Genomic DNA, 48,389 nt, shown 5'->3' on the forward strand with positions numbered 1-48,389 from the left:
TAAACACTCTCCTTTGGGGGGCCTGCTTTTTTTTTTAAAACCCCCCCCCCCCCCCCCCGGGGGGGGGGGCCCCCCCCCCGGCGGGGGGGGGGGGGGGGGGGGGGCCCCCCCCCCCCCCCCCCGGCCCCTCGAACTTCGACTACCCCCAGGCCAGGGCGGTCAGCTCCGGGTCCTCCAGCGCGGTGCCGACGTCGCGCAGCACCTTGGAGCCCAGTTCACCGTCGACCAGACGGTGGTCGAAGGAGAGCGACAGGGTCGTCACCTTCCGGATCCTCAGCTCGCCCTTGTGGACCCACGGCATGTCGCGGATCTGCCCGAACGCGAGGATGGCGGCCTCACCCGGGTTGATGATCGGCGTACCGGCGTCCACACCGAACACGCCGACGTTGGTGATGGTGATGGTCCCGCCGGACATGTCGGCCGGGGTGGTCTTCCCCGAACGCGCCGTCTCGGTGAGCGCCTTCAGGGACGCCGCCAGCTCCGGGAGGGTCTGGGAGTCGGCGTCCTTGATGTTGGGCACCACCAGACCGCGCTCGGTGGCGGCCGCGATCCCCAGGTTCACGTAGTCCTTGACCACGATCTCCTGGGCCTCCTCGTCCCACGAGGAGTTGACCTCCGGGTGGCGGCGCACCGCCATGAGCAGGGCCTTGGCCACCAGCAGGAGCGGCGACACCCGGACGTCGGCGAAGTCGCGGCGCTCGCGCAGCCGGGACACCGCCTTCATCGTCCTCGTGACGTCCACCTGGAGGAACTCGGTGACGTGCGGCGCCGTGAACGCGCTGTTCACCATGGCGGCGGCGGTGTGCTTGCGCACGCCCTTGATCGGGACGCGCCGCTCACGCGCGGTGCGGTCCGTCGCGGGCGCGGCCTCCGTGACCGTCTCGGCGGCCACCGAAGCGGGCGCGGAGCCGCCCCCGACGGCCGCGTGGACGTCCTCACGGGTCACGATCCCGCCCTTGCCGCTGGGCGCGACCGTGCTGAGGTCCACCCCGAGGTCCTTGGCCAGCTTGCGGACCGGGGGCTTGGCCAGCGGCCGCCCCGGCGCGGGCACGGCCTCGACCGCGGGTGCGGCCTCGGCGGGCCTGGGCACGGGCGGGGACACCGGGCCGGACGGGCTCGGGCGGCGGCGGGCGCGACGCTGGGTGGCGGCGGCCTTCTCCCCGTAGCCCACGAGGGGCTTCTCCCGGGCCTCCTCGGCCTCCCCGGCCTTCTCGGGCCGGGCCGCCCCGGACGTGTCCGGGGCGGCGGCACCGGAACCGCCGGTGCCGTCGTCCACGGTGATGATCACCGAGCCGACCTCCACCGTCTCGCCCTCGGCGGCCAGCAGCTCCCGGACCGTCCCGGAGAACGGGCAGGGAAGCTCCACGACGGCCTTGGCGGTCTCGATCTCACAGATCATCTGACCGTCGGCCACGGTGTCGCCCGGCTTGACGTACCAGGTGAGGAGCTCGGCCTCGACCAGGCCCTCACCGACGTCGGGCAGTGTGAACGCGTGCACGCCGTCGACCGCGGGCGTGCTCTTCTGAATCGCCATGTCTTGCGGTATCCCCGATCTAGTACGCGAACGCCCGGTCAACGCCGTCCAGGACCCGGTCCAGGTCCGGCAGGTAGTGCTCCTCCAGCCTGGACTGCGGGTACGGGGTGTCGAACGCGGCCACGCGGATGACCGGCGACTCCAGGTGGTAGAAGCACTCCTCCGTGACCCGGGCGGCGATCTCCGCGCCGGGGCCGCCGGTGAGGGTCGCCTCGTGCGCCACGACCAGGCGCCCCGTGCGCTTCACCGACGCGGTGATGGTCGGGTAGTCGACCGGCGACAGCGAGCGCACGTCGATGACCTCGATCGAGTGGTCGGTGTCGGCCTCGGCGGCCTGGAGGGCGGTCTTGACCATCGGCCCGTAGGCCAGCAGCGTGCAGTCGGTGCCGGGACGCGCGACGCGCGCCGACCCCAGCGGGGTGACCTCGTGGATGGAGGCCTCCGTGTCGACCTCGGTCTTCTCGTAGTAGCGCCGCTTGGGCTCCAGGAAGATGACCGGGTCGTCGGAGCGGATGGCCTGCTGGATCATCCAGTAGGCGTCCTCCGGGTTGGCGACGGTGACCACGCGCAGCCCCGCGGTGTGCTGGAAGTAGGCCTCGGGGGACTCGCTGTGGTGCTCCACCGCGCCGATGCCGCCACCGTACGGGATGCGCATGACGACGGGCATGGCGAGCTTGCCCGCCGAGCGGCGGCGCATCTTGGCGAGCTGGGTGAAGGTCTGGTTCGCGGCGGGGAAGAAGAAGCCGTCGAACTGGATCTCCACGACGGGGCGGTAGCCGCGCATGGCCATACCGATGGCGGTACCGACGATGCCGGACTCGGCCAACGGGGTGTCGATGACCCGGTCGGCGCCGAAGTCCTTGTACAGGCCGTCGGTGACCCGGAAGACGCCGCCGAGCCTGCCGACGTCCTCGCCCATCATCAGGACCTTGGGGTCGTGCTCCATGGCGGCGCGCAGGCCGGCGTTGATGGCCTTGCCGATAGTGAGGTTGGTTCCCATGGCCTAGCGGCCCCCTTCCGCGCCCGCACCCTCGAAGGAGGACAGGTAGTCGGCGAACTCGGCCCGCTGCTGGTCGATGTGGACGTTGGGTTCGGCGTAGACCTCGTGGAAGATGTCCAGCGGCTCGGGGTCGGGCATGGAGCGGCACTGGGTCCGCACCGTCTCACCGACCCTGTCGGACTCCTCGTCCACGGCGGTGAAGAAGGCCTCGTCCGCGAGGCCGTTGGCCTCCAGGTAGCGGCGCACGCGCAGGATCGGGTCCTTGGCCTTCCACTCGTCGAGCTCGGCCTTGTCCCGGTAGCGGGTGGGGTCGTCGTTGGTGGTGTGGGCGCCCATCCGGTAGGTGAACGCCTCGACCAGCGTGGGGCCGTTGCCGGTCCGCGCGTTGTCCAGGGCGGCGCGGGTGACCGCGAGGCAGGCGAGGACGTCGTTGCCGTCCACACGGACGCCCGGGAAGCCGAAACCGGCCGCGCGCCGGTAGATCGGCACGCGGGACTGGCGCTCCAACGGCTCGGAGATGGCCCACTGGTTGTTCTGGCAGAAGAAGACCACGGGGGCGTTGTTCACCGAGGCGAAGTTGAACGCCTCGTTGGTGTCGCCCTGGCTCGTGGCCCCGTCGCCGAAGTAGGAGATGACGGCGGTGCCGTCCTCACCGACCGCGCCGTCGCGCTGGACGCCCATGGCGTAGCCGGTGGCGTGCAGCGCCTGGCTGCCGATGACGATCGTGTACAGGTGGAAGCCGTGCTCGTGCGGGTCCCAGCCACCGTTGCTCGCGCCGCGGAACATGCTGAGCAGTTCCTTGGGCTGGATACCGCGGCACCAGGCGACGCCGTGCTCGCGGTAGGAGGGAAAGGCCATGTCACGGTCGCGCAGTGCGCGCCCGGAGCCGATCTGCGCGGCTTCCTGACCCAGGAGCGAGACCCACAGGCCCAGTTCGCCCTGGCGCTGGAGGGTGATCGCCTCGCTGTCGACCCGGCGCACCAGCACCAGGTCCCGGTAGAGCGCGCGGATCTCCTCCGCGCTGATGTCCAGGGGGTAGTCGGGGTGCTCGGTCAGCTCCCCTTCCGGTGTCAGGAGCTGAATGAGCTCCGGTTCCTCGTGCGCGGCGATGTGCGACACGTCGCTCCTCGGGTTCTCGGGGCCGACTTCGCGTGGGTGAACGCTGATCGGCCGGATCACGGTCCGTCCACCCGGGGTGTTGGGTGGGTGCGGACAGCCCTCCCCATATCGTGACAGAACTCACTATGGAGAGCGCAAGCCCCCAGCGACACCTTTTCCCCTGTCCGACCCATGATCCCGAACCCTGGCGACAGCGCAACTACCAGGGCTTCCTAGCTTTTACAAGGTCTTCCAACTACTTTGTGGCAACGTGTCCGCGCCCCTACGGACGCCGCTGGTCCGAGGGGCCGTGGCACCGCCGCACGGGATGACAGCTGTCATACGACCGGCCGTGTGATTCGCAGCGAAAACGCGTGATTCCGGAGACTGCCGTGTGCGGGGCGGCCGGGCCTAGGTTCGAACCATGCACCCCGAAGACGACCACACACCGGCGCACCCCGCTCCGGCACCCGCCCCCGCCGCACCCCAGGGGCCCGGCGCACCCCACGGCGTGCCGCCGGGCCCGGCTCCACGACGGCGACGCGGCCCCCGTCCGGTTCCCCCGGGACGGGAGTACCACCGGGTCCTGACCACGGAGAAGCGCCAGGTCTGGCGCGGGATCGCCGCGCTCGCGCTCCTCATGGGCGGGATGGTGGTCCTCAGCTTCGGGTTCGCGATCCTCGGCATGCTCATCGACCTGATCCTCGGCCGGGACAGCCTGCTGACCGGCGGCGACGAGTACACGCCGGTGCTCCACGCCGCGACCCTGCTCGGCCTCGCCCTGCTCCTCCCGTGGAGCATGCTGATCCAGCGGTGGCTGTACGGCGTGCGCGGCGCCTCACTGCACTCCGTGCTGTCGGCCTTCCGCATGGAGGTCTTCGGACGGGCGCTCCTGGTGATCCTGCCGCTCTGGACGGTCTACATGGCCGTCCTCACCGTGATGGGACCGGCCGCCCCCGAGGCGGACTACCCGTTCCGGGACCTCGTCGCGCTCTTCGCCCTCACGCTCCTGCTGGCGCCGATCCAGTCGGCCGGTGAGGAGTACGGGTTCCGTGGCCTGGCCTTCCGGGTGGCCGCGAGCTGGGGCCGGGGGCCGCGCACGGCGCTGGCGCTGGGCGTCGTGGTGTCGAGCCTGCTGTTCATGACGGCGCACCTCGCGCTCGACCCCTGGCTCAACCTGTACTACTTCACGATGGGCGTGGCCCTGAGCCTCGTCACGTGGCGCACGGGGGGTCTGGAGATCGCGGTGGTCATCCACGCGGTGAACAACACGATCGCCTTCCTGCTGTCGACCGTCCTGCGCAGCGACTTCGCCGAGGGGTTCGACCGCTCCTCGGGAGCCGGGTCGGCGGTGATGCTGGTGCCGTGCGTGCTGCTGGTGGCGATCACGGCCGTGGTCTGGTTCCGCACCCGGCGGACGGGGCCGGAGCTGACCCCGGAGGAGCGGGCACCTCACCCCTCGGACGCGGGCGGACCGGCTCCGGGAACGTCGGGAACGGCGGGGGTTCCGGAATCGGGGCGGGCGACGGAGAAAGGTCCCTGGGGCCCCTGAACCGTCCGCTGGCCCGAACACGGAGAATGCACCGGTGCCGACCCCGGGTCGCTGCCGGTGCGTTTTCCGTCAGGGGTCCGGTGGGTGGCCGAAGGCGGACGGTCCCACCCGTTTCCGCGCTTCGCCCAGGTCTGTTCCGTATTCACCGGGAGCACTTCTCGGCGCGTGCTCGAACGCCGTTACCGGGTGTGCCCCACGGCCCCGGCGGCGCAGGCCTCCGGACCTTTTCGGGCCCCGGTTTCCGGCCACGGGCGCGGCCGGAGGCGGACGGTCACTCGGACGCGGTCCGCGCTTCCTGGGCGGGGACCCGCATTCCGCGCTCGCGCCCGTAGTCGGCGAGCATCTCGCGGAGCTGGCGCCGGGCCCGGTGCAGGCGGGACATCACCGTGCCCAGGGGCGTGCCCATGCGCGCGGCGACCTCCTTGTAGGCGTACCCCTCGATGTCCACGAGGTAGATGACCTCCTGGAACTCCTCGGGAAGGCGGGCCAGGGCCTGCTTGATGTCGGAGTCGGGCAGGTGGTCCAGGACCTCGGTCTCGGCCGAGCGCATCCCCGACGAGGTGTGCGTCTCGGCAGCGGCCAGTTGCCAGTCCTTGATCTCGTCAGTGGTCTCCTGGCGCGGTTCCCGCTGCTTCTTGCGATAGCTGTTGATAAAGGTGTTGGTCAGGATCCGGTAAAGCCAGGCCCGCAGGTTGGTTCCGGCACGGAACTGGTGGAAATTCGCGAAGGCCTTGGCGAACGTCTCCTGGACCAGGTCCTCGGCGTCGGCCGGATTGCGCGTCATGCGCAGGGCCGTCGGGTACAGCTGGTCGGCGAACGGTGTCACCGCGGTGGCGAAGTCCAGTGTCTGCGCCTCGTCACGGGCCCCACCGGTCGTGGAGATCTGATCCTTTTCGAGAGTCGTCAAGATTCCCCCTCGGGACGACCGAATGATCACTTCCACCCTGTAAGACGCCGCCACACGCTCCCAATGATGACAGCAATTGTGGTGATACGGGTCACGAACGAGTCGAATCCGTCACCTGTCCCGGCAAGGACCCGGCAAAGGTCCGTGTGGCCCCTGGCCAGGACGCGTGCGCGTCCCCGGGTGTCATACGCTGGCGTCGCCCGCCAGGCGCGTCCGGACGAGGCGCCCTACAGAACGGCGGACCAGTGGCATACCCATTTTTCCTGTGGAGGACCTGTGGCCCGCGTCGTGGTTGACGTCATGCTCAAGCCCGAGATCCTGGACCCGCAGGGCCAGGCCATCGCCGGCGCCTGCCCCCGCCTCGGTTTCGAGGGGATCGAACAGGTCCGCCAGGGCAAGCGCTTCGAGGTCGAGGTCGAGGGCGAGGTGGACGAGGCGAAGCTCGCCGACGTGCGCCGTCTGGCCGAGACCCTGCTCGCCAACACCGTGATCGAGGACTTCGAGGTCCGCCCCGCCTGATCCCGGTTCCCAGGGGCACCGGGGGCCACGGGTTGGGAGCGGCGCACGGCTGGGAAACGGTCGTCGCCAACCGCGTCCCCAGGTCCCCCGAGTGTCGGAAGTGTCCCGGATGTTCAGCCGCGTCCCTTCGAGGGCGCGGCTGTTCGTTTTACCCGCGGCGGCCTCGGGAAGGGTTCCTACCGTGCCGAGCTGGTAACCGACACGGAGCACGAGAGGTACACGGATGGACACCGTTTTCTCGATCTCCCTCCCCAGGCAGGCGTACACGGTCGCCGTCGTACGCGACGTCCTCGGCGCGCTGCTTCGCCGATCGGGCCTGTGCGCCGGGTGTGTCGACGACATACTCCTGGCCGCCTCCGAGGCCTGTTCCAACGCCGTCGAACACGGGGAGACATCCCCCGACTACGAGGTGAGCGTGGAGCTCGCCACCCACTGGTGCGAACTCCAGATCTCCCAGCCCGGGAGGGCCCCTGAGAGCGGGGCGCTCGTCCGGAGATTCGCCTCGGAACACACGCCCCTCCCGGGCCTGACATCGGAATCGGGCAGGGGCATCTCACTGATGCGGTACCTCATGGACGAGGTCGACCTGCGTCCCGAACCCCACACCACTGTCATCCTGCGCAAACGCGTCACCACCTGCGACCCCGCCCATCGGGGGGCCTCGGAACGGGGCCAGCCCTCGACGCGCTTCGCGCTCCTGTAGACCGACCCCGGACCCGGGTCCCCGCCCGTCCCCGCGCGCCGTCCGCGCGGGACGCGGCGTGCGCGGGGGTTACCCCCGCCCAGTGACGTACGCCTCGCGGACTGTCGAGTCGCACACCCGCACCCCCTCCAGACGGGCCTTCCTTGGGAGGATCACACAGGACGAACCCCCTCGAAGGGGGTGAGGGTCGTACCCGAGCACAGGTGAGCGGGTACGCTGCGGATGTGGGGCGTGTTCCGTGGAATCCTCCGCGCTCGCGTCGCCAGGCTGTCTTCCGCCGTCCCGGCGACGGGCCAGCCGCCGACTCCTCCCCGTCGAACAAACAAACTCGGAGTGTGCTCATGACAGCCCGTGTGGGCGTCGTCACCTTCCCAGGCTCCCTTGACGACAAGGACGCCGCTCGCGCGGTCTCCCTGGCGGGTGCCGAACCCGTCGCGCTCTGGCACGCGGACCCCGACCTCAAGGGGGTCGACGCGGTGGTCCTGCCCGGCGGCTTCTCCTACGGGGACTACCTCCGCTGCGGCGCCATCGCCCGGTTCGCCCCGCTGATGTCCGAGCTGGTCCCGGCGGCGCGTTCGGGCGCCCTGCCGGTCCTGGGCATCTGCAACGGCTTCCAGATCCTCTGCGAGAGCCACCTGCTCCCCGGTGCCCTCACCCGCAACTCCTCGCTGCGGTTCGTCAACCGCGACCAGGTCCTGCGGATGGAGAACACCCGGACCGCGTGGACCAACGGCTACGACGAGGGCCAGGAGATCCTCGTCGTCCTCAAGAGCGGCGAGGGAAGCTACGTCGCCGACGAGGAGACCCTGGACCAGCTGGAGTCCGAGGGCCGGGTCGTCGCCCGCTACGTCGGGGGCAACCCCAACGGTTCGCGGCGCGACATCGCGGGCGTCACCAACGCACACGGCAACGTGGTCGGGCTGATGCCGCACCCCGAGCACGCGGTCGAGGCGCTGACCGGACCCTCCACCGAGGGGCTGGGCTTCTTCACCTCGATCCTCGGCCACCTGGCCGCCCCGGCCCAGGCCTGACCCACCACCGAACCGACGCACCCCGACAGGGAGACGATCCTCGCGATGATGGCGCTGCTGCGCTCCCGGAGACTGCTGTACGTACTCGTGGGGCTGGTCGTGGTCGGCCTCGTGGTCTCCGGGGCCATCGGCCTCTTCCAGTCGTTCAACTCGCCCCCGGTGGTCTCCCCGGGTGCCGGCCAGGAGCAGCAGGCCCCCGGGCAGCAGGGCGAGCAGGGCTCTCCCCCGCCGGAGGTCGGTGCGCTGGGCAGCCCGCCGTCCGGGTTCACCTACGTCGACCAGGACGAGGCCCACTGCTCCCAGGGGCAGTGCTTCCGCCTCATCGTGATCGCGGGTGAGGAGGGCGAGGAGTTCGACGGCGAGTCCCAGGAGGCGGTCCGTGCGGTGTACGAGCACCTGCTCGCCAACGGCTGGCGCCAGGAGCTCCCGCAGGGCGTCGAGTCCGAGGACGACGTCGACCTCGTGGACACCGTGCTCTCCGACGACACGACCCTGGTCGCGAACTCCACCGGCGCCGACCCCGACGCCCAGCCGCTGCTGATGCTCGGCAACGCGGGCACGCCCGCAGACTGATCCGGTGCCGGGCGGCGGACACAGCCAAGGCTCGGCCTCCACCCTCCGCGCAACCCCGCGACACCCGAACGGAAGCACCGCATGTCTGAAGCACCCGGTCTCGACACCGTCGCCACCGCGACAGCCAGTCCGGACACTCCGCAGCCGTACGCCGAACTGGGCATGCCCAGGGACGAGTACGACCGGGTCCGCGAGATCCTGGGCCGCCGCCCCACCGCCGCCGAGCTGGCCATCTACTCGGTGATGTGGAGCGAGCACTGCTCCTACAAGTCCTCCAAGGTGCACCTGCGCCAGTTCGGTGAGAAGGCCCCGGAGAACGACGCCCTGCTCGTGGGCATGGGCGAGAACGCGGGGGTCGTGGACGTCGGCGACGGCAACGCGGTCACGTTCAAGATCGAGTCGCACAACAGCCCCTCCTTCGTCGAGCCCCACCAGGGCGCGGCCACCGGTGTGGGCGGCATCGTCCGCGACATCCTCACCATGGGCGCCCGCCCCGTGGCCGTGATGGACGCCCTGCGCTTCGGCCCCGCCGACGCCGACGACACCAAGCGGATGCTGCCCGGCGTGACCTCCGGCATCTCCTTCTACGGCAACTGCCTCGGTCTGCCCAACATCGGCGGCGAGATCGGCTTCGACCGCAGCTACCTCGGCAACCCGCTGGTGAACGCCCTGTGCGTGGGCGTGCTCAAACACGAGGACATCAAGCTCGCCCAGGCGCCCGGTCCGGGCAACAAGGTGGTCCTGTTCGGTTCCACCACCGGCCCCGACGGCATCGGCGGCGCCTCGGTGCTGGCCAGCGCCTCCTTCGACGAGGAACTGGAGTCCAAGCGGCCCAGCGTCCAGGTCGGCGACCCGTTCATGGAGAAGCTCCTCATCGAGTGCAGCCTGGAGCTGTACGCCCAGGACATGGTCGTCGGCATCCAGGACCTCGGCGCCGCGGGTGTCTCCTGTGCCACCACCGAGCTCGCCGCTGGCGGCACCGGCGGCATGAACATCCAGCTGGACCGGGTACCGCTGCGCGACCACCGGCTCACGCCTGAGGAGATCCTCATGAGCGAGTCGCAGGAGCGCATGATGGCGATCGTCGAGCCCGCCAAGATGCCCGACTTCCTCGCGGTCTGCGACAAGTGGGGCATCCTCGCCGCCGAGATCGGCGAGGTCACCGAGGTCACCCCCGAGGAGGCCGAGCGCGGCGGCCGCCTGGTGATGACCTGGCACGGCGAGACCGTCGTGGACATGCCGCCCCGGACCGCCTCCGACGAGGGCCCGGTCTACCAGCGCCCCTTCGCCCGCCCGGAGAGCCAGGACGCCCTCCAGGCCGACGACGCCGCGAAGCTGCCCCGCCCCGAGGGCGACGCCGAACTCCGCGAGCAGCTCCTGCGGGTGCTGGGCGCGCCGGGCGTGTGCGACCCGACCTGGGTCACCCAGCAGTACGACAGCTACGTGCGCGGCGACACCGTGGTGTCCACCCCGCACGACTCCGGCATGATCCGGATCTCCGACGACTCCGACCGCGGCGTGGCTCTGGCCACCGACGGCAACGGCCGGTACACTCTCCTGGACCCCTACGTCGGCACCCAGCTGGCCTACGCGGAGGCCTTCCGGAACGTCTCCGCCACGGGCGCGCGCCCGCTGGCGGTGACCAACTGCCTCAACTTCGGTTCGCCGGAGGACTCCGGGGTCATGTGGCAGTTCGCGGAGACCACGCGCGGCCTGGCGGACGCCTGCCAGCAGCTGGGCACCCCGGTGACCGGCGGCAACGTCAGTTTCTACAACCAGACCGGTGACGTGGCGATCAACCCGACCCCGGTGATCGGTGTGCTCGGGGTGATCGACGACGTCAACGCCCGGCTGCGCTCCGGGTTCGACACCGACGGCGCCCGCGTGTTCCTGCTGGGTGAGACCCGCGCCGAGTTCGGCGGGTCCGCCTGGGCCGACGTCGTCCACGATCACCTGGGCGGGCTGCCGCCGCAGGTGGACCTGCCCGCCGAGGCGGCCCTCGGTGAGGTGCTGGCCTCCTCCGCCGAGCAGGGCCTGGCCGCGGCGGCGCACGACCTCTCGGACGGCGGTCTGGCCGTCGCCCTCGCGGAGGCCGCCCTGCGCGGCCGCAGGGGTCTGCGGGTCGAGGTGGACGGCGACGCCTTCACTTCCCTGTTCAGCGAGTCCGCCGCCCGCGCGATCGTCGCCGTGAAGCCGGGCCGGGAGGAGGCCTTCGTGGCCCTGGCCGCCCAGCACGGCGTTCCCGTCACGCAGATCGGCACCGTCGGCGGCGAGAGCCTGTCGGTGAGCCACCCGGGCGGCGTGGTGGAGATCGGCCTGGACGAGCTCCGCGCCACCTACGAGGAGACCCTGCCCACCCTGATGAACGGCGTGTAGGCACCCGAGACGACGAGGGGGCACTCCCGTGTGGGAGTGCCCCCTCCGCGTTCCGGAAGGCGCGCGAGCCCGGGAGTCCTCAGAGCCTCCCGGTCCCGCAGTCGACGTAGTCGACGACGCTCTCCTCGTAGGCCTCGTGGCTGTCGAGGGTCCCCGCGAACTCGTCCATGTAGTCCTCGACGAACTCCTCGGCCTCGACGGCCTCGCCGCACCAGGTGACCTCGTTCTGGCGCATGGTGCCCCCCAGGGCACCGTCGATCCGGTTCAGGTTGAGCGAGGTGTCCCACGTGTCCTTGTCGAGTTCGACGGCGTACCCGTCGCCCTCTTCGTGGACGACCCCGGCGTCGAACAGCACCTCCCTGGTGGGACCCGTGTTCGCGATGACCTCGTGGGAGTCGCCCTCGGTGAACATGCGATCCAGGGTGCGCACCCGCACCTCACGTTCCACCCAGAACACCGGGATGTGGGACGCGGTCTCCTCGGCCTCCGCTTCGGCTTCGGTGTCGGGGGTGGAACAGCCGGTCAGGAGCAGGACGAGCGGCAGGGCGACGACCAGGAAGGCGGGCACGCGGCCCTCACGGTGGGACAACCTTCTCCTTCGGACGACGGGGCGGAGTCCTCCGCCCATTCTCCCGGTCTCGGGACCCGTCGGGACGGCACCCCGAAACGTGCGTCCGGCTCCACTGGGGTAGGACTGTTCACAGGGAGGTGTCAACGACATGGAACGTGCCAGACGCGGCAGGTTGAAGGGGGCCCTGGGGACCCACGACCGCCCGGCGAGCGCGCTGGGCTTCCGGCTGGTCCTGGCGGTGTTCGGGGCGCTGGTCCTGCTCCTCGGAACGGCGGCGGCCATCGTGCTGACCCACCAGGCCTGGCTCGTGGTCGTCCTCGGGGTCGGGTTCGTCGCCGCGTGCGTGAACGTCTACTGGGTGAGCCGCCGACTCCGCTACGAGCGGCCCGGCCACTGAGCGCGCGGTGAACGCGAAGGAGCGGGGCCCTCCCGGACCCCGCCCCCTCCGGTCACCCGCGGTTCTCGTAACCCTCGGGCAGCCACTTCTCCCACACGTCACGGTTCGCGTTGACCCAGATCTCGGCCGCCTCGGGCGGGGAGATCCCCTGGTCGGCGATCATCTGCGCGACCTCGTTCTGCTGGGAGTTGGTCCACTTCCAGTTGTGGAGGAAGCGGTACGCGTAGTCGTCCTCCTCCACGAAACCGGTCCTGAAGATCTTGTTCAGGTCGTAGACCGGGTAGTCGCAGGGAACGTCGTCCAGGTTGGCGTCACAACCCTCGTGGTAGTCGGGGAAGTCGACCTTGACCAGGTCCACCTCCTCCTGGAACCACTGCGGGTCGTAGAAGTAGAAGAGCACCGGCTCCTGGTTGGCGTACCTGCGCCGCACCTCGGTGATCTGCGCCGCCTCCGACCCGGCGTAGACGATCTCCAGGTCCAGGTCGAAGGCGTTGATCATCCCCTGGTCCTGGCTGACGAACCCGGGAGCCCCCGCCAGGAACTCGCCCCGCTCGCCCGTCTGCGCCGTACGGAACAGGTCGGTGTTGGCCTTCAGTCCCTCCAGGGTGGTGATCTCCGGGATCTCCTCCGCCAGGTAGGCGGGGACGTACCAGCCGATCACGCCCTCGTTGCCGTTGGGGCCGCCGTCCACGGCCGTGCCGTTGCCGTCGGGACCATAGAGCTCGAACAGGTCCTCGTGACCCCAGTTCTCCACGATCACGTCCATGACGCCCTGGTCGAGGGCCTGCCACGAGGGCTGCTCGTCCACGCGGACGAGCTGGACCTCGTAGCCCATCTCCTCGCGCAGGATGTTGGCCAGCACCTCGGCGCTCGCCTCGTAGCCCACCCAGCCGTTCACGGCGATCCGCACGGTGTTCGGGTCGCGGGCGATCTGGTCGGTGCGCACCGCGCAGGAGCTCACCATCACCAGGGCCAGCCCCGCCGCGAACAGCCGGAGCAGGGCACTCCTCCTCAGAAACCTAGGCACGGGGTGCCCTCCTTCCCTGCGTCACCCGGTCCAGGAACAGACCCAGGGACACGATCGCCAGACCCGAGGCGATACCCAGCCCCAGTTCGTTCTGGGCCAGGCCGAGCACCACGTCGTTGCCGAGCGCGCCCGCGCCGACCAGCGCGCCCATGACCACCATGGACAGCACCAGGATGATGCCCTGGTTGACCGCCAGCAGAAGGGAGCCGCGCGCCATGGGCAGCTCCACCTTCGTGAGCAGCTGCCACTTCGTCGAACCCTGCGACGTCGCTGCCTCGACGGTGCCCACTGGCACCCCTCGGATGCCGTCGTTCACCAGCCGGATCACCGGCGGCAGGGCGAAGATGACCGCGGCCGCCAGGGCGGGGACGGGCCCCAGCCCGAGCAGCGCCACCGCCGGGATCAGGTACACGAACGGTGGCAGGGTCTGCATGAAGTCGAGCACCGGCCGGAGCACCAGGGCGAACACGTCGCTGCGTGACATCAGGACGCCGACGACCACGCCCAGCGCGATGGTGACCACCGTGGCCACCAGCACCTGGGAGAGCGTGTCCATGGCGTTGTCCCACACGCCCAGCAGCCCGATCGCCAGGAAGCACAGGGCGGAGACCAGCGCGACCCGCTTCCCGGCGAAGATCAGCCCGAACGCGGCGGCGGCGAGCGTCACCAGCCACCACGGCGATCCGCTCAGCAGGTTGTCGAGCGGGCCCAGGATCCAGCTCTGCGTCCAGGATCCCAGTGCGGCGGCGGCCGGACCGATCGCGGACTCGATCGCCTTGTCGGCGGCGTTGACCGGGATGTCGAGCCGGATCGACAGGTCGCGCGGCCAGCCGCCCAGTCCGAAGAGGCGCCCCACGGCGGCGGCCGCGACCGCGACCGCGAGCATCCCGCCGAGGAGGGGCATCCTGTACCGTGGCTCGATCCTCGGGGTGTGCGCTCCGTGGCCGACCGCGCCGGTGACGCGGTCCATCGCGATCGCCAGCATGACGATCGCCAGGCCCGCCTGGAACGCCTGGCCCACGTTGATCTTGGACAGGGCCTGGTAGATGGCGTCACCGAGGCCGCCCGCGCCGATCACCGACGCGATCACGACCATGGAGACCGCGAGCATGATGGTCTGGTTGACGCCCAGCAGGATGGTGCGCTTGGCCAGCGGAAGCTGCACCTTGGTGAGGATCTGGCCCGGGGTGGAGCCCAGCGAGGCGGCCGCCTCGATCGCGCCCTTGTTCACCTCGCGGATGCCCAGCGCGGTGATCCGCACGACCGGCGGGAGCGCGTAGACGGCCGTCACGACGGCGGCCGACGCGTTCCCGATGCCGAAGAGCAGCACGAACGGCAGCAGGTAGGCGAAGGCCGGCATGATCTGCATGAAGTCCAGCACCGGGCGGATGGCCCGGTAGAAGCCCTCGCTCCGCCCGGCGAGGATGCCGAGCGGGATGCCGAACAGCAGGGCGATGAACACCGAGGTGATGATGAGCGACAGCGTCGTCATCGACTCGTTCCACAGCCCCGTCAGCGCGAACACCGCGAAGGTCGCCAGGACCAGCAGGGCCACCCGCCACCCGGCGACCCGCCAGGAGGCGACCACCCCGATGACGGTCACGCCGAGCCAGGTGAGCCCGTTCAGGAACTGGTTGATCAGCACGACGGCCGACCCCAGCCCCACCGAGATGTAGTTGAAGAAGTAGAGGAACAGCGGGCTGTCGTTGCGGTTCGCGACGATCCAGGCGTAGACCCCGTCGAGCCAGGCCATGAAACCGTTGCCGATGGCACCGGGGAAGCCGCTGGCCCAGGGGGGCGAGCCCGCCAGACGGGTCAGCTGGTAGCCGACGACGAGGACCACGACCACCAGCAGGGCCTGGAACCAGCTCCTGCGCAGGAGGCCTTCGTCACCCCCCGCGCCACGCGTGCCGGAGTCCGTGGCTCCGGCGGGTTCGGTCACCGTGGCCATGTCACCCACCGTTCCCCGTCGCGTCGGCGCCGCCGTGGTCGACGGCGTCGTCGGAGATCTCCTCCACCGCCTCCTCGACCATCGCGTCGACCTGTTCGGCGCCCTCCAACTGGTCCTCGGCGATGGCGCGCAGCACGTCGTCGCGGCCCACGTAGCCGAGGAGGGTGTCGCCCTCCACGACCCGGACCGGCGCGGTGCTCGCGGCGAGCATCGGCAGGACCTCCGCGAGGACGGTGCCGGGTTCGGTGGTCGGGCCGTCGGTGCGCTCGTCCGGGTAGGCGTCGCGGACCAGCCACCGGGCGGTGAGCACGGTGGTGCGGGCGACGTCGGAGGTGAAGTCCGCGACGTAGGAGTTGACCGGCCGACCGACGACCTCCTCCGGGGTGCCCACCTGGACGAGCTCGCCGTCGCGCATGATCGCGATGCGGTCGCCCAGCTTGAGGGCCTCCTGGAGGTCGTGGGTGATGAAGACCGAGGTCTTGTTCAGCTCCTGCTGGAGCCGGATGACCTCGTTCTGCATGTCGCGGCGGATGAGCGGGTCCAGGGCGCTGAACGGCTCGTCGAACAGCAGCACCTGCGGGTCGACGGCCAGGGCGCGGGCCAGGCCCACGCGCTGCTGCATGCCGCCGGAGAGCTCGCCGGGGCGGGACCTCTCGTACCCGGACAGCCCCACCATCTCGATCATCTCCTGGGCCCGTTCGTAGCGTTCGGCGCGCGGCATCCCGCGCACCTCCAGGCCGTAGGCGACGTTGTCGATGATCCTGCGGTTCGGCAGCAGGCCGAAGTGCTGGAAGACCATCGCCATCTTGTGGCGGCGCAGCTCGCGCAGGCGCTGTTCGGTGGCGTCCCCGATGTCCTCGCCGTCGAGCAGGACCGACCCCGAGGTGGGCTCGATCAGGCGGGTGAGGCAGCGGATGAGCGTCGACTTGCCGGACCCGGACAGGCCCATGACCACGAACGTCTCGCCGGGGCGCACGTCGAAGGACACGTCGCGCACCGCGACGGTGCAGCCGGTCTCCTCCTTGATGCGGTCGCGGTCGGCCCGCTCCAGTTCGGTGCCGATGACGTCGTCGGCGTTCTTCCCGAAGATCTTCCACAGGTTGCGGACGGAGAAGGTGACGTCGGTGGGGCCGGTCGCGGGGGCCGCTTCGGCGGCCGGGGCGCTCATCGGGCCTCCCCCTCGGTGGCGGCCCGATCCTCGCGGATGAGGTCGGCGGCGCGCTCACCGAGGGCGAGCACCATCACCATAGGGTTGGGGGTGGGCAGGGTCGGGAACACCGAAGCGTCCGCGACCCGCAGGCCGCGCAGCCCGCGCACCCTCAGGCGGGGGTCGACCACGGCGTGCTCGTCGTCGGCGGCGCCCATCCGGCACGTGCCCGCCGGGTGGTACACGGTGTGCGCGGCGCGACGGCCGTACTCGGACAGCTCCTCGTCCGTCCGGACCTGCGGGCCGGGGGCGACCTCGCGCTTGATCCAGGAGCGGAACGGCTCGGTCGCGGCGACGTCGCGGGCGATCTTCAGCCCGTCCACGATGGTCTTCTCGTCGTACCCGTCGGGGTCGGTGAAGTACCGGAAGTCCAGGGCGGGCTTGGCGTCCGGGTCGGCGCTGGTGAGGTAGAGCTTGCCGCGCGAGCGCGAGCGCGGGATGTTCGGGGTCATGCAGACCGCCCAGCCGTCCTCGGGCGAGTCGTAGCCCAGCCGCTTCGTGTTGTCGTCGAAGGGGATCTGGTAGATGTGGAACATCAGGTCGGGGCGGGGATCCTCGTCGCCGCCGTCCCCCCGCCGCACGAACAGCGCCGCGTCGGAGTGCATCACGGTGTTCTCGGGGACCCGCTTCGTGGTCTCCCACATGATGATCGACTCCGGGTGGTCCTGGAGGTTCTCCCCCACGCCGGGCAGGTGGTGCCGGCTCTCGATGCCGAGCGCGCCCAGTTCCTCGGCGTTCCCGACACCGGACAGCATGAGCAGGCGGGGGCTGTCCACGGCGCCCGCCGCGACGATGACCTCCTGTCGGGCGTTGACGGTGATCCGCTCGCCGTCCTTCGTGGTGGCGCTGACGCCGGTGGCGCGGTCCCCGTCGAACAGGACCCTGCCGACCCACGTCTCCAGGAGCACGGTGAGGTTCTCCCGCACGTCCATGACGGGGTGCAGGTAGGCCACCGAGGCCGAGGAACGGTAGCCGGTGTAGGGGTCGTAGGCGATGGACAGGAACCCGGCGCCGTCGGAGAAGCCGCCGCCGTGGGAGGTCAGGGCGTTGAAGTCCTCGACGACCGGGACGTCCGCCGCCTGGGAGGCCGAGGACACCCAGTCCTTGACCATCGTGTTCCGGTCCTTCTCCGCGATGGGGACGATGTTGCACTTGATGCGGTCGGCGTAGGACTGCACGGTGGCGTTGTCCCAGCCCTCGGCGCCCGCCGCCACCCAGTCGTCCAGGTCCTGGGCGAAGGGCCGGAAGCTGATGAGCGTGTTGTGCGAGGAGCAGCCGCCCAGCACCCGGGCGCGCGAGTGCAGGATGTGCGAGTTGCCGTGGGGCTGCTCGGTGGTGGTGTACCCGTAGTCGAGTTCACTGTCGAGGACGCTCAGCCAGTCGCGGAGCCGGAGCACGTGCTCCAGGTCGCGGTCGTCCGGCCCGCCCTCGATGACGCAGACGGTGGTGCCGGGGTCCTCGGTGAGCCGGTTGGCGATCACCGACCCCGCTGTTCCTCCGCCGACGATGACGTAGTCGTAGGTGGTTTCGTTCGTGGACACGGGCCGAATCCTCTCGTTCGTGTGGCTCAGGGGGATGCCGGGGGAAACCGACCTGTGTGTACTCGGTCTGGCATGTGCTCGCGGTGCCACGGCGTTCGCGGCACTGGGTGAGGAGGGCACCCGCCGACACGGAGGACGGAACCGCGTCGGCGGGTGGCCTGCGGGTCCGGGCGTTCCCGACGCCCGGACCCCGGGGAACGGTGCGCCTAGCCGAACCAGCGCTGGGGCTCGGGCGACAGGTTCCGGTAGACGTGCTTGGCCTCGCGGTACTCGTCGAGTCCGGCCAGGCCGAGCTCGCGGCCGACGCCGCTGCGGCCGAAGCCGCCCCACTCGGCGCCGGGGAAGTAGGGGCCGTAGTCGTTGATCCACACCGTGCCGTGGCGCAGGGCCGCGGCCACGCGCTCGCCACGGGCGGTGTCGTCGGTCCACACGCCGCCGGAGAGCCCGTAGTCGGTGTCGTTGCCGAGCTCGATCGCCTGGGCCTCGGTCTCGAACCGCTCGACGGTCACGACGGGGCCGAACACCTCGGTCTGGACGATGTCCATGGAGCGGTCGCAGTCCACGAAAACGGTGGGCCGGTAGAAGTAGCCGTCCCGGAGGTCGGCGTCCTCGGGGCGCCGGCCGCCCGCGATGATCCGGGCGCCCTCCTCGACGCCGCGCGCCACGGCCTTCTCGACCTTCGCGCGGTGCTCGGCGGAGACCAGGGGGCCACAGCGCACGCCCTCGTTCTGGCCCCGGCCGATGCGGATGGCCTCGGCCCGGCGGGCGAGTTCGGTGGTGAAGGCGTCGTGGATGTCGTTGTGCACGATGAGCCGCGCACCGGCCGAGCACACCTGGCCGGAGTGGAAGAACGCGGCGCTGAGCGCGTAGTCCACGGCGGTGTCCAGGTCGACGTCGGGGAAGATGATGTTGGGGTTCTTGCCGCCCAGTTCCAGGGCGATCTTCTTGACCGTCTCGGCGGCCGACGCCATGATCCGGCGCCCGGTGACGAGGCCTCCGGTGAAGGAGACGAGGTCGACGTCGGGGTGTTCGGAGAGGGGGGCTCCGGCGTCGGGGCCGCTGCCCAGGACGAGGTTGACCACACCGGCGGGGACGCCCGCCTCGGTGGTGAGCTCGACCAGCTTGGCGGTGGTCACCGGGGTGACCTCGCTGGGCTTGACGACCATGGTGTTGCCCGCCGCGATGGCCGGGGCCATCTTCCAGGCGAGCTGGAGCAGCGGGTAGTTCCAGGGCGTGATCATGCCGCAGACGCCGACGGGCTCGTACACGACCTTGCTGTGGACGCCCTCGGGGGCGGACACGAGGCGTCCCGCGTCCTTGTCGGCGAGCCCGGCGTAGTAGCGGAAGACGTTGGTGACGTCGTCGACGTCGATCCCGCCCTCCTCGATGGTCTTGCCGGTGTCCAGCGACTCCATGACCGCGATCTCCTCGCGGTCGCGCTGGAGCAGGTCGGCGATCCGTTCGAGGACGCGGCCCCGCTCGTCGGCGGAGGTGCGGCGCCACTCGCCGTGGTCGAAGGCGCGTCGCGCGGCGGCGATGGCGGCTTCGGTGTCGTCCCTGCCGCCCTCGCTGACGATGGTCAGCACGGAGGCGTCGGCCGGGTCCAGGATCTCCCGGACGCGTCCGTTGCGGGCCGCTCTCCACTCGCCGTCGATGTACAGGCTGGTGGCGGAGGACGCTCCGGGTTCGGACAGGTACGGCACGGTCGGCAGGGTTACATGGGTCTGGTTCACGGACCCTCTCTGCCCAGGATCGCTAGTCACAAACAGCCTCGTCTCGTAGGTCACATACGCCACAACGTTCCCATAACCCCCACTGATCAGGGCAGACAGCGCGTCACGGGACGTCTCGGCCGTGGCTCATATCACCAGCCCACCTGGACAGACCTATGCCCCGGCCCTCCCCTCGGACGGGTGGACACACCACCCTGGGGAAGACCGGGACGAGTTCTTTGACGTGCGTTTGTGTGGAACTCGGATGGTTCCGGACGTTCGGCGCGGGGCCGGGTTCAGGCGGCGGCCTCGTCGGTCACGCGGAGGATGGCCTCGACCGCGACGTCGGGCTGGTCCACGTGGATGTAGTGCCCGCTCTCCTCGGCGGTGCTGAGCCGGCTGCGGTCGGAGAGCGCCAGCCACTGCTCCTGGCCCTCGGTCCACACCCGCTCCAGGTCGTCGCCGTACTCCGCGATCTCACCGAGGTAGCGGACCCCGTGCTGGATGACCTCCACCGGGATGTCACCGGCCGGGCGGACCTCCGGGTCGCTGTCGATCACGATGCCCTCCGGGTTCTCACCCTGGAAGATGGCCAGGTTCTGCGCCCGCACCTCGGCGCCCTCCCCGGTGGCCGACTCCGGGATCACGCCGGTGATGTCGTCGATCATCGTCGGGGACGTGGCGTCCAGCAGCACCAGCCCGCTGACGCGGTCCTGGTGGTCGGGGGCGTAGCGCCCGGCGATCAGGCCGCCCAGTGAGTGACCGGCCAGGACCACGGGACCGTCACCGGCGACGTCCTCCAGGACGGCGGTCAGCGTCACCCCGGCGTCGTCGATGCTCTGCTGCCCCTCGGGCTGGTCGCTCTCCCCCTCGCCGAGCCGGTCGTAGGTGCAGACCCGCTCGTCCTCGGCCAGGGTCTCCTGCACGTCGGCCAGGGTGTCCAGGCCGTCACCCATCCCGGCCATCAGCACGATGACCGGCCTGCCGTCCGAGGGCGTGCCGGAGCAGGAGACCTGGACGGAGGCGCCGTCGACGTCCAGCGTCTTGGTCCCGGTGAACAGCTGCCCCTCGGTGAGCACCTCGTTGGCGGCGTCCTCCAGGTCCGACTGCACCTCGTCGGCGGCCGACCCCAGTTCGGTGCCCACCTCGGAGAGCACGCCGCACCCGACCAGACCGGGGACCGCCGCGGCGCAGCACAGGGCGGTCAGGGCGGTCGTCCGGAAGGAGCGGAACATGGGGTGCCTCCAGGCAGCGGGTCCGGCCGCGCGGTGCGGCCGGAAGGGGACGTCGGTATGAGGAGAACGCTACGGAAACCGGGGCTCCGGGTCGTCACCGCTGAGTGGACACCCGCACGTAGCTCGCATGGGGGACAAAGGGCGCGTCGCCGTGGCTCCGCGCGACTACACTGCGTCCGTGACCTGGTTCCGACGTCTCCCCCTCCTGTGGCGGCGGCTCGACGTCACCGTTCGAGACCTGCCCCTGGCACTCCTCCTCCTGTCCGTCTCCTGCGTCCCCGACCTGCACGGATACGGCACCCAGGTCGGCGGTGTGCCGGACCGCCCCCTCGACGCCCTGGGCGTGGTCGCGCTCGCCCTCCAGTGCCTGCCCCTGGCCGGTCGACGGCGGTGGCCCGCGCTGACCCTGGCTCTGGTGGCGGTCGGCTTCGCCCTCGACCAGCTGAGCGGCTACCACCTGATCGCCGGGACCGCGATGCCCATCGCGCTCATGAGCGCGGGCGTCCACCTCGACCGGTACCGGCGCACCACCCTGCTGGCGGGCACGGTGGGGTTCGTGGCGCTGGCCTTGGCCCTGACCCGGCTGGGCGAGGGGGAGACCCCGGCCGAGTGGGTCATCTTCTACTTCGCGCACGGCCTGGCCTGGGGGATCGGCTCGTGGGTGCGGTCGACCCGGGTGGCCGAGGCCGAGCGGCGCCGCCGTCTCGCGGCCGACACCCTGGCCGCCGAACGCGCCCGCATCGCGCGGGAACTCCACGACGTCGTCACTCACCACGTCACCGCGATGGTCGTGCAGACCGAGGCCGCGCGCTACCTGACCGCCGCGCCCGAACACCTCGACCGGACCCTGGGCACGGTCACCGACACCGGCCGCCAGGCCATCACCGACCTGCGGCAGCTCCTGGACGTGCTCGACCCCGCCAACCCCGCGCCCGCCAACGACGAAGGGATGCTCGACGTGGTGGAACGGACCCGCCGGGCCGGGCAGCCCGTGGTGTTCAGCGAGGAGGGCGCCCCGGCCGAGACCGGGAACGGCGCCGAACTCGTCGCGCACCGGGTCGTGCGCGAGGCGCTGACCAACGCCCTCAAGTACGCGCACGGGAGCCCCACCACGGTGCGCGTGCGTCACCGTCCCGAGGAGATCACAGTGAACGTCGACACCGAGCGCCCCGGACCCCCCGGGGTCTCCCCCGGCGGCAGCGGACGGGGCCTGGTCGGGCTGCGCGAGCGCGTCGAGGTCATGGGCGGCGAGTTCTCCGCCGGACCCCGCGGTGAGGGGTTCACCGTGCACGCCCGCATCCCCGCGCGGCCATGAGCATCCGGGTGCTGGTCTGCGACGACCAGGTGCTGATCCGCACGGGGCTGGTGACGATCATCGGCGTGCAGCCGGACATGGAGGTCGTCGGTGAGTGCGGTGACGGCCGCGCCGCCGTGGAGCTCGCGGGGCGCCTGCGGCCGGACGTCGTGGTGATGGACGTGCGGATGCCCGAGCTCGACGGGATCGAGGCGACCCGGCTGCTGGCCGGATCGGAGGTGGAGCACCCGGTGAAGGTCCTGGTGGTCACCACCTTCAGCCTCGACGAGTACGTCTACGAGGCGCTGCGCGCGGGCGCGAGCGGGTTCCTGCTCAAGGACGCTCCCCCGGACCAGCTGCTGCACGGCATCCGCACCGTGGCCTCCGGCGCCGCGCTGCTGGACCCCGAGGTCACCCGCCAGCTGGTGGGCCGCTTCGCCGCCCGGATCCGGCCCACCCACGCCCCCGAGACGGACCTCCCCCTCACCCCCCGCGAACGGGAGGTGCTGGGGCTGATCGCCAACGGGCTCTCCAACGGCGAGATCGCCACGAGCCTGTTCATCAGCCAGGAGACCGTGAAGACGTTCGTCTCGCGCATCCTGACCAAGCTCGACCTGCGCGACCGCGTCCAGGCGGTGGTGTACGCCTACCGGCACGGCCTGGTGGCGTAGGCGGGGAAGACATATCGGACGCCATCACGTACATTAGGTGTACCTAAGTCGGTTGGTCCGAGTCCCCCCGGGGACCGCTGACCGCACACCCCACCGAGGATCGTATGCAGCTGGAACAGGAACGTCGCGACGTCTGCCTGACCGCCCGCGCCATCGCCCAGCACCCCGGGACGGCGCCCGGCGAGGCCGGGACCGTCAGTGTCCGCAGCGGCGACCTGGTGGTCGTCACCCCGCACGGGGTGCCCCTGGACCAGATCCAGCCGATCGACTGCCCGGTGATGTCGCTGGACGACCGGATGCTGGAGGGTCGGCGCGACCCCGCCGCCGAGACCACGCTCCACATGGCGGTGCACCGCCACGCCGCCGAACAGGGCCGGGAGGCCCTCGCCGTGGTCAACGCGTTCACCGCGGACACCGTCGCGGTCTCCTCGGTGTTCCCCGAGCTTCCCCCGATCCACCACCGCGCCGCCGGTCTGGGCGGCGCCGTCAGCGTGACCCCGTACATGCCCTACGGCACCGGCGACATCGCCGACCAGGCGGTCAAGGCCCTCAAGGGCCGCGACGCCGCCCTGCTCGCCAACCACGGCGGACTGGCCCTCGGGCGCGGCCTGGAGCAGGCCCTGGCGAACTTCCGGCTGCTCGACTGGCTCTGTGCCGCCTACCTGCGCGCCCGCCAGGTCGGAGAGCCCCGCGTCCTGAGCGAGGACGAGCTCGCCGAGGCCCGCCAGCGCGACACCCACGGCTGGGCGGGCCCCGACCCCTTCCTGTAGGCCACCGGGCGTCGTCGAGCTGCTCGTCGGGCTGGGGAGGGGCGACACGGGTGGCCGGATCCGGCCATGCGTCATCCGGGTACGGATACTCAGGTGTACGGCATGCTCGGACCCGAGAATGGTGCCGACCACCCAGCCCGCACGGCAGGAGGCCCCCATGCGCTGTAGCTACATCCGGCTCCTCGTGAACGACTACGAGGCCTGCTTCCGTTTCTACGCCGACGTCCTCAAGCTCCCCGTCCTGTGGGGCGACGAGGTGAGCCGCTACGCCGAGTTCGACGTGCGCTCCGGGACGCGACTGGCCCTCAACCAGCGCGAGGTGATGGCCGAGGCCCTGGAGACGGACACCGCCGATCCCGCCCTCCCCCACCAGGACCGGCTCGCGGTGATCTTCGAGGTGGACGACGTGGACGAGACGGCCGCCGGACTGGTGGCGAGCGGCGCCCGCCTCGTGATGGAGCCCCGCGACTGGACGGCGTGGGGCATCCGCGCCGCGCACTTCCGCGACCCGGACGGCTACCTGCTGGAGGTCAACAGCCCCCTGGTCCCGCTGGTCTGACTCAGGCCGCGACGTGCTCCGCGAGCAGTCGGTTGACCCGGTCGGCGCGTTCCACACCGAGCAGGTGCGCGGCGCCGGGGACCACCTCGAACCGCGCCTGGGAGATCCCGTCGGCCAGGCGCCGCCCGTGCCCCGGGGGCAGCAGGGGATCGTGCGCGGCGGAGGCGACCAGGGTCGGCACACGCACGCCGGAGACCAGGTTGCGCTGGTCCATGGCGGCCAGGGCGTCGCAGATCGAGGCGTAGGCGTGCGGGTCGACGGAGCCGAAGTCCTCCGTGAACCGGGCCGCCACCTCCGGGCGGTCGTCGGTCAGGTCGGGGGTGAACCAGGGCAGGACCACCTCGGCGGTCACCGCGTCCATGCCGCCCTCGCGGACCTCGGAGGCGATCCGGTCCCAGCGGTGCGTGGGCGGGGTCCGGGACGTTCCGGCCAGGAGCACCAGCCGCTCCAGCGTGCGCGGTGAGTTGGCGGCGATCCACAGCAGGAGGGCGCCGCCGAGGCCGCCGCCGACCGCCGAGACCCGCGTGAACCCCCGGTCCTCCAGGAGTCCGAGGACGTCCAGCGCCAGGTCCTCGACCGTGTAGGGGCCCTCGGGCGCCGGTGAGAAGCCGTGGCCCCGGTGGTTGATCCGCAGCACCTGGCGGTTCCGGGTGAGCTCGGGCATCTGGGGTTCCCAGACCGACATCTTCGTACCGAACGGCGGAACGAGGAGCACGACGGGCGCGTGCCTGGGGCCGTCGAGCCGGTACTGGAGCGGAATCAGGGCCATGGAACCTCCGGGTCGCCAGACCGCCAGGCTATCCGCAGAGCTTTCAAGGAAGCCAGAAAACCCGGTCATGCCCGGTACATGGAGGACAGTGGATGACCGCCTCGCTCCCTAGGGTCGAGACATCCGAACGGACCGACGTAGGAGTTTCCATGGGCGCGACGAACAACCAGGTCAACGCCGAGCGTGAGTCGCTGCTGACCTTCCTGGCCCAGCAGCGCGCGTTCCTGCTCACCACCCTCCGGGGGTTGGACCAGGAGGAGGCCACCCGGCGCACCACCAGGAGCGAGCTGTGTCTGGCCGGGATCGTCAAGCACGTGACCCAGATGGAGGAGGGGTGGGTCAGGTTCATCGAGGAGGGCCCGCAGGAGGTCGACTACGAGTCCCAGGAGACCCTGGACCATCACGAGAACAGCTTCCGGCTGATCGGTGAGGAGACCCTGGAGGGGACGCTCGCCGCCTACGAGCGGCAGGCCGAGGCGACCGACGCGTACGTCCGCGGCCTGCCGGACCTGGAGGTCAGCCAGAAGCTCCCGGCCGCGCCGTGGTTCCCGGAGGACACGTCCTGGACCGCCCGTGACGTGGTCATCCACCTGATCCGCGAGACCGCGCAGCACTGCGGGCACGCCGACATCATCCGGGAGTCCCTCGACGGCCAGAAGACGATGGGCTGACCGACACCACCCTCGGTAGTGCGCGCGCCACCCTCCGCATGCGGGACGATGGGCCCCGACCCCATCCCGAGCGGCGAGGAGCGCGGAGTGAGCCCGACCTGGATCGACATCGACGACGAGGCCCTGCGGGAGGCCATGCGTTTCTCGGGCGCGCGCACCAGGGACGACGCGGTCAACCTGGCACTGCGCGTGTACGCGGCGCGCCACCGGAGCCGCACGGAGGCCTCGGGGGAGCGCCGCCGGACCGAGCCGGGGAACCCCCGGAGCCAGCGGTCGTGAAACGACGACGGGGACGTTTCCACTGAACAGTGGAAACGTCCCCGTCTACGAGGTGGCGAGGGTCGCCTCCGCATCCCCCCTCAAAGTACGGAGGCAACCCTCGCTCTGGGAAGCGGCCTGCGACTCCTCCCCCCTGGAGTCGCGGCCTGAAGGTCTGCCACGTGGAAGCGATCTTGTCGTTCCGCGTTGGTAGAGACACTACCCACCACACCCACGAATAACAACCCTGTGTCACGAGAAACTACTTAAAGTGATCGTCATTCCTGGGCCGTGGCCCGGCCAAGCGGGGTGTGGGCATCGTCAACACGGGGTCATGAGTGGGCGCTCCGAGGGCGGACATAGCCTGGTCGGGTGAGATCTCCGCTCTTCAGCCCACGCTGGCTCGGTCTGCACCTGCTGGCCGTCCTGGTGGTCGCCGTGTGCGTCGCGGGCACCTACTGGCAGGGCACCAGTGCCTTCGAGCCCGACCGCGACGTCATCACCAACCCGGTCGAGGACCTGGCCGACGCCATCCCCGTCTCCGATCTCGGTGAACCCGGCGAGTTCCTGCACCCCAACCTCACGACCAACACGGCGGTCGAGGTGTCCGGGCGCTACGACGCCGAGGCGCAGCTCCTCGTGCCCCGACGCCTGGACGGGGTCGACGGGTACGTGCTGGTCCTCCCCCTCGTCACCGAGGACGGGGCGGCCATGACCGTGAGCCGCGGCTGGACGGAGGACGGCACCGGGCTCCCGGCCGTCCCCGAGGGGGACGTCACCGTCACCGGGTGGCTCCAGCCGCCCCAGGACGCCGCGGAGGGGTTCGTCCCGATGGGCTCCCCCGAGGTCGGAACGGTCGAGCGGATCGCCCCGTCCGTGCTGGTCGGTGAGTGGGACCACCGCCTCTACGCGGCCTACGTCACCCTGCCCGAGAGTGAGCCCGCCGTCGACGGGCTCACACCGGTGCCTCCGCCCGAGCCGCCCACGGAGTTCACGGTCAACTGGCGCAGCCTCAGCTACGCCGTGCAGTGGGCCATGTTCGGGGTCTCCGCCGTGATCTTCTGGATCATCCTCGTGCGCCGTGAACTGGCGGAGGGATCCCGGGAGCATCAGCCCGTGGCGGCGGGTTCCTGAGGCTGGTCGGCGGCGATCTCCTTCGCCTGCTCGGACCGGACCACGCGGTGCTCGACCACGAAGCCCAGGACCGGGACGGTGCCCGCGAGCACGACGCCCAGGGTGCGGCCCGCCCCCCAGCGGCGGTCCAGGGACACCCACAGGACGACCAGCACGTAGGCCATGTAGATGTAGCCGTGCGGCATGACGACGTAGAGCATCAGCGGCGACTCGGGGCCGAACCAGTGCTCCCACCCCTCGGGGGCGCCGACCAGGTGGAACATCGAGTCCTCGCCCACCAGGTACTTCGCGGGCATGGCCAGGAAGGTCAGACCCAACAGGAAGACTCCCGTGATGTACGCGAGCACCCGGTACAACGCGAACGACACACGCCTCTTGTCCACTGCGACTTCACCCATTCAACGACTGCGCCCCGAGGAGGGTCGGGTCCCCTCCATCGAGGCTAAGCGGTGTCCGGCACGGCGGGCCCCTGGGGTGGTCATGCTCGGAGAATCTCACATTTCCGCAGGTCGAAGCGGCTACCCGGGGTCCCGCCGGGAGACCCGGGTGGGGCTGCTCCACCGGCCGTCGGACCTGGCGGTCCAGGCCTTGGGGATCATCCGCAGGGCCAGGTAGGAGTCCACGATCCGGATCGGGAAGAAGAACAGCCCGTAGAACAGGTACGAGGGCCGCCGCCGCACCATGGTCATGACGCAGGTGAGCACGTAGTCCGGCACGAGCAGGCCGATGGCCAGGGCCGTCAGTGGCAGGAACGCCGTGACCGCCGTGAACCCCTCGGAGAGGAACGGCACCCCGGTCAGCGCCTCCCCGGCGAAGGTGCCCAGGAGCACGAACAGCGCGATCGCCACGGTCACCAGGAACAGCGCCGAGACCAGCACGACCTCGACGATGTACAGGGCCAGGGCCACCCAGAAGAAACTCGGCCAGACCCTGTGCCGCCGCACCGTCTGCCAGAAGCCGAGGGTCCAACGACCCACCTGCTTGCGGTAGTCCCGGAACGTGAACGGATCCTGGCTGTAGGCCTTGGTGTCCGGCCGCATGGAGACCCGCCCGAGGCGCTTGTGGTGCACCTCGAAGGTCATGTTGAAGTCCTCGATCACCAGCCCCGGGGGGTTGACGGTGATCTCCCTCAGCGCCCGGCTGCGGTACACGCTCGCGAACCCCGGCACGATGAAGGCCACGTTGGTGCGCTTCCAGGTCTGCCCGAAACGCATGAGGTACTGGAGCATGAAGTACAGGCGGTCCCGGTAGGCCGAGATGACCCGTCCGACCAGGCCCCGCTCCGCGGGCTTCCACTCCGAGACGACGAAGCCCGCGACGGCCGCCACCTCCGGGTCCCTGAGCTGCCGTCTGGCACCCTCGACGTACCCCGGGTCGAGCTCCGTGTCCGCGTCCAGGATCAGTACACCGTCGTAGTTCTCGGTCAGCGAGAACTCCTCGATGACCGCCTCGATGGCCCCCGCCTTGCCCCGGTTGGTGAGGAGTTCGAGGACGTTCACGCCGGTCCGCGCCGCGATGTCGGCGGTCGCGTCCCCGGACGAGTCGGAGACGACGTAGACGTCCCAGCGGTCGAACAGGCCCAGGGCGGAGGAGATCGCGGCGCCGATCACGGGCTCCTCGTTGTGGGCCGGGATGATGACGGCGAGGGTGGCGTCCCCGGGGGTCTCCGCCACCAGCGGGCCGCCGCCCGGGGTCACGGTGTCGACCGTTCCCCCCTCGGCGGACCCGGCCGTCTCGCCGCCGGTCAGCGCCTCGGCGTTCCCGGGGCCGCCCGCGCCGACGAGGAGGGGTCGCCGTTCACGGTTCCCGGCGACGCTCGCGCGCCGGCCCTCGGGGCGTCGGCGCAGCGCCGCGCGCGCCCCGTCCTCGGCCAGCCTGAGCAGGCCGACCACGGTCCACAGCAGCAGGTTCAGGCCGAAGGCCATCCACAGGAAGACGTACCCGAGGGCGCCGAGTCCGGCGGCCGCGGCCATGGACGACGCGAAGTCGAACCAGTAGACGAAGAGGGCGGCGGCCAGCACCAGGGCGATGAGCCCGGTGAGCAGCCCACCGATGAAACGCACGATACGCACAGCCCTGGGACCCTTCGAATGTCCTCGGTTTCGGACCGACATGAAACCACAAAGTCGGCGTTGGGTTGACGCCTTACGCGGACGACGGGTTCACCCGGGTTCGCGTCCTATGTAGGCCACGCAAATCGTATACATGGGCTTGCGTGAGGTGGTACCCATTAGAAGATATTTGCGACGAGGTGCCCGGGGGTGACCGCCACCCCCGGTTGAGGGGACGCATGGGGTTTCGGTAAATCCCCGTCGTCCGTCCGACGAGCTAAGGAGAACGCCCGGCGTGATCGGCGAGCCACGATCCCCCGCGCCAGATCCCGCGCACGGCGACCCGGGATCCGCCCCCGGAGGGACCGCCCTGACCAGTGACGACGACGCGCGCGTGCGCGTGGCCGTCCACCAGCCGCACTACTGGCCCTGGCTGGGGCTGATCGACAAGATCGACCGTTCCGACCGTTTCATCATGCTTGACACGGTTCAGTTCGAACGTCGGGGTTGGCAGAACCGAAACTACGTCGCGGGGCACGGTGATCCTGTGCTGCTTACCGTGCCCGTCGCCCAAGGGAGCCGCGACGAGCTCATCCGCGACAAGAAAATAGACAAATCACAGAAATGGCGCAGCAAGCACTTCAGAGCACTCTCTGAACACTGTTACCGCAAGGCACCCTTCTGGGCCGATTACCGGGAGGAAATCGCCCGACTCTACGAAACGGAGTGGGACGACCTCGCGGACCTCGCCATCGCCACCACGCGCCTGCTGACACGCGGATTCGGCATCGACACACCCGTCCTGCGCGCGAGCGAGCTCGGGGACTTCCCCGGGCACAAGAGCGAGCTGTTGGCCCAGATCTGCGCCAAGGCGGGAGCGGACACCCTGCTCTCGGGCGACGGCGCGCGGGGCTACCTGGACCCCGCGGTCCTGGGCCGCTACGGAGTCGCCGTCGAGTGGCAGGAGTTCCGCCATCCGGTGTACCGGCAGCACACGCGCGGCCCCTCCGACGACTTCGTGCCGCGCCTGTCGGCGATCGACCTCCTGCTCAACGCCGGACCGGACGCGCTGGGCGTGCTCCGTCAGGCGCGAGCCCGCGACTGACACCGATCAGCGAGCGCGGGCACCGTCCACCCGAGCCAGCGGGCGCGGTGGGCCCGGCGGCCCGGGCGGCGACAGATCGCCCCACTTCGGCAAAGAACGGGAAACCCGCATGACGACGGACTGGTCCCAGGAGCGCCTCCTGGTCTACTCCCCCCACCCCGACGACGAGACCCTCGGCTGCGGCGGCCTGATGCACAAGGCCAAGCGCGCGGGCGCGGAGGTCTTCGTGCAGTTCCTGACGGTCGGCGACACCGCCGACCAGTCACCGAAGGGCTTCTCCACGGCCGAGGAGCGCCACACCGAGATCAAGAAGGTCGCGGAGCACTTCCGCTGGGACGACTGGCACATGGCGCTGCCCGGCGACGAGCACCACCTGCGGCTGGACACGCTCCCCCGGGTGGACCTGACGCGGCTGATCGAGCGGGAGAGCCCGCTCTCGATCGCGCTCCTGCGGCCCACCGTGGTGCTCGTGCCGCACCGCACGAGCTACAACCAGGACCACCAGGCCGTGGCGGAGGCGGTGCACACCGCCCTGCGCCCCTCGAACACCGGTCTGCGCCACCACCCCGCCCTGGTGCTCTCCTACGAGGAGGCCGCCGACCAGTGGCGGTCCGAGCCCGTGGACTCCCCCAACCTCATCGTCGAGCTCTCCGACGCGGACCTGGAGGCCAAGCTCCAGGCCATGGAGCTGTACGGCTCCCAGAGCCACGAGCACCCCCACACGCGTTCGGAACTCACCCTGCGCAGCCTCGCGGTCCTCCGGGGCATGCAGGCCGGGGTGGCCCTGGGAGAGGGCTACCACGTCCTGCGGCACCTGGCCTGACCGGACGCACGGCGCGAACTCACCGCTCCCCCACCCGTCACACGAAACCCACCCCCGTGAAGTGCGGAACGCCCGCACCACCCGTAGTGGAGGGAAAACCATGAAGGCCGTCATCACCGGTGGAGCCGGGTTCATCGGCTCCCACCTGTGCGACCACCTGGTCGCCCGGGGACACGAGGTCACCGTCCTGGACGACCTCTCGACAGGGTCGCTGTCCAACCTGTCCCAGTTGAAGGGTTCTCCCGCCTTCCGGTTCGTCCAGGGGGACATCCTCGACCGGGACCTGGTGGACCGGCTCGTCTCGGAGGCGGACACCGTGTTCCACCTGGCCGCCGCCGTGGGCGTCTACAACATCGTCGACAACCCGCTCCGCTCGCTGCGGATCAACCTGCACGGCACCGAGAACGTCGTGGAGGCCGCGGTCCGGCACCGCGTCCCGTACATGGTCGCCTCGACCAGCGAGGTCTACGGCAAGAACGACGCGGACGGCATCAGGGAGGACGCCGACCGGATCTACGGCTCGGCCACCAAGAGCCGCTGGTCCTACGCCGCCGCCAAGGGGCTGGACGAGCTGGTCGCCTACGTCCACGGCGCGGAGTCCGGCGTGCCCTGCGTCATCACCCGCTTCTTCAACGTGGTGGGCCCACGGCAGACCGGCAGATACGGGATGGTCGTGCCCCGGTTCGTCGACCAGGCGCTGTCCGGCGAGCCCGTCACCGTCTACGGGACGGGCGACCAGCGCCGCTGCTTCGGTTCGGTGTTCGACGTGGTGCCCGCGATGACCCGGCTGATGGACACCCCCGAGGCCCACAACCAGGCGGTCAACCTGGGCGGGCACGAGGAGGTGTCGATCCGGGGCCTGGCCGACCGGGTCGTGGGCCTGACCGGCTCGGGCAGCGCGGTCACCTACATGGAGTACGAGGAGGCCTACGGCGAGGGCTACGAGGACATGCAGCGCCGGTACCCGGACACCTCGCTGGCCCGGCGGCTGATCGGTTACGAGCCCACGCGCGACCTCGACGCCATCATCGGGTCCATCATCGAGCACCGCCGCTCGGACCGACCGGTCCCGGCACCCGCCCCGGCCTAGGGGCGCGCCAGCGGGACCGCGGTCCCGCGACGGCCGCGACAACCACTGACGGGAGGTCGTCCCCCGGGTGCCCCGCCGCCCGGCCCCTCCCGTCCGTCTCCCCTCCGTGCGGGGACGGGTCCCGACGGAGGTCGCGACGACGCCGACGAGGCCCCGCCCCCGCCTCACGGAGAACAGCGCGACTCCGGCGGCGCGCTCACGGCAGGAGCACGGTCGCCACCACGACCAGGGTCAGGACGAGGACGCCCGCGCTGAGCAGGACCATCGCCCACGGGCGGGCCACACTCAGCGGCGCCCGCCCCGTCCCCGGTTCCCGGAGCCCGTACTCGGTGCGCCGCCACCGCAGCCACAGGTGCAGCCCGAGGCCGGTGCCCAGCAGCAGGGTGAAGGCCATGACGGCCGCCCGGAGCGCGGGCGCCACCTCCGGGACGACGCCGGAGGCGGGGTCGAGCGGCCCCCGCAGGTAGACCAGGCCCACCACGGCGAGCAGGATGAGCGCCCGCTGCCAGGACAGCAGGGTGCGTTCGGGCTGGAGGCCGGGGTCCCGACGGACCTCCCGGGGTCTCACAGCAGGTTCCCCAGCAGGACCAGGAGGCACACCGCCGCCACGGCGAACGTGGTGACCAGCGGGAGCAGGCTCATCGGGAGGGGTTCGCCCCGGCTCATCACCCGCTGCACGCGGTACCAGCGCAGCGGCGCGTACACGGTGACGATCCCGGCGAGGACGGCCAGCAGCAGTCCCACCAGGGTGCGCGGCGCCTCGTCCCAGCCCAGGGGCAGCAGGTGGAGGACGGCGACCGCACCCGCGAGCAACGCCAACGCGGTCCGGATCCACGCCAGGAAGGTACGTTCGTTGGCGAGGGTGAAGCGGTAGTCCACGCCCTGTTCGTCCCCCGGCGCCTCGGAGCTCATCGGTCCCCCCGGTTTTCGGCGTTCGACCCACAACGGAAGCTCTGGTCACGACAATGAACCCGTGCCCCGCAGGCCGACACTAACCGTGTTCGCCCTTTCCTCCCAAACAGGTCGACAACACGCGTTGTGTCGGAAACCACCGGTCGGCGGCGCGTGCGCGCACCGCCTCCGAGGCATGTGGAACAAACGAGTGGGCACGACCGCTGTAGCACCCAAGAGGATGGCAGTTGGCCACCGGTCGACACCAACAACGAACGAAGAGCAGGAGACCACGTGTCCACCGTCGAACTCACCAAAGACAACTTCGCGGAAACGCTGAAGGACAACAGCTTCGTCCTGATCGACTTCTGGGCTGACTGGTGCGGTCCCTGCCGCCAGTTCGCCCCCGTGTTCGACAAGTCCTCGGAGAAGCACACGGACATCGTGCACGCCAAGGTCGACACCGAGGCCCAGCGGGAGCTCGCCTTCGAGTTCAAGATCCAGTCGATCCCGACGCTGATGATCGTGCGCGACCAGACGGTCATCTACAACGAGCCGGGTGCCCTCCCCTCCGAGGCCCTGGAGAGCCTGATCACCCAGGCCCGGGAGCTGGACATGAACGAGGTCAAGCAGAAGATCTCCGAGCAGGGCGAGGGCTCCGCCCAGTAGCGGACCCTCCCAGCGTCGACCGCCCCGACGACCGTGCCACGACCGGCACGGGCGTCGGGGCGTTCGTGTGCGGGGGCGGTCCGGGGCCCGTGACCGCTCCGACCGGGGAGGACACCCGAACGTCACCGGGGGCTTCCTACTCCACCGCCCACGTTCATCTTGGCCACGGGGTTCGTTCACCCTGGCTTCACGCGGACATATTTGCATGGGAATCGACCGCACTCCGCGGGTTTCATCCCCTCACGCACACCGAGCTCCGTCCGAACCGGAAGTGGCCCCATGTCTGTCAGCAACACCGCGACCCCGCGAGGCACCGAGTCCGGCCGCGGCATCGCCCCCGACACCGTCCGGTACAACCGCGAGGTCCCCGGCCTGGGCGACCCCGTCTTCGACATCAGCGACCTGTCGATCCACTACGGGTCCAACAAGGCCGTGCGCGACGTGGACATGAAGGTGGGCCCGCGCCAGATCACCGCGATGATCGGCCCCTCCGGCTGCGGCAAGAGCACGGTCCTGCGCACGCTCAACCGGATGAACGACCTCATCCCGGGCGCGCGGGTCGAGGGCCGGGTGACCTACCACGGTGAGGACCTGTACGCCTCCGACGTGGACCCGATCGAGGTACGCCGCCGGATCGGGATGGTCTTCCAGAAGCCCAACCCGTTCCCCAAGTCCATCTACGACAACGTCGCCTACGGCCCCCGGATCAACGGGACGCGCGGCAACATGGACGACCTGGTCGAGGAGACCCTCACCAAGGCCGCCCTGTGGGACGAGGTCAAGGACAAGCTCAAGGAGAGCGCCTTCGCCCTCTCCGGCGGTCAGCAGCAGCGCCTGTGCATCGCCCGCACCATCGCGGTGAACCCCGAGGTCATCCTCATGGACGAGCCCTGCTCGGCGCTCGACCCGATCGCCACCCTCAAGATCGAGGACCTCATGTACGAGCTGGCGGCCGAGTACACGATCGTCATCGTCACCCACAACATGCAGCAGGCGGCGCGCGTCTCGGACCGCACGGCCTTCTTCACCGCCAGCGTGGACGACGCGGGCGACCGCTACGGCAGCCTCGTGGAGTACGACGAGACCGCGACGATCTTCAGCAAGCCCTCCGACCAGCGCACCGAGGACTACATCTCGGGCCGCTTCGGGTAGACCGGCCGGTCGAGCTCCACCCGCCCCCGTAGCTCTCGACGAACTGGACCCGCCCATGCCCGCGCTCACCCGCTCCGCACCGGTCCCCCCGCCCACCGGCGCGCCGGACGACGAGACGACGCGGCGCACGGAGGGTCCGTTGAGAGTCCTGCTGGTGGAGCCCGAGTCCGAGCAGTCGCACCAGCTGGTGCTCTCGCTGAGCGGACACGACGTGGACATCACGGTGTGCGTGGACGGTGCCGAGGCCCTGCTCCGGGTGGGGATGGTGCGGCCGGACACCCTGCTGACCAACGCGGCCCCGCCCGAGGTGGACCTGGAGACGCTGGTGCGGGTGACGCGCCGGGCCATGGACATCCCGATCCTGATCGGGGTGGGCGCGGGCGACTCGCAGCGGGCGATGCGGGCCCTCTCGGCGGGGGCCACCGCCTGTGTGAACCGCCCCTACCGCATCCCCGAGCTCGCGGCGCTGCTGCGCGGTTCGCTTCCGGGGAGCGAGACCGCCCCGTCATCCGCCCCCGGCGGACCGGTGGCACTGCGCTCGGGCGACCTGGAGCTGGACGCGCTGGGGCACCGGCTGTTCGTGGACGGCCAGCCGGTCAATCTGGCGCTGCGGGAGTTCGGGATCATGGACTTCCTGCTCCGGCACAGCGGCCGGGTGGTCAGCAGGGAGGAGCTGTGGACCGAGGTCTGGCGCAAGCCGCTCCCGCCGGTGAACAACACGATCGCCGTGCACATCCGGCGCCTGCGTCACAAGCTGGGTGACTCGGAGGCCCAGCCCCGGTTCATCCACACGGTCCGGGGCATCGGCTACCGGCTGGACACGACGAGCGCCGGGTAGGCGGACAAAGGAGATCGCGCACTTTTTCGAGGCCTCTCCGGCCGACGCCGGAGTGGCCCGACGTTCATGTGCGCGTCACCTTTTACCGAAGCCCACGAAACGGTGACGTCCGAAGAATGCGAAGTTGTCTCCCCCTGCATCACCGACACCGACAGCACTCTCGGAAACGATCCCATCACAGCAGTTCAGAGCGGACACGAGCGGACCTCCGAGGAACGCCCACACCACCGCGCACACCCCCGCACACAGCGCCCGTTATCAAACAGTAACCCCCATTCACCTGGCATTCACTGTTCTTCTACCCAACCGCCTCTATTTCGATGACACCGCGACTTTCTACGCGCCTAGTGTCGTTTCACGTCAGCCCCGACAGCGGTCATTCAACGAGGAGAACCACGACATGCGCAACGGGCGTTCCAAGCTCGCCGTCCTGGCGGCCATCCCCCTGCTCGCCACGGCGTGCGGCAGCGGCTCCGACGGCGCGGACGACTCCGCCTCCGGCGGGGACCTCAGCGCCTCGCTGACCGGTGCCGGGGCCAGCTTCCCCGACCCGCTCTTCCAGGACTGGATGCACACCTACAGCCAGGAGGTGCAGCCCGGCGTCAGCATCAACTACCAGAGCGTGGGCTCCGGCGCCGGCATCGAGCAGTTCCTGGAGCAGACGGTCAACTTCGGCTCCTCCGAGCGCTACCTGACCGACGAGGACCTGGCCACCGCCGCCGACGGCCGCGGCTGCGAGGCCCTCCAGTTCCCGGTCGTGTTCGGCTCGGTCGTCATCGCCTTCGACAACCCCGACCTCGACGGTCTGGTCCTGGACGCCGAGACCATCGCCGGCATCTACTCCGGCGACATCACCTCGTACACCGACCCGGCCATCGCGGACCTCAACCCGGACATGGACCTGCCGGACGACGAGATCATCCCGGTCCACCGTTCGGACAGCTCCGGCACCACCGAGGTCTTCACCCACTACCTCTCCACCGAGGTGGACTCGTGGGCCGACGAGTACGGCTCGGGCGGCGAGATCGACTGGGCCCCCGGCCTGGTCGGCGGCCAGGGCAACGACGGTGTCGCCCAGGGCATCAGCCAGAACCCGGGCGGCGTGGGCTACGTGAACCAGGCCTTCGCGCAGGAGGCCGGCCTGGCCTCCGCCCACGTCATCAACGCGGACGGCGAGCCCATCGCGCCGACCCTGGAGTCCACCACGGCCGCCTCGGAGGAGGCGGAGATCCCCGAGGACTTCCGGTTCAGCATCGACGGCATCGGCGGCGCGGGCTACCCGATCGCCGGTACCAACTGGATCTTCACCTACACCTGCGGCTACGAGCAGGCCGAGGCCGACGCGATCATCGACTTCTGGACCTGGGCCCTGACCGACGAGGGCGCCAACGAGATCGTCGCGGAGCTGGGCTACGCCCCGCTGGGTGACGAGCTCAAGGAGCGCGTGCTCGCCGAGATCGAGCGCACCAACTCCGAGAACGAGGGCGGCGGCGACACCGAGGCCGACGCCGACGCGAACGCCGAGGACGACTCCCAGGAGTAGCCCTCACCGGGGCCGGGGCCGGAGCGCCCCGGCCCCGCCCCTCTGCCCCCACCGGGGCGCCACCGCATCTCCCACTCCCACGAAAGCCATCAAGAGGAGAAGCACCATGTCCACTGAGGCCCCAGAGGCCCCGGCCCCGGAGGATCCCCGGCGGGGCACGACGCTGAGGTCGAGCAAGGGGAGGATGGCCGACCCCCTCTTCAAGTGGGCCGTCGCGTCCTGCGGCACCATCGTCCTGGTCATCCTGGCCCTGATGGTCCTGCGCACCACCACCGAGGCCTGGCCCGTCTTCGCGAAGGAGGGCTTCTTCGGCTTCCTCACGGGGGAGCAGTGGCAGTCGGGCAACTCGCGGTCCGAGATCACCGGCACCTACGGCGCCTGGCCGTTCATCTACGGCACCCTGGTGACCGCGACCATCGCCATCGTCATCGCGCTCCCGCTGGCGATCATGGTGTCCTTCTACCTCACCCACATGGCGCCGCGTCGGATCGCCAAGCCGCTCTCCTACACGGTGGAGCTGCTCGCCGCGGTCCCCAGCGTCATCTTCGGCCTGTGGGGCCTGCACTGGTTCCTGCCGAACGTGCTGCGGCCGTTCTTCGAGTTCCTGGAGGGCGTCCTCGGCTGGTTCTTCCTCTTCGAGGGCCCGATCCGCGGGGTGGGCTACCTGTCCGCCGGGATCGTGCTGGCCATCATGATCCTGCCCATCATGACCGCCATCATCCGCGAGGTCATCGCGGTGCACCCGGTCGAGCAGCGGATGGCGGCGTACGCGCTGGGCTCCACCCGCTGGGAGGTCCTGCGCAACGTGGTCCTGCCCGCCAGCTTCTCCGGGATCGTGGCCGCCGCCATGCTCGGCCTGGGCCGCGCGCTGGGCGAGACCATCGCCGTTCTCATGCTGATCGGCGGATCCCAGTCCTGGGGCGCGAGCCTGTTCGGGACGGGCAGCAGCATGGCCTCGCACATCGCCGCGACCTTCGGCGAGGCCACCCCCGAGTCCAGGACCGCCCTGATGGCCATCGGTGTGGCCCTGTTCCTGGTCACGATGATCGTCAACATCCTCGCCCGCGTCATCGTCTGGCGTCTGGGACGCATGACGGGAGACGCCGCCGTATGAGCACCCTGACCTCGACACCCCCCAGCAGGCACGCCCCCCTGAGCCAGCGCCCCCCGGGCTCCTCCTTCCGGCGCTTCAAGGACCGGAGCGCCACCGTCGTCCTGACCGCCGCCATGGTCGTCGCGATGATCCCGCTGGTCCTCATCGTCTTCGAGGTGACCCGTCGCGGCATCGGCGTGGTCAACCTGGACTTCGTCACGCAGGTCGAGCCCCCGCCCCGGCGCGAGGGCGGCGGCTACGCGGCCGGGTTCTTCGGAACGCTGTACATCATGGCGCTGGCCGTCCTGATGTCGATCCCGTTCGGCATCGCCACAGCCGTGTACATCGTGGAGTACGGGCCCAACCGCCTGACCTCGGCGATCCGCTTCTTCACCGACGTGATGACCGGCATCCCCTCGATCTTCGTGGGCCTGTTCGTGTACGGCCTGCTGGTGATCGGCTGGGGCGGCATGGGCTTCGGCACCTTCGTGGGCGCGGTGGCCATCGCGGTGATGATGCTGCCCATCGTGACCCGGTCCTCGGAGGAGATGCTGCGGCTGGTCCCCAACGAGATGCGCAACGCCAGCTACGGCCTGGGCGCGCGCAAGTGGCAGACGATCGTGCACACGGTGCTGCCCGCCGCCGCGCCGGGTCTGACCACCGGTTCGATGCTGGCGATCGCGCGCGGCATCGGTGAGACGGCGCCGCTGCTGCTCACCGCCTTCGGCACGGGCCTGGTCGTGACGACCTTCCAGGGCGACCCGCAGGGCGCGGTCCCGATGCAGCTGTACCGGGGCGCCACGCAGCCCTTCGAGGCCGGGATCGACCGGGCCTGGGGCGCCGCGCTGTGCCTGTTCGTCCTGGTCCTGGCCTTCACCGTGGTCGCCCGCTGGGTCGGCTCGAAGGCCTCCACGAACGCACACTGATCCCCGGAACGACCCCTGGGAGGGGCCGTGTCCCGCCCGGTGGGCGGGCGCGGCCCCTCGCGCGTGTTCCGGGTCGGGGACCTGCCGGTGGCCCCGCGCGGCGTCCGTCGGTAGCCTGGCGCGAGCCCTTTCCCCAGCAGGAACCGGAGAGCCCCCGATGGCCGACACCACCGAGTACGCCGCCACCTTCACCCTCGTGGACACCGACAACGACGGCCTCATCTCCGCCCAGGAGCTGGCCGCGCTGATGCGCAACCTCGGTGACCAGACCACCGACGAGCAGGCCGCCGAGGTCGTGCGCGCGATGGACGGAGACGGGGACCAGCGGATCTCCCTGGAGGAGTTCGCCCGTTACATGTCCCGCAACCAGGGCTGACCGCGCCTCAGAGGGGGTCGGAGGCCAGGTAGACCATGTCCGGGACGCCCCGGGCCACCACCACCTCCACGGCCTCCACCGTGGCGAAGCGACCCCGCAGCAGGGCCTCGAAGCTGTCCACGGCGTTGGCGCTCCAGAACGAGAGCACCCCGCCGGGGGTGAGCAGCCGGGTCAGCTGTTCGAGCCCGGCCGCCTCGTACAGGCGGTTGTTGTTCTCGACCACGGTCCAGTCCGGTCCGTTGTCGGTGTCCAGGCAGATGACGTCGAAGCGGCCGGGCTGGTCGGCGGCGGAGGCCTCCGCGATCCAGGCGACGATGTCGGCGTTGTGGATACGGCAGCGGGGGTCGCGGTGGACGTACTCGGCGGCCTCACCGAGCTCGTCCTCGTGCCAGGCGATCACCTGCGGTTCGAGCTCCACCACGTCCACTCGGGAGACGCGGGGGTTGTCGAGCGCCTCGCGGGCGGAGAAGCCCACGCCCAGCCCGCCGACCAGCACACGGGCGTGCGAACGGCCCGGGGGAAGCGCGGCCAGGCTGGCGCGCACCATCTCCCGCTCCGACGTGCCGTCGCGGGTGTCCATGAGGAAGAGTCCGTTGGAGTAGATCTCGTAGTGCGCGCCCACCCGGCGCAGCACCAGGTCACCGCCGGTCTCACCCGTCACTCTGGCCAGGGTGACGGAGTCAGCCTCGACTTCGGGGTCTCGCGTTGGCTGGTTCATGACCCACATTGTGCCCGTTCCCCGCGCGTCGGGCCGGTGGAATCCGGTTCGGCGGGCCGGTGGGGGCCTCCGCCTGACTCACGAGTAGGTTGGGTTCCGGCGCGTCACGTGAGGAGTGTGTATGTCCATGGGTGAACGCCTGGAGAAGCTGCGCGGAGCGGCCCCGCTCGCTCTGGGAGCGATGTTCGTGGGTTCGGGGGTGCTGCACTTCGCGGCCCCACGGCCGTTCGAGGCGATCATGCCGCGTCGGCTGCCCGCGCACCGCGCGTTCGTGTACGGCAGCGGCGTGGCCGAGCTGGTCTGCGGCGCCGGACTGCTGACCCGCCGGAGGTGGGCCGGACCGGCCAGCGCGGCGCTGCTGCTGGCCGTGTGGCCCGCCAACGTCCGGATGGCGCTCGACTCCGGTTCCGGACGCCTGCCCTCCGTGGCGGACAACCGGGCCGTCGCCTGGGGCCGCGTCCCGCTCCAGGTGCCCCTGATCTGGGCCGCCCTCCAGTCCCGCCCCAGGCAGGAGAAGCCCGGGGCCTGAGCGCCGACGGGAGGGTCAGACTCCCGGTGACGGGTCCTCGGATGTTCCATGCCCCCGGTGGGCCGCCATCGCCTCGGCCGCCCGTCGCCGGGGAACCGCCGTCTCGTAGACCGCGTACGCCGCCAGGAGGAGGGCTGGCACCCCCGCGAGTGTCCCGAGGTCGGGATCGGTGGCGAAGGCGGCGCCGACCAGGGACAGGGCCAGCATCGCGACGGTCAGGGAACCGATCCCGCGCGGCTGCCAGGGGTTGAACGTGTACCAGTGGCGTTCCCACGCCAGCAGGTAGACGACCCGGCCCAGCTCCGGATCGCTCACTCGTTCGCCCGCACGGATCGCGCGGGCCGCCCTTCGGCGGCGCTCGGAGAAGAACGGCGCCATGCCGAGCAGGCGTTCGCGGTGGGCCTGCCCCCGGGCGTAACCGCTCTCGGGGGCGACCCGCGTGCGTACGGCGAACGTCACCAGGGCGGTGGTCGCCACGACGAGGACCCAGGGGGCCCAGGCGGGAAGGAAGCTCGGATCGGGGTTCAACCGAGGACCTGCTCTCCGTGGGGGACGAGAGGGGTTGATCCCCCGACGGACACGGTCGAACCCTCCCCGGGTCCGGGACCGGCCCCCCACGGGCGGAGGCGTCCGACCGCCTCGCCCCTAGTGCGTGACGGCCTCCGGGCGGGTGAGTCGGTGGGTCAGGGCCGCCGGTACGGCGCACACCCATCCCAGGCAGACCGCCCACAGCAGGCCCGTCAGGGCTCCGGCGAGGGCGTAGGAGAACAGGGCCGCCGGGCCCGCGCCCACGGCCAGGACGGCGGCGGACGCGCGCAGGGCGTTGGCCAGTGCCAGCCCCAGGGCCACTCCGGACCAGGCGGACAACAGGGTCCGCCAGGCGTTCGCCCCGGGGCGGGCCCGGCGTGCCCGGTGGACCCGCCGGGCGGTGACGGCGGCCAGGACCGCGACGGCGAGGAGTTCGGTCGCCAGGTGCCAGCCCGGCTGGCCCACGAGGGTGGTGAGGCTGAGCCTCGGGAAGGCGAAGGGGACGCCCAGTGACGTGGGCAGCGTCAGCCAGGCGGCGCGGGACCCCAGCCAGGTGAGGAAGGCGGCGTTCCCGAAGAGCAGGCAGGGGACGAGGGTCGCGGCCCCGGCGACGCCGGGGACGAGGAGGGGGCGGGGGGCCGGGGGGCTGTTGCGAATAACATTCACCTTTTGCATGATAGTGACCCAGGTCTCATCGCACACCTCCCGGAGTCACCCTCCCCCCAGGAGCGAGATTGCACCGCAGGCTCGTCACCGCCGCCCTGGCCGCGCTCGTGCTGGCGGCCGGTGGCCTCACCGCCGCCGCCACCGCGCACGAACCGGGGCCCACCCGGTACCTCACCGACGACCAGGGCAGGGCGCTCTTCCTCCACGGCCTGAACACGTCGGGGTCGGCCAAGGGCGACCCGGACCGGCTGCCGTGGATCACGGAGGACGACGTCCAGGCCGAGTACGACGCCATGGGCACCAACTTCGTCCGCTTCCTCATCCAGTGGCAGGCGCTGGAACCCGAGGAGGGCGTCTACGACGAGGAGTACCTGGACGCCGTCGCCGAGCGCGTGGAGTGGTACGCCGACCGCGGGTACCACGTGCTGCTCGACATGCACCAGGACCTGTACGGCCGCCACACCAGCCCCGAGGAGCACTCCGGCAACGGCGCCCCCGAGTGGGCCACCCACGACGACGGGCTGCGGGTGGAGAGCCGGGAGATGTGGGAGCTGGTCTACCTGGAGCCCGGGGTCGTGCGCTCCTTCGACCACTTCTGGGGCACCACCGGGGAGCACCCGGGACTGATGGACGCCTACGCCGACGCCTGGGGCCACGTGGCCGAGCGCTTCTCCGGCCACCCGGCGGTGATCGGCTACGACCTCATGAACGAACCCTTCGGCGGCAGCCTCCAGGGCGCCGACTTCGAGGCCGGGCCCCTCGCGGAGCTCTACCGCCGGTCCGTCGCGCGCGTCCGGGAGGTCGACCAGGACACATGGATCTTCGTGGAGGGCCAGGCCGTGGGCGTGAACTGGGGCCTGCCCTCGTTCCTGCCCCGGATCGAGGACCCCCGCGAGGGCGAGCCGAGGATCGTCTACGCCCCGCACATGTACGCCCTGCCCATGGACCTGGGCCAGCCCTACGCGGGCGGGGCCCGGGAGCGGATCGACGCCAGCGTGGACCTGTGGTCCCGCAACGTCCGGGTGGTGGGCGAACGCCTGGAGGCACCGATCGTGCTGGGCGAGTTCGGCCTGGACATGTCCGGCGCGGGCGCTCCGGAGTTCGTCGGCCGGATGCTGGAGGAGACCGAGGCGATGGCGGCCGGGCGCGCCTACTGGTCCAACGACCACGACGGGTGGGGTCCCTGGGAGGACCGGGCCGAGGGTGACGAACTCACCCCCGGCCCCTTGGCCCACGTCATGAACCGGGCCTACCCGCGCGCGGTGGCGGGCCAGCCCCGGGAACTGCGGCATGACGACGCCACCGGGGCCCTGACGGTGCGCTACGCCGGGAACGGGGCGTCGGGGTCCACCGAGCTGTACCTGCCCGAGGACGTCTTCGGCGCCGGGTACGAGCTGACCGTGGACACCCCGGCCGGGGACGACGGCTGGACGTCGCGCTGGGACGACACCCGGCGGGTCCTGCACGTCACCGTCCCGGACGCCGCCGACGGCGACGAGACCCTGCTGACCGTCGCCCCCGGCTGAGCGGGGTCGCGCTCAGAGGCGGCAGGCGTAGATGTCGGTGACCAGGATGGCGCGGGCGCCGAGCTGCCAGAGGTCGTCCATGATCCGCTGGGCCTCCTTGCGCGGCACCATCGAACGGACCGCGACCCAGCCCTCACGGTGCAGCGGGGAGACCGTCGGTCCCTCCATGCCCGGGGTGAGGGCGACCGCCGCCTCCAGGTTCTCGGCGTGCACGTCGTAGTCCATCATCACGTAGTCGCGGGCCACGAGGACGCCGCGCAGACGGCGCAGCAGCTGGTCGATCTGCCGGTCCTCGGGGGCGTCCGTGGGCCGGATGACGACGGCCTCGGAGACCAGGATCGGGTCGCCGAAGGTCTCCATCCCCGCGTTGCGCAGCGTGGTGCCGGTGGAGACGACGTCGGCCACCGCGTCGGCCACCCCGAGCTGCACGGAGCTCTCCACGGCGCCGTCCAGGTGGATGACGCGCGCGTCGATGCCGCGCTCCTCCAGGTAGGCGCGGAGCAGGCCGTCGAAGGAGGTGGCGACGCGCTTGCCGTCGAGGTCGGAGACCTTCATCGTGCCGCCGCCGGGCGCCGCGAAGCGGAAGGTGGAGCCGCCGAAGCCCAGCGGCAGGACCTCGTCCACCGGGGCGCCGGAGTCCAGCAGCATGTCGCGGCCGGTGATCCCCGCCTGGAGGATCCCCTCTCCGACGTAGACGGCGATGTCCTTGGGGCGCAGGAAGAAGAACTCGGTGTTGTTGTCGGGGTCGACCAGCACGAGGTCGCGGCTGCTCTTGCGCTGCCGGTACCCGGCCTCGCCCAGCATCTGGACGGCGGGTTCGGACAGCTGGCCCTTGTTGGGCACGGCGATGCGGAGCATGTCGGGCATGACGGGTTCCTTGTCAGTTCTGGCGTGGTTCGGGGACGTCCGGTGGGCCGGTCCGCGCACGCGCCCGGTGAGGGGCGCGGGGTTCCGGCCTACAGATGCTTGTAGACGTCCTCGAGGCGCAGGCCACGGGCCAGCATCAGAACCTGGAGGTGGTAGAGGAGCTGCGAGATCTCTTCGGCGGCCTCGTCGTCCGACTGGTACTCGGCGGCCATCCAGACCTCAGCGGCCTCCTCGACGACCTTCTTGCCGATGGCATGGACGCCGGCGTCGAGTTGGGCGACGGTCCCGGACCCCTCGGGGCGGGAGCGTGCCTTCTCTGACAGCTCGGCGAACAGCTCTTCGAAGGTCTTCATGGTCTCTTTCTTCGACCGGCAGTGCGGTACCAGGGTAGGCGCAACCGACGGCCCGTGACCAACCGGGGACCGAATGTCTCAGAATGTGGGAGACCCAGGTCAGGCCATCCGGCGGGCGACGGCGCGGACGAGGGGGCGGGGCAGGAGACGCAGGATGCCGTCCGCGGCCTTGTACTGGGCTCCGGGGATGACCGCCGGGCGCCCGGCGGACCAGGCGGCCAGGGAGTCGCGGACGATGTGTTCCTTGGGGACGAAGGCGAAGGCGGGCATCCCCTGTTCCTGGACGCCCCGGGTCATGTCGGTGCGCACGAAGCCGGGCAGGACCACGGTGACCTGGACGCCGTGCCTGCGCACCTCGGCGGCGACGCTCTCGCTCCACAGGGTCACGAACTTCTTGCCCGCGCCGTACACCGATCCGCCCGGGTTGGCGGGGATCTCCCCGGCCATCGAGGCCACGTTCACCACGCCCAGCGGTTCCGTGTACCCGTGCGCGCGGCGGGCGATCTGCACCGGCAGGACCGCGCGGGCCAGGTGGAGGACGGCACGGACGTTGAGGTCGATCATGGCGTCGATCTCGGCGGGGTCCTGGTCCGTGAAGGTCCCCCCGTCGCCGCGCCCGGCGTTGTTGACCAGCAGGTCCACCGGCGCGAGCTCACCGGTGCCGTCCTCGGTGAGGCGGGCGGCGACGGCGGCGACGCCCTCGGAGGTGCCGAGGTCGGCGGGCAGGACCTCGACGGAGGTTCCGTACCGCTCCCGGACCTGCTCCGCGAGCTCGTCCAGGAGGTCGTGGCGGCGCGCGGCCACGACGAGGGCGTAGCCGCGCTGGGCGAGGCGCCGGGCGTACTCCTCCCCGATCCCGCCGGAGGCCCCGGTGACCAGTGCGGTCCGGGGATGGGAGGGTCCGGGGGTCGTGGCGGCGTCGCTCATGCCCTCAGGGTAGGCCGTGGCGCCGTGCCCGGTCGGCTCAGGCGCCCCCGGTTCCCGTTCCGGTGGTGGTGATGGCCACGCGGTGTTTCCGGGACAAACGGCCGCGCGGTCTCCCCTGGGACACACCGACGCGTTAGCGTTCAGTCATGTCCGAGACCCAGAGCCCCACCGGACCCCTGGCCGCCCTCAGGCTGGAGGAACGTCTGCGTGACACCAGACTCTTCTTCAGCCAGGCGTTGCGCACCTTCCATGCGACGGGTTCCATCGTGCCCAGCAGCAGCGCCCTGGCCCACGCCATGGCCGAGCACATCCGCCACCGACCCGATCCCGACGAGCCGTTGCGCATCCTGGAGGCGGGTGCCGGAACCGGCGCCATCAGCCGCGGGATCGCGGCGGCCATGCGTCCGGGTGACACCGTGGACTTCGTGGAGGCCAACCCGGAGTTCGCCGCCTACGTGGAGCACCTGCTGGAGACCGATCCGGTGATGTCACCGATCGCGGACAGCGCGGAGGTGCACGCCTGTCTCGTGGACGAGATGGGCACCGACCGCACCTACGACGTGATCGTCTCCGGCCTGCCGTTCGCCAACTTCACCGCCGACACCGTGCGCGGCATCCTCGACTACTACTTCACCGTGCTCCGCCCCGGCGGGACGCTCTCCTTCTACGGGTACCTGTACACGAAGGAGGTCAAGGCGGTGATCGCCCGCCGCGAGGACTACCTCCGCCAGGCGCGGACCAGCTGGGTGGTGCAGGACTGGCTGGACCGTTACGGAATCGGCTCGGAGAAGGTGTTCGCCAACATCCCGCCCGCGTGGGTCCACCACCTCCGCAAGCCGGAATGGGAGTCGTCGAGCTCCTGACCGGCGCTTCGGCGCACCCCCGATCACTCCCCGTCCTCCGCGCACCCCGTCCACCGGCCGTGGACCCCGTTCCACGGCCCGGGGGCGGGGTTCGACGTGTCCGACCCCCTCACCTATGCGTGATCTGCATCACTCCCTTCACGTGCACGCGCACGTGTAGGTCGCAGGTAGTCTCGCGTTGACTTCTGAGGCACCTGATCTTTTACAGAACAGCACGGATGACCGTTTTATCCGTTTGAATGCCAAATGTTCTTTAGGTCTACTCAAAGGCCCGCGAAGTTCATCCCGCGCCATGCCCACCTGGTCTACGTTCTCCCTACGAGACCCGGGTGATCCGGACACATGCGCGCGGAGTCCTACATCTCACCTATTTCCCAGGTCGGTAATGGACCAGTGGAGGAGGCAACGTGACGCTCACCCAGGTGGTCAGAGCGACTCCGGCGGTCCCGCAGGGACCAACCGACACGACCCTGGAGACCATGCCCCTCGACGTCCGGCAGCGCGTCTCCGCGTTGGCCCGCACCTCACGCCTGCTCGTGGCCTGCGACTACGACGGCGCCCTGGCCCCGGTCGACTCCACCCACCGGGGCCCGCTCCCCGAGGCCGTCCGCGCCCTGCGCGACCTCGCGGACCTGCCCGGCACCGTGTGCGCGGTGATCTCCGCGCGCCCCCTGCGTGACCTGGCCGCCCTCTCCCGGCTGCCCGCCGAGGTCCGCCTCGTCGGCGCCTACGGCACCGAGTTCGACACCGACCTCACCATCGACCCCGGACACCCCGGCACCGGCCCCGACGCGCCGCCCGCCGACAAGTCCGCCGCCCTCGAACTCCTCCGCGAGCAGGTCGAGGCCACCGCGATCCTCTACATCGGCGGCGGCGAGGGCGAGGAGTCGGTGTTCGTGAACCTGCACGCCGGGGCCGACGCGGGCGTGCGGGTCGGTGAGGAGACCACCGAGGCCGCGCACAGCGTCCCGGACACCCCCACCGCCGCGTCCCTGCTCTCCCTCCTGGCCACCGAGCGCCGCTCCTGGGTGTTCGGGGAGCGCCCCACGCCCATCGAGCGCATGTCGATGCTGTCCAACCAGGCGTCCGTCGCCCTGGTCGGCCCGGACGCGCGTCTGCTCTGGTTCTGCCACCCCGAGCCGGACTCCCACGCCCTGTTCGCGGAGGTCCTGGGCGGCCGCCAGGCGGGCGTCTTCGCGATCTCGCCCGCCCACGGCGGGCTCCCCCTCGGCCAGCGCTACCTGCCGGGCACGATGACCGTGCGCACCCGCTGGTCCCGCCTGGAGGTCACCGACTACCTCGCCCACGACACCGAGCCCGGCCGCACCGACCTCGTCCGCGTGATCGGCGGCGTCACCCCCGCCACCGTCGAGTTCGCCCCGCGCCCCGACTTCGGCCGCGCGCCCATCCGCATCACCGTCGAGCCCGAGGGCCTGCGCGTGCAGGGCGCCGACTTCCCCATGGTCCTGCGCTCCCCCGGCGTGGAGTGGCGCGTGGACCACGACGGCACCGACGACGTCGCCCGCGCCACCGTCCACCCGAGGTCGGAACGGCCCGTGGTGCTGGAACTGCGCTGCGGCACCGACTCCCTCGCCGCCGAGGAGCGCACCGAGGCGGAGCGCCAGGAGCAGGCGGCCCTCCACTGGTCCTCGTGGGTGCGGGACCTGGACCTTCCGCGCACGGAGAACGTCCTCGCCGCCCGTTCGGCGTTGACGTTGCGTGGGTTGTGCACCCCCACCGGCGGGGTCATGGCCGCCGCGACCACCTCCCTGCCCGAGGAGATCGGCGGGGTCCG

General features: G+C 70.8%; 50 protein-coding genes. 28 read left to right on the forward strand and 22 right to left on the reverse strand.

Annotated features, from left to right (window positions below; all coding sequences use genetic code 11):
* Window positions 1-139: 139 nt before the first annotated feature.
* From ACFW3L_RS25100 to pdhA, 3 genes are read right to left on the reverse strand one after another with little or no spacing between them, the layout of a single operon-like run.
* Window positions 140-1,534, reverse strand: a complete 1,395-nt coding sequence (locus tag ACFW3L_RS25100) for a dihydrolipoamide acetyltransferase family protein (RefSeq protein WP_378747213.1) — start codon at window positions 1,532-1,534, stop codon at window positions 140-142.
* Window positions 1,535-1,553: 19 nt separating this feature from the next.
* Window positions 1,554-2,534, reverse strand: a complete 981-nt coding sequence (locus ACFW3L_RS25105; protein ID WP_378747220.1) for an alpha-ketoacid dehydrogenase subunit beta — start codon at window positions 2,532-2,534, stop codon at window positions 1,554-1,556.
* A gap of 3 nt (window positions 2,535-2,537) precedes the next feature.
* Window positions 2,538-3,653 (reverse strand): pyruvate dehydrogenase (acetyl-transferring) E1 component subunit alpha, encoded by a 1,116-nt coding sequence (pdhA, locus tag ACFW3L_RS25110; RefSeq protein WP_378747224.1) that lies wholly within the window; start codon window positions 3,651-3,653, stop codon window positions 2,538-2,540.
* A gap of 403 nt (window positions 3,654-4,056) precedes the next feature.
* On the opposite strand from pdhA, the gene ACFW3L_RS25115 reads away from it, so the two are divergent.
* The gene (locus ACFW3L_RS25115) at window positions 4,057-5,184 is read left to right on the forward strand and encodes a CPBP family intramembrane glutamic endopeptidase (protein WP_378747229.1); all 1,128 of its coding nucleotides are present in this window, start codon (window positions 4,057-4,059) and stop codon (window positions 5,182-5,184) included.
* A gap of 271 nt (window positions 5,185-5,455) precedes the next feature.
* On the opposite strand, the gene ACFW3L_RS25120 is transcribed toward ACFW3L_RS25115, so the two are convergent.
* On the reverse strand, window positions 5,456-6,091 hold the full coding sequence (locus tag ACFW3L_RS25120; RefSeq protein ID WP_378747235.1) for a sigma-70 family RNA polymerase sigma factor: 636 nt from the start codon (window positions 6,089-6,091) through the stop codon (window positions 5,456-5,458).
* A gap of 276 nt (window positions 6,092-6,367) precedes the next feature.
* On the opposite strand from ACFW3L_RS25120, the gene purS reads away from it, so the two are divergent.
* The 5 genes from purS to purL all read left to right on the forward strand — a co-directional run bounded on the left by purS (window position 6,368) and on the right by purL (window position 11,293).
* Window positions 6,368-6,610, forward strand: a complete 243-nt coding sequence (gene purS / locus ACFW3L_RS25125; RefSeq protein WP_017546939.1) for a phosphoribosylformylglycinamidine synthase subunit PurS — start codon at window positions 6,368-6,370, stop codon at window positions 6,608-6,610.
* A gap of 223 nt (window positions 6,611-6,833) precedes the next feature.
* A complete protein-coding gene (locus ACFW3L_RS25130) occupies window positions 6,834-7,313 on the forward strand; it encodes an ATP-binding protein (RefSeq protein WP_378747244.1) in 480 nt (159 codons plus the stop codon).
* A gap of 341 nt (window positions 7,314-7,654) precedes the next feature.
* Window positions 7,655-8,344, forward strand: coding sequence for a phosphoribosylformylglycinamidine synthase subunit PurQ (gene purQ / locus ACFW3L_RS25135; RefSeq protein WP_017546937.1), 690 nt, complete (start codon window positions 7,655-7,657; stop codon window positions 8,342-8,344).
* Between the two features lie 45 nt (window positions 8,345-8,389).
* Window positions 8,390-8,917 carry a hypothetical protein gene (locus ACFW3L_RS25140; protein ID WP_017546936.1) on the forward strand — a complete coding sequence of 176 codons (528 nt, stop codon included), beginning with the start codon at window positions 8,390-8,392 and terminating at the stop codon, window positions 8,915-8,917.
* Between the two features lie 81 nt (window positions 8,918-8,998).
* Entirely contained in the window at window positions 8,999-11,293 is a 2,295-nt protein-coding gene (purL, locus tag ACFW3L_RS25145; protein ID WP_378747254.1) for a phosphoribosylformylglycinamidine synthase subunit PurL, read from the forward strand.
* Window positions 11,294-11,372: 79 nt separating this feature from the next.
* Here purL and ACFW3L_RS25150 read toward each other — a convergent pair whose 3' ends face one another.
* A complete protein-coding gene (locus ACFW3L_RS25150) occupies window positions 11,373-11,882 on the reverse strand; it encodes a hypothetical protein (protein ID WP_378747259.1) in 510 nt (169 codons plus the stop codon).
* 130 nt (window positions 11,883-12,012) lie between these two features.
* Here ACFW3L_RS25150 and ACFW3L_RS25155 point away from each other — a divergent pair, with 130 nt between their 5' ends.
* Window positions 12,013-12,261, forward strand: coding sequence for a hypothetical protein (locus ACFW3L_RS25155; protein ID WP_026129673.1), 249 nt, complete (start codon window positions 12,013-12,015; stop codon window positions 12,259-12,261).
* Between the two features lie 52 nt (window positions 12,262-12,313).
* Here the strand turns inward: ACFW3L_RS25155 and ACFW3L_RS25160 are convergent, their stop codons facing one another.
* The 6 genes from ACFW3L_RS25160 to ACFW3L_RS25185 all read right to left on the reverse strand — a co-directional run bounded on the left by ACFW3L_RS25160 (window position 12,314) and on the right by ACFW3L_RS25185 (window position 20,934).
* Window positions 12,314-13,288, reverse strand: coding sequence for a glycine betaine ABC transporter substrate-binding protein (locus ACFW3L_RS25160; RefSeq protein WP_017546930.1), 975 nt, complete (start codon window positions 13,286-13,288; stop codon window positions 12,314-12,316).
* Window positions 13,281-15,239, reverse strand: coding sequence for an ABC transporter permease (locus ACFW3L_RS25165; protein WP_378747273.1), 1,959 nt, complete (start codon window positions 15,237-15,239; stop codon window positions 13,281-13,283). The genes ACFW3L_RS25160 and ACFW3L_RS25165 overlap by 8 nt, the downstream gene beginning before the upstream one ends.
* Window position 15,240: 1 nt before the next feature.
* Window positions 15,241-16,407 carry a glycine betaine/L-proline ABC transporter ATP-binding protein gene (locus ACFW3L_RS25170; protein WP_378747279.1) on the reverse strand — a complete coding sequence of 389 codons (1,167 nt, stop codon included), beginning with the start codon at window positions 16,405-16,407 and terminating at the stop codon, window positions 15,241-15,243.
* A complete protein-coding gene (locus tag ACFW3L_RS25175) occupies window positions 16,404-17,987 on the reverse strand; it encodes a GMC family oxidoreductase (protein ID WP_378747284.1) in 1,584 nt (527 codons plus the stop codon). Before ACFW3L_RS25175 ends, ACFW3L_RS25170 begins: the two co-directional genes overlap by 4 nt.
* A 206-nt stretch (window positions 17,988-18,193) precedes the next feature.
* Entirely contained in the window at window positions 18,194-19,720 is a 1,527-nt protein-coding gene (locus ACFW3L_RS25180) for an aldehyde dehydrogenase family protein (RefSeq protein ID WP_378747293.1), read from the reverse strand.
* A 275-nt stretch (window positions 19,721-19,995) separates the two neighbouring features.
* Window positions 19,996-20,934, reverse strand: coding sequence for an alpha/beta fold hydrolase (locus ACFW3L_RS25185; protein WP_378747301.1), 939 nt, complete (start codon window positions 20,932-20,934; stop codon window positions 19,996-19,998).
* A 178-nt stretch (window positions 20,935-21,112) separates the two neighbouring features.
* Here ACFW3L_RS25185 and ACFW3L_RS25190 point away from each other — a divergent pair, with 178 nt between their 5' ends.
* From ACFW3L_RS25190 to ACFW3L_RS25205, 4 genes are all read left to right on the forward strand, one after another.
* A complete protein-coding gene (locus ACFW3L_RS25190; RefSeq protein WP_378747311.1) occupies window positions 21,113-22,249 on the forward strand; it encodes a sensor histidine kinase in 1,137 nt (378 codons plus the stop codon).
* Window positions 22,246-22,899, forward strand: a complete 654-nt coding sequence (locus ACFW3L_RS25195; RefSeq protein ID WP_378747317.1) for a response regulator — start codon at window positions 22,246-22,248, stop codon at window positions 22,897-22,899. Before ACFW3L_RS25190 ends, ACFW3L_RS25195 begins: the two co-directional genes overlap by 4 nt.
* A 104-nt stretch (window positions 22,900-23,003) precedes the next feature.
* Window positions 23,004-23,669, forward strand: coding sequence for a class II aldolase/adducin family protein (locus ACFW3L_RS25200; RefSeq protein ID WP_378747321.1), 666 nt, complete (start codon window positions 23,004-23,006; stop codon window positions 23,667-23,669).
* Between the two features lie 157 nt (window positions 23,670-23,826).
* Complete coding sequence (locus tag ACFW3L_RS25205; RefSeq protein ID WP_378747325.1) at window positions 23,827-24,228, forward strand: VOC family protein; 402 nt, start codon at window positions 23,827-23,829, stop codon at window positions 24,226-24,228.
* A gap of 1 nt (window position 24,229) precedes the next feature.
* Here the strand turns inward: ACFW3L_RS25205 and ACFW3L_RS25210 are convergent, their stop codons facing one another.
* Window positions 24,230-24,997 carry an alpha/beta fold hydrolase gene (locus tag ACFW3L_RS25210; RefSeq protein WP_378747330.1) on the reverse strand — a complete coding sequence of 256 codons (768 nt, stop codon included), beginning with the start codon at window positions 24,995-24,997 and terminating at the stop codon, window positions 24,230-24,232.
* Between the two features lie 149 nt (window positions 24,998-25,146).
* Between ACFW3L_RS25210 and ACFW3L_RS25215 the strand changes: the two genes are divergently transcribed.
* The 3 genes from ACFW3L_RS25215 (at window position 25,147) to ACFW3L_RS25225 (ending at window position 27,060) form a co-directional block, all read left to right on the forward strand.
* Entirely contained in the window at window positions 25,147-25,668 is a 522-nt protein-coding gene (locus tag ACFW3L_RS25215) for a DinB family protein (protein WP_378747335.1), read from the forward strand.
* 87 nt (window positions 25,669-25,755) lie between these two features.
* Window positions 25,756-25,947, forward strand: a complete 192-nt coding sequence (locus ACFW3L_RS25220; RefSeq protein WP_378747339.1) for a type II toxin-antitoxin system VapB family antitoxin — start codon at window positions 25,756-25,758, stop codon at window positions 25,945-25,947.
* A gap of 351 nt (window positions 25,948-26,298) precedes the next feature.
* The gene (locus ACFW3L_RS25225) at window positions 26,299-27,060 is read left to right on the forward strand and encodes an SURF1 family protein (protein WP_378747342.1); all 762 of its coding nucleotides are present in this window, start codon (window positions 26,299-26,301) and stop codon (window positions 27,058-27,060) included.
* On the opposite strand, the gene ACFW3L_RS25230 is transcribed toward ACFW3L_RS25225, so the two are convergent.
* Both ACFW3L_RS25230 and ACFW3L_RS25235 read right to left on the reverse strand, forming a co-directional pair.
* Window positions 27,036-27,458: a DUF3817 domain-containing protein gene (locus tag ACFW3L_RS25230; RefSeq protein ID WP_378747346.1), complete on the reverse strand. Its 423-nt coding sequence runs from the start codon at window positions 27,456-27,458 to the stop codon at window positions 27,036-27,038. The two genes, ACFW3L_RS25225 and ACFW3L_RS25230, sit on opposite strands and share 25 nt — an antisense overlap.
* 120 nt (window positions 27,459-27,578) lie before the next feature.
* Window positions 27,579-29,132: a glycosyltransferase family 2 protein gene (locus ACFW3L_RS25235; protein ID WP_378747354.1), complete on the reverse strand. Its 1,554-nt coding sequence runs from the start codon at window positions 29,130-29,132 to the stop codon at window positions 27,579-27,581.
* Window positions 29,133-29,481: 349 nt separating this feature from the next.
* Between ACFW3L_RS25235 and ACFW3L_RS25240 the strand changes: the two genes are divergently transcribed.
* The 3 genes from ACFW3L_RS25240 to ACFW3L_RS25250 all read left to right on the forward strand — a co-directional run bounded on the left by ACFW3L_RS25240 (window position 29,482) and on the right by ACFW3L_RS25250 (window position 32,129).
* The gene (locus ACFW3L_RS25240) at window positions 29,482-30,216 is read left to right on the forward strand and encodes a WbqC family protein (RefSeq protein ID WP_378747478.1); all 735 of its coding nucleotides are present in this window, start codon (window positions 29,482-29,484) and stop codon (window positions 30,214-30,216) included.
* A 109-nt stretch (window positions 30,217-30,325) separates the two neighbouring features.
* Window positions 30,326-31,039: a PIG-L deacetylase family protein gene (locus tag ACFW3L_RS25245; RefSeq protein WP_378747360.1), complete on the forward strand. Its 714-nt coding sequence runs from the start codon at window positions 30,326-30,328 to the stop codon at window positions 31,037-31,039.
* 100 nt (window positions 31,040-31,139) lie between these two features.
* On the forward strand, window positions 31,140-32,129 hold the full coding sequence (locus tag ACFW3L_RS25250; protein ID WP_378747370.1) for an NAD-dependent epimerase/dehydratase family protein: 990 nt from the start codon (window positions 31,140-31,142) through the stop codon (window positions 32,127-32,129).
* 196 nt (window positions 32,130-32,325) lie between these two features.
* Here ACFW3L_RS25250 and ACFW3L_RS25255 read toward each other — a convergent pair whose 3' ends face one another.
* Entirely contained in the window at window positions 32,326-32,697 is a 372-nt protein-coding gene (locus ACFW3L_RS25255; RefSeq protein WP_378747375.1) for a DUF202 domain-containing protein, read from the reverse strand.
* Window positions 32,694-33,041: a YidH family protein gene (locus ACFW3L_RS25260; RefSeq protein ID WP_378747380.1), complete on the reverse strand. Its 348-nt coding sequence runs from the start codon at window positions 33,039-33,041 to the stop codon at window positions 32,694-32,696. Before ACFW3L_RS25260 ends, ACFW3L_RS25255 begins: the two co-directional genes overlap by 4 nt.
* 273 nt (window positions 33,042-33,314) lie before the next feature.
* On the opposite strand from ACFW3L_RS25260, the gene trxA reads away from it, so the two are divergent.
* From trxA to ACFW3L_RS25295, 7 genes are all read left to right on the forward strand, one after another.
* Window positions 33,315-33,689 (forward strand): thioredoxin, encoded by a 375-nt coding sequence (trxA, locus tag ACFW3L_RS25265; protein WP_378747387.1) that lies wholly within the window; start codon window positions 33,315-33,317, stop codon window positions 33,687-33,689.
* 279 nt (window positions 33,690-33,968) lie between these two features.
* Entirely contained in the window at window positions 33,969-34,841 is an 873-nt protein-coding gene (pstB, locus tag ACFW3L_RS25270; RefSeq protein ID WP_378747393.1) for a phosphate ABC transporter ATP-binding protein PstB, read from the forward strand.
* A gap of 55 nt (window positions 34,842-34,896) precedes the next feature.
* The gene (locus ACFW3L_RS25275; protein ID WP_378747410.1) at window positions 34,897-35,679 is read left to right on the forward strand and encodes a response regulator transcription factor; all 783 of its coding nucleotides are present in this window, start codon (window positions 34,897-34,899) and stop codon (window positions 35,677-35,679) included.
* A gap of 400 nt (window positions 35,680-36,079) precedes the next feature.
* Window positions 36,080-37,222, forward strand: coding sequence for a phosphate ABC transporter substrate-binding protein PstS (pstS, locus tag ACFW3L_RS25280; RefSeq protein ID WP_378747414.1), 1,143 nt, complete (start codon window positions 36,080-36,082; stop codon window positions 37,220-37,222).
* A 106-nt stretch (window positions 37,223-37,328) separates the two neighbouring features.
* The gene (gene pstC / locus ACFW3L_RS25285; protein ID WP_378747421.1) at window positions 37,329-38,336 is read left to right on the forward strand and encodes a phosphate ABC transporter permease subunit PstC; all 1,008 of its coding nucleotides are present in this window, start codon (window positions 37,329-37,331) and stop codon (window positions 38,334-38,336) included.
* The gene (gene pstA / locus ACFW3L_RS25290; RefSeq protein WP_378747426.1) at window positions 38,333-39,241 is read left to right on the forward strand and encodes a phosphate ABC transporter permease PstA; all 909 of its coding nucleotides are present in this window, start codon (window positions 38,333-38,335) and stop codon (window positions 39,239-39,241) included. The genes pstC and pstA overlap by 4 nt, the downstream gene beginning before the upstream one ends.
* A gap of 157 nt (window positions 39,242-39,398) precedes the next feature.
* Entirely contained in the window at window positions 39,399-39,617 is a 219-nt protein-coding gene (locus tag ACFW3L_RS25295) for an EF-hand domain-containing protein (RefSeq protein WP_378747430.1), read from the forward strand.
* Between the two features lie 7 nt (window positions 39,618-39,624).
* On the opposite strand, the gene ACFW3L_RS25300 is transcribed toward ACFW3L_RS25295, so the two are convergent.
* The gene (locus ACFW3L_RS25300; protein ID WP_378747434.1) at window positions 39,625-40,344 is read right to left on the reverse strand and encodes a spermidine synthase; all 720 of its coding nucleotides are present in this window, start codon (window positions 40,342-40,344) and stop codon (window positions 39,625-39,627) included.
* 112 nt (window positions 40,345-40,456) lie between these two features.
* On the opposite strand from ACFW3L_RS25300, the gene ACFW3L_RS25305 reads away from it, so the two are divergent.
* Entirely contained in the window at window positions 40,457-40,864 is a 408-nt protein-coding gene (locus ACFW3L_RS25305; protein WP_378747439.1) for a DoxX family protein, read from the forward strand.
* 15 nt (window positions 40,865-40,879) lie between these two features.
* Here ACFW3L_RS25305 and ACFW3L_RS25310 read toward each other — a convergent pair whose 3' ends face one another.
* Window positions 40,880-41,392, reverse strand: a complete 513-nt coding sequence (locus tag ACFW3L_RS25310; protein WP_378747442.1) for a hypothetical protein — start codon at window positions 41,390-41,392, stop codon at window positions 40,880-40,882.
* Window positions 41,393-41,509: 117 nt separating this feature from the next.
* The gene (locus tag ACFW3L_RS25315; protein ID WP_378747447.1) at window positions 41,510-42,067 is read right to left on the reverse strand and encodes a hypothetical protein; all 558 of its coding nucleotides are present in this window, start codon (window positions 42,065-42,067) and stop codon (window positions 41,510-41,512) included.
* 59 nt (window positions 42,068-42,126) lie between these two features.
* Here ACFW3L_RS25315 and ACFW3L_RS25320 point away from each other — a divergent pair, with 59 nt between their 5' ends.
* A complete protein-coding gene (locus ACFW3L_RS25320) occupies window positions 42,127-43,584 on the forward strand; it encodes a cellulase family glycosylhydrolase (protein ID WP_378747451.1) in 1,458 nt (485 codons plus the stop codon).
* Window positions 43,585-43,596: 12 nt separating this feature from the next.
* On the opposite strand, the gene hisG is transcribed toward ACFW3L_RS25320, so the two are convergent.
* The 3 genes from hisG to ACFW3L_RS25335 form a co-directional block, all read right to left on the reverse strand.
* Window positions 43,597-44,451 carry an ATP phosphoribosyltransferase gene (hisG, locus tag ACFW3L_RS25325; protein ID WP_378747458.1) on the reverse strand — a complete coding sequence of 285 codons (855 nt, stop codon included), beginning with the start codon at window positions 44,449-44,451 and terminating at the stop codon, window positions 43,597-43,599.
* Between the two features lie 89 nt (window positions 44,452-44,540).
* On the reverse strand, window positions 44,541-44,804 hold the full coding sequence (locus tag ACFW3L_RS25330) for a phosphoribosyl-ATP diphosphatase (protein ID WP_211715077.1): 264 nt from the start codon (window positions 44,802-44,804) through the stop codon (window positions 44,541-44,543).
* 99 nt (window positions 44,805-44,903) lie between these two features.
* Window positions 44,904-45,731 (reverse strand): SDR family NAD(P)-dependent oxidoreductase, encoded by an 828-nt coding sequence (locus tag ACFW3L_RS25335; RefSeq protein WP_378747468.1) that lies wholly within the window; start codon window positions 45,729-45,731, stop codon window positions 44,904-44,906.
* 146 nt (window positions 45,732-45,877) lie between these two features.
* Here ACFW3L_RS25335 and ACFW3L_RS25340 point away from each other — a divergent pair, with 146 nt between their 5' ends.
* Together ACFW3L_RS25340 and ACFW3L_RS25345 are read left to right on the forward strand one after the other, a co-directional pair.
* Window positions 45,878-46,594: a class I SAM-dependent methyltransferase gene (locus ACFW3L_RS25340; RefSeq protein ID WP_378747471.1), complete on the forward strand. Its 717-nt coding sequence runs from the start codon at window positions 45,878-45,880 to the stop codon at window positions 46,592-46,594.
* Between the two features lie 407 nt (window positions 46,595-47,001).
* Window positions 47,002-48,389, forward strand: a 1,388-nt coding sequence (locus tag ACFW3L_RS25345) for a trehalase-like domain-containing protein (RefSeq protein ID WP_378747475.1), incomplete at its 3' end; no start/stop codon positions are given.

Origin of the sequence: Nocardiopsis sp. NPDC058789 (assembly GCF_042745575.1) — a bacterium.
Classification (GTDB): Bacteria; Actinomycetota; Actinomycetes; order Streptosporangiales; family Streptosporangiaceae; genus Nocardiopsis; species Nocardiopsis eucommiae.

Coding starts and splice junctions, on each gene's coding strand:
- ACFW3L_RS25100 (WP_378747213.1), bottom strand. CDS start 1,534: ATGGCGATTCAGAAGAGCACGCCCGCGGTCGACGGCGTGCACGCGTTC.
- ACFW3L_RS25105 (WP_378747220.1), bottom strand. CDS start 2,534: ATGGGAACCAACCTCACTATCGGCAAGGCCATCAACGCCGGCCTGCGC.
- ACFW3L_RS25115 (WP_378747229.1), top strand. CDS start 4,057: ATGCACCCCGAAGACGACCACACACCGGCGCACCCCGCTCCGGCACCC.
- ACFW3L_RS25130 (WP_378747244.1), top strand. CDS start 6,834: ATGGACACCGTTTTCTCGATCTCCCTCCCCAGGCAGGCGTACACGGTC.
- purQ (WP_017546937.1), top strand. CDS start 7,655: ATGACAGCCCGTGTGGGCGTCGTCACCTTCCCAGGCTCCCTTGACGAC.
- ACFW3L_RS25140 (WP_017546936.1), top strand. CDS start 8,390: ATGATGGCGCTGCTGCGCTCCCGGAGACTGCTGTACGTACTCGTGGGG.
- purL (WP_378747254.1), top strand. CDS start 8,999: ATGTCTGAAGCACCCGGTCTCGACACCGTCGCCACCGCGACAGCCAGT.
- ACFW3L_RS25155 (WP_026129673.1), top strand. CDS start 12,013: ATGGAACGTGCCAGACGCGGCAGGTTGAAGGGGGCCCTGGGGACCCAC.
- ACFW3L_RS25165 (WP_378747273.1), bottom strand. CDS start 15,239: ATGGCCACGGTGACCGAACCCGCCGGAGCCACGGACTCCGGCACGCGT.
- ACFW3L_RS25170 (WP_378747279.1), bottom strand. CDS start 16,407: ATGAGCGCCCCGGCCGCCGAAGCGGCCCCCGCGACCGGCCCCACCGAC.
- ACFW3L_RS25185 (WP_378747301.1), bottom strand. CDS start 20,934: ATGTTCCGCTCCTTCCGGACGACCGCCCTGACCGCCCTGTGCTGCGCC.
- ACFW3L_RS25195 (WP_378747317.1), top strand. CDS start 22,246: ATGAGCATCCGGGTGCTGGTCTGCGACGACCAGGTGCTGATCCGCACG.
- ACFW3L_RS25200 (WP_378747321.1), top strand. CDS start 23,004: ATGCAGCTGGAACAGGAACGTCGCGACGTCTGCCTGACCGCCCGCGCC.
- ACFW3L_RS25205 (WP_378747325.1), top strand. CDS start 23,827: ATGCGCTGTAGCTACATCCGGCTCCTCGTGAACGACTACGAGGCCTGC.
- ACFW3L_RS25210 (WP_378747330.1), bottom strand. CDS start 24,997: ATGGCCCTGATTCCGCTCCAGTACCGGCTCGACGGCCCCAGGCACGCG.
- ACFW3L_RS25215 (WP_378747335.1), top strand. CDS start 25,147: ATGGGCGCGACGAACAACCAGGTCAACGCCGAGCGTGAGTCGCTGCTG.
- ACFW3L_RS25230 (WP_378747346.1), bottom strand. CDS start 27,458: ATGGGTGAAGTCGCAGTGGACAAGAGGCGTGTGTCGTTCGCGTTGTAC.
- ACFW3L_RS25245 (WP_378747360.1), top strand. CDS start 30,326: ATGACGACGGACTGGTCCCAGGAGCGCCTCCTGGTCTACTCCCCCCAC.
- ACFW3L_RS25250 (WP_378747370.1), top strand. CDS start 31,140: ATGAAGGCCGTCATCACCGGTGGAGCCGGGTTCATCGGCTCCCACCTG.
- ACFW3L_RS25260 (WP_378747380.1), bottom strand. CDS start 33,041: ATGAGCTCCGAGGCGCCGGGGGACGAACAGGGCGTGGACTACCGCTTC.
- pstB (WP_378747393.1), top strand. CDS start 33,969: ATGTCTGTCAGCAACACCGCGACCCCGCGAGGCACCGAGTCCGGCCGC.
- ACFW3L_RS25275 (WP_378747410.1), top strand. CDS start 34,897: ATGCCCGCGCTCACCCGCTCCGCACCGGTCCCCCCGCCCACCGGCGCG.
- pstS (WP_378747414.1), top strand. CDS start 36,080: ATGCGCAACGGGCGTTCCAAGCTCGCCGTCCTGGCGGCCATCCCCCTG.
- pstC (WP_378747421.1), top strand. CDS start 37,329: ATGTCCACTGAGGCCCCAGAGGCCCCGGCCCCGGAGGATCCCCGGCGG.
- pstA (WP_378747426.1), top strand. CDS start 38,333: ATGAGCACCCTGACCTCGACACCCCCCAGCAGGCACGCCCCCCTGAGC.
- ACFW3L_RS25295 (WP_378747430.1), top strand. CDS start 39,399: ATGGCCGACACCACCGAGTACGCCGCCACCTTCACCCTCGTGGACACC.
- ACFW3L_RS25300 (WP_378747434.1), bottom strand. CDS start 40,344: ATGTGGGTCATGAACCAGCCAACGCGAGACCCCGAAGTCGAGGCTGAC.
- ACFW3L_RS25305 (WP_378747439.1), top strand. CDS start 40,457: ATGTCCATGGGTGAACGCCTGGAGAAGCTGCGCGGAGCGGCCCCGCTC.
- ACFW3L_RS25315 (WP_378747447.1), bottom strand. CDS start 42,067: ATGCAAAAGGTGAATGTTATTCGCAACAGCCCCCCGGCCCCCCGCCCC.
- hisG (WP_378747458.1), bottom strand. CDS start 44,451: ATGCCCGACATGCTCCGCATCGCCGTGCCCAACAAGGGCCAGCTGTCC.
- ACFW3L_RS25330 (WP_211715077.1), bottom strand. CDS start 44,804: ATGAAGACCTTCGAAGAGCTGTTCGCCGAGCTGTCAGAGAAGGCACGC.
- ACFW3L_RS25335 (WP_378747468.1), bottom strand. CDS start 45,731: ATGAGCGACGCCGCCACGACCCCCGGACCCTCCCATCCCCGGACCGCA.
- ACFW3L_RS25340 (WP_378747471.1), top strand. CDS start 45,878: ATGTCCGAGACCCAGAGCCCCACCGGACCCCTGGCCGCCCTCAGGCTG.